This window comes from Streptomyces sp. SCSIO ZS0520 (assembly GCF_025643355.1).
Taxonomy (GTDB): Bacteria; Actinomycetota; Actinomycetes; order Streptomycetales; family Streptomycetaceae; genus Streptomyces; species Streptomyces physcomitrii.
In genome coordinates this window covers 1-57,671 of sequence record NZ_CP092644.1, presented here as the reverse complement: position 1 = coordinate 57,671, position 57,671 = coordinate 1, and the positions used below count along the sequence as shown (strand labels likewise).

The window sequence follows — 57,671 nt, the reverse complement described above, 5'->3', positions numbered from 1 at the left end:
AACACCCTCGCCACCCTCGCCGCGGTCCTCAGCGAGGATGTCCCACCGCCGCGTCAGGCCGGCCCCCTGACCCGCGCCCTGACGGCTGTCCTGGTACGTGACCCTGCCTTGCGCCCGGATGCTGCCGCCTTGGACCGGTTGCTGGCCGATGTTGAGGCGGGGGGCGAGGTCGGGGCTGGGGCTGGGGCTGGGGCTGGGACGCCGGGTGGCGGGACCGGTGGGCCCGACGCTCGGGCGAGGGCGGCTTCCGCTTCTGCTCCTGGCGTTCCCGAGTCTGCTCCTGCCGCTCCTGACTCGGCCTCTGCCTCTGTTCCCGCGTCCGGCTCTGTTCCCGCATCCGGGTCCGCTCCCGCATCCGGGTCCGCTCCCGACTCCGGGTCCGCTCCCGACTCCGGGTCCGCTCCGGACGGGGCCACGTCCTACCCGCTTGCCCCGCCTGGTGCCCCGCCCGGTGCTCCGTCCGCCGCGCCGGGTGCCCCGTCCCAGCACGGTGCCCCGTCTGCTCAGGGAACGCCGCCCGTGGGGGAGTCCGGACCGTACTCCTCGCATATTTCGTACGCCGCGCCCCCTGTGTCCACGCCACCGCCACCCGCTGCCCCGCCCGGTGTGCCGTCGCCTACGGGCCGTCCGGGGCGGCGGACTCTGGCCTACGCGGCGGGTGTCACCGCGGCCGCTCTCGCCGGTGTCCTGCTGTGGACGCTGCTGCCGACCGGCGGTGGCGGCGACCGCACCGACGCCGACGACGGTTCCTCACGCCCGAGCGCTTCCGGCAAGGCCCCGGCCGCCTCCTCGGGCGGCTCCGGCGGCACCCCCGCCGGTGAGGAGCCGGGCGGTGCGAAGCTGACCGTCGGGGTCAAGTTCGACCAGCCCGGTCTCGGCCTCAAGACGTCCGACGGCGGTTACCGCGGTTTCGACATCGACGTGGCCACCTACCTCGCCCGCGCGCTGGGGCACGAGCCCTCCGAGATCGCCTGGAAGGAGGCGCCGAGCAGCCGCCGCGAGGCCATGCTCGAAAACGGCGACGTCGACCTCGTCGTCGCCACCTATGCCATGACCGATGCCCGCGCGGAGAAGATCGACTTCGTCGGCCCCTACCTGGTGGCCCACCAGGACGTCCTGCTGCGCGCCAAGGACGACTCCGTACGGGAACCGGCCGACCTCAACGGCAAGAAGGTCTGCGCCGTCACCGGTTCCACCGCCGCCTTCGCCCTCCGGACGAGCGCGCCGGGGGCCGTGGTCGAATCCCGGGACACCTACTCGCGCTGCGTGGACGAGCTGGACGAGGGCAGCGTGGACGCCGTCACCACCGACGACGCCCTCCTCGCGGGCTACGCCGAACTGAAGCCGGGCGCCTACCGGTTGGGCGGCCTCGCCCTGAGCGACGAGCGGTACGGAATCGGCCTGCCCCAAGGCAGCAAGCTCAAGGCGAAGGTCACGCGCGCCCTGAAGGACATGACCGCCGACGGCTCCTGGGACAGGGCCCGCCGCAAGAACCTCCCCCTGCTCGAAGCCGAACCCCCGACACCCGCCTGAGCGGCGCCGCCCGCCGCCCGCGGCCCTGCGACGGCGGGCGGCGCGGGGCTCCGGTCCGTCTCAGCCGAGGTCGGCCCCGTATACGTGCGTGACGTCGATCTGGATCAGTACGCGGTGGTCGGAGACCATCACCGACCGGTACTCGTCCCAGTCGGGGTGCTCCCCGGCGGCCCGGCGGTAGTAGTCGACGAGGGCTTCGACTTCGGGCCCGTGCGGGTCGCTGCCGGGGCCGGTGATCCGGGCGGTGCCCTCGGCCGTGGCCCAGGACCTGCCGTCGGCGCTGGTGACTTCCAGGGCGGCTCGTGCGTCGCGGCGCAGATTGGCGATCTTGGCCGTCCTCGCTGTGGTCGACACGTACAGGGTCGAGGTGGCGGGGTCGTAGAACGGCTGCACGGGCGAGAGTTGCGGCGATCCGTCGGCCTTGATCGTGGCGAGGACACCGAGGGTGCTGCGGGCGAGCAGTGTGTGCGGGTCGAACGAGGCAGTGGTCATGGAAAGATCATCAACCCTCACACCGGTGTGAGGTCAAGGAAGGGATCGCCGTGTTGACCGGGGAGCCGAGTCGGCGGATCCGGGCGCTGGACGGTGCGGGGGCGGAGATCTGTCGGTCATGAGCCCATGGCAGGCTCATGCCGCATGATCGATGAATTCGCGAAGGACAATCTGCACGGGCGACTGCGCCGGGACCGCGAGGCGCTGCTCTGGAAACTCGACGGCCTGTCCGAATACGACGCCCGCTGGCCTTTGACGGTGACCGGGACCAATCTCCTCGGCTTGGTGAAACACGTGGCCACCGTCGAGGCCAGGTATTTCGGCGAGGTCTTCGACCGCCCTTCCCCGGAATTGCTGCCCCGATGGCAGGACTCCGACGGAAGCGATCTGTGGGCGGCCGAGGACGAGACCCGCGATCAGATCATCGGGTTCTACCGGCGTACGTGGGAACACTCGGACGCGACGATCCACGAGTTCCCCCCTCGACGCCCCCGGCCATGTGCCGTGGTGGCCGGAGCCGCATTTCCATACGAACCTGTTCGCCGTCCTGGTCCATGTCCTCGGCGAGTCCATCCGGCATGCCGGGCACGCCGATATCCTGCGCGAGAGCCTCGACGGCCGGACCGGGCTGCGCCCCGAGAACGAGAAGCAGATCGACGAGGAAGCCCGCGCGGCCCACTGCGCGGAGATCGAGCAGGCCGCCAGGTCGGCCGCACCGATCAAGACGTAGCGGGGGCCCGCTCCGTATGACGAGCGGGCCGTGTCCACGGCAGTGCTGTACGCGCTGACTATTCGAAACTTGCCATTTGAGACAGCCGTTTATGCGGTTTTGTTGGTGTGGGGGTGGAGTGCGGTGGGGAGTTGGTGGCGGTTTTGGATGTGGAGTTTGCGGTAGATGCGGGTGAGGTGTTGTTCGACGGTGCTGATGGTGATGTAGAGGGTGGCGGCTATTTCGCGTTGTTGGTGTGGCCGTGGGGTGGCGAGGGTGGCGACGCGGGTTTCGGATTCGCTGAGTTTGGTGGTGGTGGGGGGGGGGGGGTGGGGGGGGGGGGTGTGGGTGGGGGTGATGGTGGGTCGGGTGGGTGGGGTGGTGGGGTGGGTTGTTGGGTGGGTGCCGGTGTGGTGGGTGCGGGGGGTGGTGGGTGGTGGTGTGGGGGTGGTGGATGTGGTGGGCGAGTTCTTCGGCGCCGCATTCTTTGGCGATGTGCCAGGCGCGGTGGGTGAGGGTGGTGGCGCGGGTGGGGTCGGTGTGTGGGGGGTGTGGGCGAGGTCGTTGAGGGCGCGGGCGAGTTCGAGGCGGTCGCCTGAGCGTTGGAGTTCTTCGATGGCTTGGGTGAGGAGGCGGGTTTTTTTGTCGGGGGTGTTGGTGTGGGCGAGGAGGCGGAGGGTGGTGCCTTTGACGCGGGCGTCGGTGTTGTTTTTGGTGAGTTGTTCGGTGAGGAGGGTGGTGGCTTTGTCGTGTTCGCCGAGGTGGAGCCAGGCTTCGGCGGCGTCGGTGCGCCAGGGGAGGAGGGCGGGTTCGTCCATGTCCCAGCGTTGGGCGAGTTTGCCGGTCATGAGGAGTTCGCCGAGGGCGGCGTTGGTGCGGCCGGTGGCGAGGTAGTAGCGGCCGCGGGCGCGGGTGTAGGCGAGGGCGTAGACGCTGCGGAAGAGGGCGTCGGGGACGGGGTGGCTGAGGTGGCGGGCGGCGGTGTCGTATTTGCCCATGGCGGTGTAGGCGAGGATCTGGTGGGCGAGGGGGCCGCCGATGAAGACGCTGCCGTCGCGGCCGGGTACGGCTTCCAGTGCGGTGCGGGCGTAGGAGGCGGATTCGGTGAGGTTGCCCAGGCGCAGGGCGGTCTCCGCGCGGAGGGAGGCGAAGACGGCGCGCCAGCCGGGGGCGCGGCGGCGGCGGGATTCGTCGATGAGGGCGTCGCACCAGGGGGCGGCTTTGTCGGGGCGGCCGGCGAACAGGAGGGTGTTGACGGCTGTGACGAGGGGTTCGAAGGTCGCGTCGGTCAGGGGGGAGACCTCGAGGACTTTCTCCGCGGCGGCGAGGGGGGATTCCTCTTGTTGTCCGGTGCCGAAGAAGCCGCTGAAGACCGCGGTGATCGAGGACAGGGAGCCCTTCTTTGCCCGCGTCCGCCCACCCGGCGACGGGGCTCCGCGCCCGCCCGGTGAGGTGTTCGCGCCCGGCGAGGTCCCGCGCCCGCCCGGTGTGCCGCTCGTGCCGGGTGAGGTCCCGTGCATGCCCGGTGTGCTGCTCGTGCCGGGTGGGGTCCCGTGCATGCCCTGAGGGGTGTTTGTGCCCCGCGGGGTCCCGTGTCGGCCCGGTGTGCTGCTCGTGCCGGGCGAGGTGTTCGTGCTCCGCGCGGTCCCGTGCCCGCTCTGCGGGGTTCCGTGCGTGCCTGGCGATGGGGCTTTGCGCCCGTTCGGTGAGGTGTTCGTGTCCGGCGAGTTCCCGTGCCCGCCGTGCGAGGTCCCGTGCATGCCCGGCGAGGTCGTGCGCCCGCCGTGCGAGGTGGTGCGCTCGCCGTGAGGGGTCTCGTGTGTACCCGGTGTGCCGCTGTTCGTGTTCTGCGGGGCGTCGTGCGTTCCTGGTGTGCTGCTGTTCGTGCCGGGTGGGGGAGTGGAGTTGCCCGGCGGGGCTCCGTGCACACCCGGCGAGGTGTTCGTGTCCGGCCAGGTTTCGTGCATGCCCGGTGGGGTGCTGCTCATGCCCGGTGCGGCGGTGGGGGTGCCCGGTGAGGTCTCGTGCATGCCGGGTGAGGTGTTTGCCTCCGGCCAGGCTTCGTGCGCATCGGGTGTGCTGCTGTGGGTGCTGGGTGGGGTGGTGTGGGGTGTGGGTGGTTGTGGGTGGGGTGTGTGTTGGGCCCAGCGGGTGGTCATGCGGAATTGGGAGAGGACTGAGGTGTTGGTGTGGGGGGTGGTGGGGTGGATGTGGCCCAGTGCGCTGCGGGCTTCTTCGATGCGGCCGTGGGCGAGGAGGAGTTCGCCGAGTCTGGCGATGTGGGTGGGGGGGAGGGTTCCGGAGCGGAGGGCGGCGAGGGGTTCTTCGAGGAGGCGTTCGGAGGCGGAGGGGTTGAGGCGCCACATGATTCCGGCGATGCCCAGGCGTAGTCCGGCTTGTTCTTCGGGGTCGTTGCTGGCGGTGCAGGCGAGTTCGAGGCAGGCGACGGCGAGTTTGGCTTCGTCTTCGGCGAGGGCTTGTTGGGCGGCGTCTCGTAGGAGGGGGATGGCCCAGGGTTGTTCGGCGTCTTGGGCGGCCAGGAGGTGGCGGGCGACGCTGAGGGTGGAGGCGCCGTTTTGGTGGAGCAGGGTGGCGGCGCGTCGGTTGAGGTCCAGGCGTTGGTCGTCGTCCATGTTCTCCAGGACGGTTGCTTGGACGGCGGGGTGGCGGAAGGCGAGGTTTTTCAGGAGTCCGGCGGTTTCGAGTGCGGTGAGGGCGCGGGTGGTGGCGGCGGGTCCGGTTTTGAGGAGGCGGGCCAGGAGTTCGGGGGAGGTGCCGGTGCCCAGGACGGAGATGCCGGCGGCGATCTGGGAGACGGTGCGGCCGCTGCGGTAGATGCAGGTGAGGACGGCTTGCAGGAACATGTCGCCGACCACCGGCTCGACCCGGCCTCCCGCGCCGCTGCCCCGGCTTCCCGCGGCGCCGCTTCTGCCTGCCGCGGCGCTGCTCCGGCCGCGAGCACCACTGCCCGCAGCGCCGCCCGCACCACTGCCCGCGGTGCCGCCGGTGGTGGTGCTGCCCGCAGTGCTTCCCGCAGTGCTGCTGGTGGTGGTGTCCGTGGTGGTGCTGGTGGTGGTGTCTGTGGCACGGCTTGTGGCGGTGCTTGGGGTGGGGGTGGTGCGGTAGTCGTCGATGAGTGCGCGGAGCAGGAGGGGGTTGCCGCCGCTGATGTCGTGCCAGGTGCATGACAGGTGTAAGGGGGAGGGCAGGCCGAGGCGGGTGGTCAGGCCGCGGGCGGTTTCCTCGGCTGTCAGGCGTTCGACGCGCAGGCGTTGGAAGTTGGGCCGGCGTAGGAGTTCGGTGGTGAAGACGGCGTCTTTGTGGTCGGTGTCGGTGGCCTGGGCGAAGACCAGCAGGAGTTTGGCGGTGGGGGCGCTGCCGGCGAGGTAGAGCAGGTATTGCAGGGAGACCGCGTCCACGGAGTGGAGTTCGTCGATGCAGATGACGACTGGTTCGCGGGCGGCGAGTTCGATCAGTGCCGCGCGGAACTCGCGGGCGCCGGGCAGGTGGGCGCAGGCGGCCGGGGGGTTGTTCTCGCCGTGTCCCGGTGCGGGAGGCAGGGTGTCGGCGGGGTCGGGGCCCAGGGCGCGGCGCAGTCGTTCGGCGCTGGCTTTGGGCAGGCGGGGTGAGTCGATCAGCTGGCGCAGTGTGCCCAGTGCGGTGCGGTCGGCGCAGGAGCCGTAGGCCTTGAGGACCAGCGCGCCCGCTTTGGCGGTGTGCGCGGTGACGGCGTCCAGGGCGTGGGTCTTGCCGCAGCCGACGGCCCCTTCGACGAGGACGACGCCCACCTCGCCCTGCAGCGTGCGGGAGAACACCCTCCTCAGTTTTTCGAAGTGCGCATCGAATTGTTTGGCCCCGGCAAATGAAAACACTGCTGTCCGCACCCCCCGAAATACGACGCGGGAAAATGTCCGCGAAGGCTCATGCTTCCCGGGTAAGCTATACGCCCCCCGGCCGGTGCCACCAGAGCCGCCGGTAAAAACATAATTAACTGGCCGATAATTTTGCATAAAAAGCGCCCGGCCGTCGCCCCGGAGGAGTTGCGGCCGGGCTGCGCCTGTGCACCCGTATCGAAAGTCACAAAAGTGCTGCCGAGGCCACGTCACCCCCGCTCACCAGGCCTCTCGCCAATGAGGGCCAGCATACACGAAACCCCCAAGAGGGAAACCGTGTGCAATGCGCGTTCTCGCGCGGGGCCGATGCCGCACGACTATCGCCAGAGATTTCCGGACTCCCGCATTCCGGGCACTTGTTTGCCCGTTTTGTTTATCGATGCGTTTCTTGCATGCGTTATCGGCGATAACAGCGGAGATTTGCCGGGAATTCCTCGGCATAACACTGTCGGTGTATGTGGGAGGCGTTGACCGGGGTGGTGGCCGGAATTGAGCGCCGCTCACCTTTCGGGCACGTCGCCTCGCGGGCCCCGATGCCGGTGCCCCTTCCCTTTCCAAGACGCACGCACCCCCGGCCTGGTTGCCCCACCCCGGCAATGCGATTCCCCCCCGCCGGCGGGGGGTCGTCCGGCCCGGACCGGAGGAGCGGTCGCCCCGCCGGGGGACGCGAGGCCCGCCCGAGGGTGCGGTCGTCCCACCGGGGTCGTCCTGCCCGGCGGTGCGGTCGGCGGTCCGGTTGGCGGTGCGGTTGGCCCGCCCGGGGGTGCGGTCGTCCCACCGGGGGGCGTTCTGCCCGGCGGTGCGGTCGGCGGTGCGGTCGGCGGTGCGGTTGGCCCGCCCGGGGGTGCGGTCGTCCCACCGGGGGGCGTTCTGCCCGGCGGTGCGGTCGGCGGTGCGGTCGGCGGTGCGGTTGGCCCGCCCGGGGGTGCGGTCGTCCCACCGGGGGGCGTTCTGCCCGGCGGTGCGGTCGGCGGTGCGGTTGGCCCGCCCGGGGTGTGGTTGGCCTGTCGGGAAGTGCGGTCGTCCTGCCCGGGGTGCGGTCGCCCCGCCCGGGGGTGCCCTGCCCGGAGGTGTGGCTGCCCTGCCCTGGTATGCGGCTGTCCTGCCGGAGGGTGTCCTGCCCGGGGTGCGGTCGTCCCGCTCGGGACGCAGTTGCCCCGCCGAGGGGGCGGTTGCCCCACCGAGGCGCGGTCGTCCTGCCGGGAGCCCTGCCTGACGGTGCAATTGGCGTGGCCGTCTGCTCGGCAGTGCGGTTGTTCTGCCGGGGGGGGGCTGCCCGAGGGGGTGATCGCCCTGCCCAACGGCTCGGTTGCCTCACCGGGTGTGCGGTTGGCCTGCCTGGAGGTGTGGTCGTCCTGCCGGAGGTCGGCGTGCCTCGGGGTGCGCGGTCGTCCCTGCCGGGGCTGTCCGCCCGAGGACGCGGTCGTCCTGCCCGGGGGTGCGGTCGTCCTGCCCGGAGGTGCGGTCGGCCCTGCCGGGGCACGCGGTCATCCCGCCCCGGGGCGGTTGGCCCCGCCGGAGGACGCGGTTGCCCCGCCCGGGTGTGCGGCCGCCCCCCGGAGGCCGCCTTGCCCGGCGGCGCAGTCGGCCCCGCCGGGTGCGCGGCCGCCCTGCCGGAGGCCGTCCTGCCCGGCGGTGCGCTCGTCCCCCGCCTGGGGAGGTGGCCGTCCGCCCCGGGCGTGTGAGCGCCCCATCCGGGGTGTGGTCGGGGCTCTGCCCGGGGGTGGGGTCGTCCCTGCTCGGGGGTGTGGTCGTCCTGTCCGGGGGTGTGGTTGTGGTGGGGCGCCGGGGGGTGTGGGGTGCGGGGGTAGGGTCGGGTGTATGGCCCTGCGCAACGCGATCCTCGCCGCGCTCGCCGACGGCGAGTTCTCCGGTTACGACCTGGCCAAGTCCTTTGACGCCGCGGTGGCGAACTTCTGGAGTGCCACGCCTCAGCAGCTCTACCGTGAACTCGAGCGGCTGGATGCCCAGGGGCTGGTCCGGGCCCGTCTCGTCGAGCAGCAGCGGCGTCCCAACAAGCGCCTGTTCTCCCTCACCGACGCCGGTCGCGCGGCGCTGCGGGAGTTCACCGCCCGCGCGCCCAGGCCCACTGCGATCCGTGATGAGCTGCTGGTCCAGGTCGAGGCGGTGGACCTCGGTGACACGGCGGGTGTCCGCAGCCATCTCCAGGCCAGGCTCGCGGCGGCGAGGGGCAAGCTGCAGGACTACGAGCGCTCGCGTGCCCGTCTCCTGGACGGGCGTACGGAGGAGGAGTACCTCGCGGGTGAACGCCGGCTCGGCCCGTATCTGACGCTGGCGCGGGGGCTGGCCTTCGAGCGGGAGAACATCCGCTGGTACGGGTTCGCTCTGCGCGCGCTCGCCGACCGGCACCGTGTCCGGGGGGCGGCCGATGCCTGAACGCAGCCTGGAGTTCGGGAAGTTCGGTGCCCGCGGTATCAAGGGCGGCGAGGCGATCGCCCGCCAGCTCGACCGGCTCGCCGGGGGGATCACCTCCCCGGTGACCACCCGCCGCGGTCTGCTCGCCCGCCTGAACTACCTCACCAGGAGCCCCCGTGCCCGCCGCGCGGCCCGCGCGGCCGGGCTCACCGTCACCGACCGCACCCTCAAGGCCTGGCAGGACGGCACACGCAGCCCCTCCCCGCGGAACCTGCGGCGTGTCGAGGACGCCTACCGGCAGGTCCGCCGCCGCAACGTGGCCCGGCATCTGCTGGCCCGCCTCAACCGGGGCGGGCGCGGCACCCGGGTGGAGATCCACCCCCTCGACCAGTCCCAGGTCGTACGCCCCCACCAGCGCGTCCTCGAATACCGGACGATGAACGTGCGCCGCTGGGAGAACCTCGTCGGCGCCTGGGCGGACGGCGACACGGCCGCCCTCGACGAGCACTGGGTCGGCGAGTACCTCAGCGACCTCGGCTCCCAGTGGGGCAGCTACGAGTACGTGACGAACATCGGCTTCGCCGCGTGAACGCCCGCCCCGACGGCGAGTTCGGCGCGATCGACGCGCTCCTGGCCCGCTCCGGACCCAAGGCGCCGCTGCCGCCCCCCGCTAGGCGCGCGGCCCTGCGCGAGGCCCTGAACCTGTCCAAGACCGAACTCGCCCGCACCCTGGGCGTGAGCGCGGCCACCGTCCGCGCCTGGGAACAGGGCCGCGACCCCGAAGGCAGCACCCGCGAGAAGTACGCCTACTTCCTCGACGCCGCCCGCGACAGACTCGCCGCACTCACCCCCACCACCCCCCTCCACGACACCCCCACCCAACCCGACCCCGCCCAACCCGAATCCGAACTCGCCCACCCCGGCCCCGCCCAACCCGGCGGTGGCGAGGGCGAGTTGGGTACGGCGCGGCCCTGCGTGCTGTGCGGGGGACCGGCCCGCCACCAGGTCGAGGGCTTCCCCCAGCACCTCACCCCCGAGGAATGCACCACCCCCGCACCCTCCGCCACCCCCGCACCACCCGCGCCCGAATCGCCCGCGCCCGCCCCCGCCCCCGGTCGTTCGCCGCGTCCCGTTCGTGGTGCGCAGCCGCTGGTGGCGCGTGGGCGGCGTGCCGAGGGGCCGGGGCAGGTGCCGGATCTGGTCGCCGACGCGGTCCGTACGGCGCTGCTGCAGCACGGCGGTGATCCGGAGGCCGCCACCGCGGCTCTGGTCAAGAAGGCGATCCCGGACGCGATGGCCCTGCTCGACCACTGCCGTATCGGCGGCCGCTACGACGTGATCGCCCACCCCCCGCTGCCCGAGATCCTGCGCCCGCAAAAGGCCCGCGGCGCCGACCTGATCTGGGAGGCCCGCCCCAAATGGACCCGCCCCTGGCTCCCGCCGGGCCGCCACGAGGTGTCCGCCCTCGACCTCAACGGCGCCTACCTGTCCGCCCTGAAGACCCACCTCCCCCTCGGCCGCCTCGAACACCACACCGGCCCCGCCCACGACCGGCGCCGCGCCGGCGTCCACCTGATCACCCCGCCCGACTGGCACCACGACGACGTCCTGCCCCACCCCCTGGGACAACGCGACGAACCCGGCCCCCTGTGGGTCACCGAACCCACCCTGCGCCTGCTGCTGCGCCTGTCCGGCCCCCGCCACTCACTGTGCGAGGCACCCGTGATCCACGAGTCCTTCACCTCCGGCGCCAGCGAGGGCCTCCTGGAGAAGTTCCGCCTCACCCTCAAAGACGCCCGCGACCGCGCCCTGGCCGCCGACGACACGGTGACCCTGGAATACGTCAAGGCCATGTACGCCAAGTTCGTCGCCACCATGGGCACCTCGCACTACAACCGCGAGCTGTACCGGCCGGACTGGATGCACCTGATCCGCTCCCAGGCCTTCGCCAACCTGTGGCTCAAGGCCTTCAGAGCCCACGAGTCGGGACTGCTCGTGATCCGCGCGATGGGCACCGACGAACTCCACGTCGCCGGCGACTGGCGCCGCGTCTTCACCGAGGGCCGCGCCCTGAGCGAGGTGAAGGTCAAAGACACCTACCCCCTCGGCGACGACCACCCCCCCACCCCCACAACCGACCCATAAGCCAGACCCCCAGCACCCCTCGGGGCCATCCCCGGCACGTCCGGGCTCCAGCCTCCCGGGCCCCCGGCACCCCCGGGCCCCCAGCACACCCCGGGACACCCCCGGGCCTCCGGGCACCCGGGCCCCGGTCGACTCCCGCCACCCCGGCCCGGCAACACCCCGGCGCCCCCGGACAACTACCCAGCGCCCCGGTCACCTCCCCGGCGCTCTCCGGTCACCTCCCCGGCGCGCCCCGGCATTCCCGCTCAACTCCCCACCCCACCCCCTCCCATTCGATTACCCAAAGTCACTTCCTGTCGGCTCGGTGCGATCCCCGTACCCTCGCGGCCCGAATAGGGAAAGCCCGTACGCGAACTGGTTGCCGGAGAAAGGCCGGTGGTCATAAGCTGACCGCCTTGATGCAGATGCGAAACGGGGGCGCTATGCACATCGATCTCGGCCTGTGCGGCACGAAGCCGCACCGCAGGCGCGTGGATCCCGCACGAGAGCGGTACACGCACCGTCATCACGGGGAACTCCCTCTCGATACCGGGCCGCTTGCGCACGGGTAGCCGGTAGTGGCCGCGGCTTCGGCGCGGACCGGACAAATCCGCCTGGCGGGCAACGGTTTCGGTGAGCGGCCCAGCATGCCACTCATCAACCACACTTTCGGAATGGGCAATTCCTCTACGGTGTTCCGCACACCGTGCGACCGCCCACCCGCAGCAGGAGCCGCCACAGTCACCCGGAAGCCGCCCGGAAGCCGCCCGGAGGCCGCCGCACGGCGCTGACGTGCACGGACACCATCCCTCGGGCCGCGGTGTCCCACCCCTGACCGGGCGGCGGGATTCCCGCGGGGATTCCCGCAACACCTTCCCGCGGGGCCTTCCCGCGGCAGGGAAATCCCGCACCCGCCCGCACGGTTCTCCCGATGGGGTTTGACGTCACCGGCGCGGGTTGCTGAAGTAAGAGACACCGCGAAGTGACAGACGCGGTGAAGTAAGAGATGCCGTGAAGTGACAGACGCGGTGAAGTAGGAGACAGGGCAGGGTAATTGCCTCGGCCGGGTAATGCCCTGCCGGTGTCCGCCTCGGGACGGGGCGGCGGTAGTGGTGCACTGTCTGCACGAAGACGGGGGAGCGGGGGAGAGACCTTTTCCGGCAGGGAACGCGTATGTCGCGGCCGCCGGTTTCCTTTTGATTCAGCCGGGTGTGCACGGGTTCGACCGCCCGTGCCGTCCCGTCCTTTGACGTGCCGCATATTCCGCTGCCGTAATCCGGTGTGCGCTTCCTGCCATGCATGAGACGGAGAAATCTCGTGGACCACCCTGTCGGGCTTTTCCCACTGTCGGCGGCGCAGAAAGACGTATGGATCGCGCACCACCTCGACCCCGAGCAGAACCAGCACAACTGCGGCGGCTACATCGAACTGCGCGGCCCGCTCGACGAGCACCACCTCGCCGCGGCCGTCCGCCAGGCCCACACCGAGAGCCAGGCGTTGCGCGTACGGTTTTCCACCGACGCCGAGGACACCCCCTGGCAGCAGGTCGCCGACGACGCCCAAGCCCCCCTGGAGACACGGGACTTCAGCGGTGAGGACGACCCGCGCGCCGCCGCCGAGGACTGGGTCCGCGCCGACCTGGCCACCCCCGTCGACCTGCTGAAGGGCCCGCTGCTCACCCACACCCTGCTGCGGCTCGCCCCCGACCACGCCCTGTTCCACCTGCGCTACCACCACATCGTCCTCGACGGCTACGGCCAGATGCTGTACTGGCGCCGTATCGCCCACCTGTACACCGCACGCTGCCAGGGCACCGAGGCCACCGAGGCGATCGCCGCGAGTCTGGCCGACCTCCTCGACGAGGAGGACACCTACCGCCGCTCCGACGCCTACGACAGCGACCTGGCCTACTGGCGCCGGCAGAGCAAGGACTGGCCCGACCGCCTGAGCCTGGGCGATCCCCACGCCGGCACCACCGGCCCCGCCGCCCGCTACGGCGCACCGGCCGCGCTGCGGGGCCTCGGCGACCGGGCCGCCGCCTTCGGCACCCACTGGTCCGTCATCGCCCTCGCCGCGACTGCCGCCTACCTGCGCCGCCTCAGCCCCCACGACGACCTCGTCCTGGGTATGCCGGTACGGGCGCGCACCACCCGCGCCGCCCTGACCACCCCCGCCATGCTCGCCAACGTGCTGCCGCTGCGGCTGAGCGTGAGCACCGGGCAGAGCTTCGCCTCCCTCGTGGAGCAGGTCGCCGAACGCGTCGGTGAACTTCTGGCCCATCAGCGTCTGCGCGGTGAGGAACTGGCCCGCGAACTGCGCCGCACCCACGCGGTGGAGTCCGCCCCCGGCGTCGTCGTCAACGTCATCGGCTTCGACAACGCCCTCACCTTCGACACCCTCACCGGCACCGTCCACCAGCTGTCCGTCGGCCCGGTACGCGATCTGGCCCTCACCTTCTTCGGCGGCAGCGACGGCTCCCACCTGCGCCTCACCCTCGACGCCCACCCGGCCCTGCACGACGCGGGCGTCCTGGACGCCCACCGGGCACGCCTGACCGCCTTCCTCGACCGCCTCGCCGACACCGACACCGACCTCCAGTGCCCCCTCGGCGACCTCGACCTCCTGACCGGAGCCGAACGCACCGCCCTCGCCGCCGAGGCCCGCGCCCACCGGCGCGACTGGGACCTCGAGCGGCCTGTGCACGACCTGGTCCGCGCCCAGGCCGCCCGCACCCCCGACGCCCTCGCCGTCGAGAGCGCCGGCACCCGCCTGACCTACCGCGAACTGACCCAACGCACCCAGGCACTCGCCGCCGAACTGCGCGCCCGCGGCGTGCGGCGGGGCGACATCGTCGCCGTCTGCGACGAACGCTCCCCGGAACTGGTCGTCAGCCTCCTCGCGGTCCTCGAAACCGGTGCCGCCTACCTGCCGCTGGATCCCGAACTGCCCCGCGCCCGCCTGGAGTTCCAGCTCACCGACTCCGGCGCCCGGCACCTTGTGACCCGCACCACCCTCACCGACCGCCTCCCTGCCACCACCCTCCCCACCCTGAACGTGGACACCCTGCCGCCCACCCTCACCCCACCCACCGACCCCCCCCCACCGACCTCCCACCCACCCACCGCCCCCCGCACCCGACACCACCACCCCCGACACCACCGCAGCCGCAGCCGCTGTGGTGGGACCAGAGGACACCGCCTACGTCCTGTACACCTCCGGCTCCACCGGCCGCCCCAAGGCCGTCGCCGTCCCGCACCGCGGCGTCGTCAACCGGCTGCTGTGGATGCAGGACGCCTACCGGCTCACCCCCGACGACAAGGTCCTGCAGAAAACCCCCTTCACCTTCGATGTGTCGGTATGGGAGTTCTTCTGGCCGCTGCTGAACGGCGCCGTCCTGCACCTGGCCGCGCCCGGCGCCCACCGCGACCCGCGCGCCCTGGCCCGCACCATCGACGACCACGGCGTCACCACCGTCCACTTCGTGCCGTCCATGCTCGACCTCTTCCTCACCGAACCCGCCGCCGCCCCCCTGCCCACCCTGCGCCGCGTGGTGTGCAGCGGCGAGGCGCTGCGCCCCGAGACCGTCCACCGCTTCTTCGAACGCCACCACAGCCCCGGCACCCGCGGCCCCGACCTGTACAACCTCTACGGGCCCACCGAGGCGTCCATCGACGTCACCCACTGGCACGTGAGCCCCGCCGACGCCGCGGGCCCGGTGCCCATCGGCCGCCCGGTGGCCAACACCAGCCTGTACGTCCTGGACCCCGAGGGGCGGCCCCTGCCCCCCGGCACGGTCGGCGAACTCCACATCGGCGGCGTCCAGGTCGCCTCCGGCTACCTGCACCGCCCCGACCTGACCGCGGCGAGTTTCCTGCCCGACCCGTTCGGCCCCGGCACCCTCTACAAGACCGGCGATGCGGTTCTGCGCCGCACGGACGGCGTCCTCCTCTACCGCGGCCGCCTGGACGACCAGGTCAAGGTCAACGGCCTGCGCATCGAACCCGGCGAGATCGAATCCGCCCTCCTCGAGCACCCCCGCATCACCCAGGCCGTGGTCAGCGCACCCCAAGAAGCAGACGGCCGGCGCCAGTTGATCGCCCACCTGGTCCCCGACGGGCCCGCCCCCGATACCGGCGAACTCCTGGCCCTGCTGCGGCGCACCCTGCCCGCCCACATGACACCGGCGCACTTCGTCACCCTGGACGCCCTGCCGCTGCTGCCCAACGGCAAACTCGACCGCGCCGCCCTCCCCACCCCCACCACCGCCGCCACCGCCACCGACTCCGGCGTGGTGACGGCGCCCGCCACCGAGGCCGAACACCTCCTGCACCGGGCCTGGTGCACCGTCCTGGGCATCGCACAGGCCGACGTCGACGCCTCCTTCTTCGCCCTCGGCGGCGACTCCATGCACGCCATCCGCGTCCGCGCCGAAACCGAACGAGGCGGCCACACCTTCACCGTCGCCGACCTCCTGCAGGGCCCCTCCATCCGCGAACTCGCCACACACCTGCGCCCCCTGGAACCCCCCGCCACCGCGGGTCCCGGTGCGCCGTTCGCGCTGCTCACCGACGCCGACCGGGCCCTGCTGCCCGACGGCCTCGACGACGCCTACCCCCTCAGCGCCATGCAGACCGGCATGCTCTACCACGCCGCCCTGGCCGAGGACTCCTCCGTCTACCGCGTGGTCACCAGCGTCCGTATCAGCCGCCCCCTGGACCTCGACGCCCTGACCGCCGCCGTCGCCGACACCGTGCGCCGCCACCCCTCACTGCGCTGCTCCTTCGACCTCGCCCGCTACAGCGAGCCCTTGCAGCTGGTCCACCACCAGGTCCGCGTCCCCGTCGAACGGGGCGAAGACCTCACCGACCTGAGCGAGAGCGACCGCCGCGGCGCCCTGCGCGCCTGGGTCGAACGCGCCAAGTTCACCCGCTTCGACACCGCGCACGCCCCCCTGCTGAAGTTCACCGCCCACCCCTGCACCCCCACCTCCTTCGAGCTGTCCGTGATCGAGCACCACGTCGTCCTCGACGGCTGGAGCGACATGCGCATGCTCGAGGAGATCACCGCCCACTACGCCGCCCGCCTGACCGGCACCCCTCTCGCCCTGCCCGAAGTGCCCTCCACCTACCGGGACTTCGTCGCCGCCGAACGCCGCGCCCTGGCCGACGACACCTCCCGCGCCTACTGGGCCGACCTTCTGCACGGCGCCGAACCCACCCACCTCCCCACCCCCGCCACCGGCACCGAAACCGGCACCAGCACCACCGGCACCAGCACCGATACCGATACCGATACCGGCACCAGCACCAGCACCGGCACCGATACCGAGACCGGCACCGGCACCGGCACCGGCACCGATACCAGCACCGATACCAGCACCGGTTCCGGCACCGGTGCCGGTTCGGGGTCGGCCCTCCACCGCCGCTACGACATCCCCGTGGCCCCGCACACCGCCCGCGCCCTGACCGTTCTGGCGCGCCGGGAGGGCCTGCCCCTCAAGGCCCTCCTGACCGCCGCCCATCTGGCCGTCCTGCGTCTGGCGAGCGGCGACGACGAGGTCCTGACCGGTGTCGTCGCCAACGCCCGCCTGGAGGAGGCCGGCGGCGACGAGACCATCGGTGTCTTCCTCAACACCCTGCCGCTGCGCCTGGACCTCTCCCGGGCCACGCTCGCCGAGACCGCCCGCCTGGTCTTCGCCCACGAACGCGCCTCGGCCCCCCACCGCCGCTACCCCTTCGCCCAGATGCAGCAGGACACCGGCGAAAGCCTCCGCCTGGACAGCTACGTCAACTTCATGGACTTCCACGCCGCGGGCGACCGTGGTGAGCGGGTTCCCATGACGGTCACGGCCGGGATCGCCGAGACGAACTACCCCCTGGCCGCGAACTTCCTCATCGACCCCGACGACAGCACCCTGACCCTCTGGCTCGACTGCGACCTCGCCGCCCTGCCCGAAGACCTGTGCACCCGCCTGCCCGGCTACTACCAGCGCGCCCTTACCGCCGTCGCCGAACACAGCGAACTCCCGCTCGTGGAAGCCGACCTGATGGACGAGGCCGAACACGCCCGGCTGGCCCGCTTCAACGACACCGCCCTCGCCTACGACCACCGCACCACCGTCCACGAGCAGTTCGCCCACCAGGCCCGCACCCGCCCCGAGGCGATCGCGCTGGTCCACCGCCACACCCAGCTCACCTACGGCGAACTCGACGCGCGCGCCAACCGCCTCGCCCACCACCTGCGCGCCCACCGCATCGGCCCCGGCGACCTGGTCGGCGTCAGCCTGCGCCGCGGCCCCGATCTGGTCACCGCCCTGCTCGCGGTCCTCAAGACCGGCGCCGCCTACGTCCCCCTGGACCCCTCCTTCCCCACCGGCCGCCTGGAGCACATCGCCACCGACGCCCGTATCGCCTGCCTCCTCAAAGGCCCCGGCACCCCCGACACCCTCACCGCCGCGCACGTCATCGACCTCACCCGCGACGCCGACCTCCTGCACACCCATCCCGCCACCGCACCCGACACCCCGGTCACCGGCGAGGACACCGCCTACGTCATCTACACCTCCGGCTCCACCGGCACCCCCAAGGGCACCGCCCTGCGCCACCGCAACGCCCTCAACTTCTTCGCCGGCATGGACCAGCGCATCGGCTGCACCCCGCACGACACCGTCCTCGCGGTCACCAGCGTCTCCTTCGACATCTCCGTGACCGAACTGCTGTGGCCGCTCACCCACGGCGCCAAAGTCGTCATCGCCGGTGAACGCCTCACCGCCAACCTCACCCCCCGCAGCGACACCCCCCAGCGGCCGACCGCCTTCAGCCTGTTCTTCTTCGCCGCCTCCGCCGGCGCCTCCACCCAGGACGGCTACCGGCTGGTGCTGGAGGCGGCACGCTTCGCCGACCGGCACGGCTTCGAGGCCGTGTGGACGCCCGAACGCCACTTCCACGCCTTCGGCGGCCTCTACCCCAACCCCTCGGTGCTCTCCGCCGCCCTGGCCACCGCCACCGAACGCATCGCCCTGCGCTGCGGCAGCGTGGTGGCCCCCCTGCACGACACCCTCCGCATCGCCGAGGAATGGTCCCTGGTCGACAACCTCTCCGGCGGCCGCACCGGACTGGCCTTCGCCGCGGGCTGGAACTCCAACGACTTCGTCCTGCGCCCCGCCAACTTCGCCGACCGCAAAGACATCATGAGCGCCCAGCTGGAGGAGTTCCGCCGCCTGTGGCGCGGCCAGAGCATCACCCGCACCGGCGGCAGCGGCCAGGACGTCGAGGTCACCCTCTTCCCCGCCCCCGTCCAGGCCGAGCCGCCGATCTGGCTCACCTCGGTGGGCACCCTGGCCACCTTCCGCAAGGCCGGCGCCTCCGGGGCCAACCTGCTCACCCACCTGTTCGGGCAGTCCACCGCCGAACTCGCCGAGAAGATCGACACCTACCGCACGGCCCGCGCCGAAGCCGGCCACCAGGGGCCCGGCCAGGTCACCGTCATGGTCCACACCTTCCTGTCCGACGACACCGAAGACGCCCGCCGCCGAGCCCGCGACCCCTTCCGCGCCTACCTGCGCAGCTCCACCGAACTGTGGCGCACCCTGTTCACCGCCACCGGCAAGGACCTGCCCGAGATGGGCGCCGAGGAGCAGATCGACGCCGTCATCGACCTGGCCATCGACCGCTACTTCGAGACCTCCGGCCTCTTCGGCTCCCCGGACACCTGCGCCGACCTCGTACGCGACCTGTCCGCCGCGGGCGTCGACGAGATCGCCTGCCTCGTCGACTTCGGCCTGGAGACCGACGCCGTCCTGGAGAGCCTCACCTGGGTCGACGTGCTGCGCGACCAGCACGCCGAGGAGAGCGCCGACAGCGCCCACAGCCTCACCGAACTGTGCGCCCGCCACGACATCACCCTCCTGCAGGGCACCCCCTCCCTGCTGGCCGCCATCGCCGCCGAACCCGCCGCCTTGAGCGCGCTGGCCGGCCTGCGCGCCCTCCTCGTCGGCGGCGAAGCCTTCCCGCCCGGCCTGGCCCGGCGCCTGACCGACGCGCTGCCCGCCACCCGCCTGTTCAACATGTACGGGCCCACCGAGACCACCATCTGGTCCACCGTCCACGCCCTGGACGCCGCCCGTGACACCGCCACCGTCCCCATCGGCCGGCCCCTCGCCAACACCGAGGCCCGCGTCGTCGACGAACGCGGCCGCCAACTGCCCGTCGGCGTCAGCGGCGAGCTGTGGATCGGCGGCGACGGCGTGGCCGCCGGCTACCTGCACCGCCCCGAACTGACCGCCGAACGCTTCGTCACCGCCCCCGGCACACGGCGTCGCTTCTACCGCACCGGCGACCGCGTCAGCCGCCGCCCGGACGGCAGCCTGGAATTCCTCGGCCGCGTCGACCGCCAGGTCAAGATCCTCGGCCACCGGGTGGAGCCCGACGAGGTCGAAAGCGTCCTGTCCCGCCACCCCGGCCTGGACGCCGTCGCCGTCACCGCCGTCGAAGCCGCCCACGGCACCGAACTCGTCGCCTACGTCTCACCCGCCGGCTCCCGCACCGACACCGCCGTCCAGGACGCCCACGTCCAGCACTGGGGCGAGGTGTGGGAAAGCGCCTACACCACCCCCCACCACAACGGCGACAGCGACAGCGACAGCGACAACGACAGCGACGGCGGCGGCGACGGTGAGGGGGGTGAGGGGGCGGCGTTCGCGGGCTGGCTCTCCAGCTACACCGGCGAGGCCATCCCGCTGCCCGAGATGCGCCAGTGGCTCGCCCACACCGTCGAGGCGATCCGCGCCCTGAAGCCCACCGCGCTGGCCGACATCGGCGTCGGCCAGGGACTGGTCCTGCGCTCCCTGGCCGGCGAGGTCGCGGCCTACCACGGCGTCGACCTGTCACCCACCGCGCTCACCGCCGCCGCCGCGAGCCTGGGCCACCCCCTGCCCGAGCACGTCACCCTGCACCGCTCGGGCCCCGAATACCTGGCCACGCTCGCCCCGCACAGCCTGGACACCGTCGTCATCAACTCGGTCGCCCAGTACTTCCCCTCCACCGACTACCTGCGCACCGTCCTCACCGACGCCCTGCGGGCCCTGGCCCCCGGCGGCGCCGTCTTCCTCGGCGATGTCCGCTCCGTGGAGATGCTTCCCGCCTTCCACACCGCCGTCCAGCTCCACCGCGCCACCCCGCTGCAGAGCGCCGGGGAACTACGCGCCCAGATCGCCTGGCACCTGGGGGAGGAGCGGGAACTGTGCCTGTCCCCGGCCTTCTTCCACCACCTCGCCGAAGAACTCGGCGAGATCACCGAGGTCCGCATCGAACTCAAACGCGGCACCTACCACAACGAACTCTCCCTCTTCCGCTACGACGTCACCCTCCTGACCGGCCCCCGCCCCCCGGCCGCCCCGGCCCGGCAGACGACCTGGCAGGACTGCGAGCGCGACCTCGAGGTCCTGCGCACCCGCCTGGCCGCGGCCTCCGGCCCCCTGCTCGTGCGCGGCATCCCCAACAGCCGCCTGGCCCCGCTGACGGCGGCCGCCGGCGCCCTGGCCGAACTCGACGAGGCCGCCACCGCCTGGGACCTGGACCGCCTGCTGTGGGAACGCGAACACGAGGCCGGCCTGAACCCCGAGGACCTGCACACCCTCGCCGCCCAGTACGCGATGACGGTGCGCACCCTGGTGCCCGACCACGGCCACCTCGACACCTTCGACGCCCACTTCACCCCCGCCACCCCCGCCCACCCGGCAGACCCGGCAGCCCCGGCAGACCAGTCCACCCGCCCCGCAGACCCCGCCCACCCGGCAGCCCCGGCAGAGCAGTCCGCCCCGGCAGCCCCGGCAGCCCCGGCGGATCGGACAGCCCCGGCAGACCGGGCGGATCACCGTGGCCCCGCAGACGAAAAGGACCAGGCATGAGCACCCACCGCCCCCTGGCCAACGACCCGCTCACCTCCGCCTGGGCGGCGGGCCTGCGCTCCTCCCTGCGCGCCTTCGCCCGCACCCACCTGCCCGAGGCGATGGTCCCCGCCCACTTCATGGTCCTGCCCGACCTGCCCCACCTGCCCAACGGCAAAGTCGACCGCGCGGCCCTGCCGGCACTGAGCGCCGACACCAGCCCCGAACGCGCCTACCTCGCCCCCCGCACCCCCGTGGAAAAACACCTCGCCCGGATCTGGCAGGACCTGCTCGGCCTGCCCCAAGTCGGCGTCGAGACCAGCTTCTTCGACCTCGGCGGCGACTCCCTGACCGTGCTGCAGATGGCCGCCCAGATCCGCGAGAGCTACGACATCCGCCTCGACCTGCGGCGCATGTTCGAAGACCCCACCGTCGCCCGGCTCGCCCGCATGATCGGCTCCCAGGCCGACCCCGCCGTCACCGGCGCCGGCAACCCCCGCGGCATCGACGCCGAGGCCATGCGCGCCGACGCCGTCCTGCCCCCCGACATCACCCCCCACCCAGAGGCCCTGCCCGCCACCCAAGGCCCCTTCCACCACATCCTGCTGACCGGCGGCACCGGCTACACCGGCGCGTTCCTGCTGCGTGAACTCCTGGACCGCACCCCCGCCACCGCCACCGTCCACGTCCTGGTCCGCGCCCAGACCCCCCGCCAGGCCACCGACCGCGTCCGCGCCAACCTCGCCGAATACGGGCTGCTCACCGACACCGACATGGACCGCGTCGCCGCCGTCCCCGGCGACACCGGCCGCCCCTACCTCGGCCTGACCAAGGACACCTACCTGCGCCTGGCCGCCGACACCGAACTCGTCATCCACAACGCGGCCGTCTCCAGCTGGATCGTGCCCTACCCCCAGCTCAAACCCGTCAACGTCTTCGGCGCCCTGGAAGTCCTGCGCCTGGCCTGCCGCACCCGTATCAAGGCCGTCCACTTCGTGTCCACCATCGGCGTCTACCCCGGCCACCCCGGTGAGCGGACCTGGCACGAGGAGGCGCTCACCGAGAGCGCGCACGTCGTCGGCGGCTACCGCCAGTCCAAATGGGTCGCCGACACCCTCATGCTCCAGGCCCGCGAGCGCGGCATCCCCACCCACGTCCACCGCCTCGGCGCCGTCACCGGCTCCCAGAAGAGCGGCGCCTGCTCACCCGACACCTTCATCAACCACCTCATCAAGGGCTGCATCCAGCTCGGCGCCTACCTCGACCTCGACCTGCTCCTCGACCTGGTCCCCGTCGACCACTGCGCCGCCGCCGTATCCCACATCGCGCTGAGCGCCCGAAGCGAACACGCCGTCTTCAACCTGCCCAGCGCCCGCCCCACCGCCATGAACGACATCTTCGAACTCATCACCGCCTACGGCTACCGGCTGCGCCGCCTGGACTACCGCAGCTGGTACCGGGAACTGGCCGCCGCCGTCGAACGCGGCGAGGACAACGAACTGGCCCGCTACCTCCCCCTGTTCGGCACCGACCAGCCCGCCGAGGAAGTCGGCTACCAGGGCAGCAGGCCCGCCTTCACCACCACCCACCTCGACGCCGCCCTCGAGGGCACCGGCATCCGCCCCCACCCCGTCGACCGTGAACTGTTCGACCTCTACCTCGACCACTTCGTCGCCACCGGCTTCCTGCCCTCACCCGACGAGGCCGCCGCCCGCCACCTGCGGCCCACCACCGTGGAGACACCCACCATGACCACCACCCCGGCCCCGGTTTTCCCGCTGCCGCGCACCCACCCCCTCGACCCGCCCCCCGCCTACCGCGAACTGGCCGCCGAACAACCGGTGTTCCAGGTCCGCACCCCGCGCGGCGAACACGTCTGGCTCGTCACCCGCCACGAGGACGCCCGCACCGTCCTGACCGACCTGCGCTTCAGCTCCGACCCCAAGACCCCCGGATACCCCTCCTACATCTCCGGCGACACCCCCATCCCGCCCGGCTTCTTCCTCAACCAGGACGCCCCCGACCACACCCGCCTGCGGCGCCTGGTCACCCGCGAATTCCTGATCACCCAGATGGAAGCCAAACGGCCCCGCATGAAGGCCATCCTCGACGACCTCCTTGCGGCCATGGCCGCCCGCGGCACCACCGCCGACCTGGTCCGCGACCTCGCCTTCCCGATGGCCGCCACCGTCATGTGCGAACTCCTGGACGTCCCCTACGAGGACCACCACATCTTCGTCACCCTCACCGACACCATCCTGGACCGCAGCAGCACCCCCGCCCAGGCCGAGGGCGCCGCCCGCGAACTCATGGCCTACTTCGACAAGGTCGTCACCGCCCGCGAACAGCAGCCCACCGACGACATGCTCGGCCGCCTCGTCGCCCAGGAAGAGGCCGGCAAGCTCTCCCACGACGAATTCGTGGGCCTGGCGGCCCTGTTGATGCTCTCCGGCTACGACACCATGGCCCAGATGATCGGCCTGGGCACCGCCACCCTCCTCGAACACCCCGAACAGCTCGCCGCCCTGCGCGCCGACCCGGCCCTGTATCCGCAGGCCGTCGAGGAACTGCTGCGCTACCTGTCCATCAACCACGCGGGCCTGCCCCGGGCCGCCACCGAGGACCTCACCCTGGCCGGCACACGGATCAGCAAGGGCGACGGCCTCCTGGTGATGATCAACGCCGCCAACCGCGACGCCGCCGTCTTCACCGAGCCCGACACCTTCGACATCCACCGCCCGGACCCGCAGTCCCACGTCGCCTTCGGCCACGGCTTCCACAAATGCATCGGACTGACCCTGGCCCGCGTCGAGTTGAGCACCGTCTTCGCCGGACTCTTCGAGAAGTTCCCCACCCTCCAGCCGGCCGCCCCCCTCGAAGAGCTGCCCTTCCGCCACGACATGGTGCTCTACGGAGTACGCGCACTGCCCGTCACCTGGTAACCCGCGCGCCCGCCGAGCCCGTACTCACACCAAGGACACCCCTATGCCGGTCAACTCCGTCTTCCTCCTGCCGGGACAAGGGGGATACACCCCCGCACTGTTCGCCGACACCTTCCCGCGCCACCCCCGGATCAAGGAGATCCTGGACACCGTCGACCGCACCGCCGCCGCCTTCGGCCGGCACCCCGTCAGCACCCTGCTCACCCGCGCCGACGCCCCCACCGCGGCCGACCTCACCCGCCAGGACCCCTTCGCCCTGCAACTGGCCGTCTTCGCCGCCGGAGTCGGCGGCTACCACCTCGCCCAGGAACAGCACGGCACCCCCGACGTCGTGGTCGGCCACAGCATGGGCGAGATCGCCGCCCTCACCGTCGCCGGCGCCTTCACCCTCGCCGACGGCGCCCGCCTCACCGCCCTGCGCGCCCAGGCCCTGGCCGCCCACTGCCCCACCGACGGCGGCCTGCTCGCCCTCGAACTCAACACCACCCGCACCACCCACCTGCTGGGCGCCCTGGCCGAACACACCCTCGCCCTGGCCGTCGTCAACGCCCCCCGCCAAAGCGTCGTCTCCGGCCCCGCCCCCGCCCTGGACACCCTCGCCCGCGCCGCCGCCGCCCTCGACATCCGCACCACCCGCCTCAACGCCCCCTACCCCTTCCACAACCCCCTGCTCCACAGCGCGGCCCAGCACTTCACCGCCGCCCTCACCGACCTGCCCCAACACCCCCTGCGCCTGCGCGTCCACTCCCCGGTCGCCGGCACCTACCTCAACGACACCGACGACCTCAAAGCCCTCCTCGCCCGGCAGCTGACCGCCCCCGTCCACTTCCTCGACACCCTGCGCACCCTGCACGCCGACGGCGCCGAACACTTCACCGAATGCGGCAAGGCCGGCCTCACCGGCCTCGTACGCCGCACCATCCCCCAGACCACCCCCGGCCCCCACCCCACACCCGCACCCACATCCACCCCCGCCTCGGTACCCGCTCCCTCAACCACCCCCGCACCGGCACCCGTTGCCACCCCGACAGCCGCGACCGGCTCCGTCCTCGAAGAGCTGCGGGAGCTGTACGCCGGGGCCCTGGGCTACCCGGTGGAGGTGGTCACCGGTGAGGCGGACCTGGAGGCCGACCTGGGGGTGGATTCGCTGAAGCGGGCGGAGATGCTGGGGAAGGTGGCGGCGCATTTCGGTCTGGGGGAGTCGGCGCGCGATGGCCGGTTCGTGGCCCAGTCCACCCTCGCCGACCTCGCCGCCCTCATCGAAACCACCCCCACCACCACGGCGCCCGCCTCCCTCGCTCCCGCCGCCCCGGTGACCGGTTCGGTCCTCGAAGAGCTGCGGGAGCTGTACGCCGGAGCCCTCGGCTACCCCGTCGAAGTCGTCACCGGTGAGGCGGACCTGGAGGCCGACCTGGGGGTGGATTCGCTGAAGCGGGCGGAGATGCTGGGGAAGGTGGCGGCGCATTTCGGTCTGGGGGAGTCGGCGCGCGATGGCCGGTTCGTGGCCCAGTCCACCCTCGCCGACCTCGCCGCCCTCGTCACCGCGGCCCAGACCGCGCGCTGACCCACCACACGGGAGCCACCACCAGCATGACCCTCACCGGCCGCACCACCCTGCTCACCGGCACCGCCCACCCCCCGGCCGCCGCCGCGGGCAGCCACCTCGCCGCCAGCACCCGCCTGCTGACCAGCGGCCCCCAACACCCCGACGCCGTACGCCGGTTGCTGGCCCAGGCCGCCCCGCACGCCCTGATCACCACCCTCACCGCCGAAACCGCGGCGAGCGAACTGCGCGGCGTCCACGACCGGTTCTTGGCCACGGCACCCCGGGGCGCCGTCCTCGTCCTGTGGTGCGGCCCCGCCACCCGGGCACCGGCCGAGGCAGAACTGCACCGCCTGGCCCCCACCGCCCGGGCCACCGGCACCCGCCTGCACGCCGTCCTCACCCCCGACACCACCGGCGCCGCCCCCGACACCACCGGCGGCGGTTCGGGGCCCGAAGCCGCCGCAACGCCCCGCGCCCTCGCCCAGCTCACCGCCTTCCTCCTCGGCGACACCGCCGCCGCCCTCGACGGCCACCTCCTCACCCTCGCCACACCCGCCCCCGCCTCCGCCTCCGCCCGCGAACCCGCTATGGCCCCGGCCCCGGCCCGTACGCCCGCCCCCGTCTCCCAGCACCCCCAGCACTCCCAGGACCGCGAGGACCACCCGGACCGCGAGGTCCGCGGGGTCCGCGGGGTCCGCGAGAACGCCGAGGGCTCCCAAGCCGCCCTGGACGACGAGGCGATCGTCGTCGTCGGTATGGGACTCGCCGTCCCCGGAGCCAGCACCCCCGAAGAGTTCTGGACCCTGCTGACCGAGGGGGAGCCCGTCTTCGGCGAACCGGGCGAGCGCCTGGACATCGACGCCCTGTTCTCGCCCGATGCCGCCGCGCCGGACAAGACCTACTCCCGCGTCTCCGGCTTCATGACCGGCTTCACCCCCCACCCCCGCCTGAGGGCCGAGATCGCCTCCGGTGCCTTCGACAGCGAGGAGTACACCGCCCTGTGGCTGCGCCACTCGCTGCTCGCCGCCACCGAACACGTCACCACCCGCCCCGGCGACCGCCACCTGCTCGCCCTGGGCCTGACCCCCGACGGCAGCCAGCACCTCGAACAGAGCCTGATCACCTCCAGTGTCCGCGCCCACCTCACCGGCGCCGGACACCCCGTCCCCGACACCCTGGACACCCACTACCCCCTGGGCCGGGGCCCCGCCGCCGACGTCCTGCCCCACCGCATCGCCCGCGCCGCCGCCCACGATCTGCCGCCCACCACCGAGATCGTCGTCGTCGACACCGCCTGCTCCTCCTCCCTCTACACCATCGACCTCGGCGTACGGGCCCTGCGCGCGGGCGAGGCGGACATCGCCCTGTGCGGCGGCGCCTTCGCGTTGAGCGCGCAGAATCTGGTGCTCTTCTCCAAGCTGCGCGGACTGTCCCGCTCCGGACGGGTGCGCGCCCTGGACCGTGACGCGGACGGTGTCCTGTTCAGCGACAGCGCCGCCACCCTCGTCCTGAAGACCCGTGCCCGTGCCCGCGCCGACGGCGACACCGTGCACGGCTACATCGCCGGTTTCGGCGGTTCCTCCGACGGCCGCGGCAAGGCCATCTACGCCCCCAACGCCGCCGGGCAGCAACTGGCCCTGCACCGCGCCCGGGCCGCCGCCCGCCTGAGCGCCGAGGACGTGGACTGGATCGTCGCCCACTCCACCGGAACCCCGGCGGGCGACCGTACCGAGATGACCGCGCTCACCCGCAGCGCGGGGTCCGGCAAGACCTGGACCATGACGTCCAACAAGTCACTGGTCGGCCACTGCGGTTGGGCGGCCGGAGCGGTCTCGGCGATCCATGCCCTGCTCGCCCTGCGCCACGAGAGGATCCCCGCCCAGCGGCAGTTCAGCCGCCTGCCCGAGGACCTCGGCGGCGCCGTCGAGGTCCCCACCACCGATCTGCCCTGGCCGGCCGGAGAGCGCCGCCGCACCGTCGGCGTCTCCGCCATGGGCTTCGGCGGCACCAACGGCCACCTCCTGCTCAGCGACCACCCGCCCGCGCCCACCGACCCCGCCGACCCCATCGCGCCCACCGATCCCACCGACCTCGCCGATCCCGCCGGTGCCGCCGGTGCCGTCGATGCTGCCGATCCTGTGGTGGTGACCGCCTGGGCCACCCATCTGCCCGGCGACCCCGGCCCCGCCCTGCTGGGCGACTGGCGGCCCGGCACCACTCCCGCCTGGCCGCTGTCCTTCGGCGAGGACTACCCGCTGCCCGAACCCCTCGAAGCCCGCCTCGCGCCGTCCGCGATCGCCGCGATGGACCGCAGCCAGCTCATGGCCCTGCGCTGCGCCGACCGCCTGGCCTCGCCCTGGACCAAGGACCCCGCCCTGGCCGCCCGCACCGGTGTCCTGGTCGGCCACAGCGGGCCCACCCGCTCGGCCCGCGACCACGCCCTGCGCTACAGCCTGCACGAGCTCACCCGCAAGGTCACCGGACCGGCCGGGATCCCCGCCGAGGTCCTCACCGGCGCGGTCGAGGCCACCAGCCGGCCCATCAACGAGGACGTCTATCCCGGCCTGATGCCCAACATCATCGCCGCCCGCGTGGTCCAGCGCCTGGACCTGCACGGCCCCAACATGACCCTGGACGCCGGGCGCGACTCCACCACCTCCGCGCTGGCCACCGCTCTTCGCTACCTGCGCGACGGCGAACTCGACCTCGCCCTGGTCCTCGGCGTCAACGCCACCACCGACCCCGCACCGGGGGACGGCGGCGCACCCGTCGCCGAGGCGGCCGTCGGCTTCACCCTCACCCGGCGCAGCCTCGCCCGCGCCCACGGCATGGACATCCTCGCCGAACTCGCCCTCGCCCCCGCCGAGACGACCCCCCGGCCCGCCGCTGCACCCGCTCCGGCCCGTGACCACCGCGGCGCCGAGAGCGCCCTCGCCCTCCTGCACGCCCTGCACACCCCCGCCCCCACCGTCCTGCACCCCCAGGAAGACCCCCACACCCCCACCCTCCTGCTCACCCCCACCCCCACCGGCGCCCCCACGTCCACCGCCCCGGACCCCCGCACCACCACCAACACCCACACGAGCACGGACCCGGACCCGTTCACGAGTACGGACACGTTCACGGGCCCGGACGCGACCACCCACCCGGGCCCGGCTACGGACGCGCCCGCGACCACGGGCACAGAAACCCACCCGGACACCCGCACGGGCACGGGCCCGGAAGCAACCCCGACCCCGGCCGCGACTGCGGCCCCCGACGAGGACAACCCGCTGCACGGGCACCTCGCCCGCCACACCCTCACCCTGCGCCCCCTGCCGGCCACCCCCGTACGCCCGCCCCGTCCCGCGCTGCCCCCGGGTGTGGTGCTGCTCACCGACGACCCCCGCGTCCTCGAAGGTGTCGAGCTGCCCGCCGAGGGGCTGATCGCCACCCCCCGCTCGACCCCCGCGCCCGCCGGCGGCGACCGTGTTCTGCCGCTGCCCGTCGCCCGCCTGGCCCCCGAGGAACTGACCGGCCTGCTGGCCGCCCGCCCCGTATCCGGGCCCGCGGACATCCGTGTCGTCCTCGCACCCCCGGCCGGTGCACCCGAGCAGGTTCCCGCGCACGTACTGGACCTGCACGACCTCGCCTTCACCGCCGCCCAGGCCCGCGCCGGGCGGCTGGAGGACGGCGGCAGCTACGCCGTCCTCGCCCTGGGCGCCCTGACGGGGCATCTGCCCGCGCCGCGGGCGGGCCTGTTCAGCGGCCTGGTCCGCAGCCTCGCCCAGGAACTTCCCGGCTGCCTCGTCTACGCCCTGCTCACCGACACCACCGACACCTCGGCCGCTCTCGCCCTGCTCGCCGAGGAGTCCGCCGCCCGCCGCCAGCTGCCCGTCGCCCACCACAGCGGGGGAGTGCGCCTGGAGTACGTCCTGCTGCCCGTCGAGGAGCCCGCCCCCGGCGAGTCGCTCGACCTGCCCGACGATCCGGTCCTGCTGGCCACCGGCGGAGCGCGCGGGCTGACCGCCCATCTCGTCCACGAGCTGCTCACCCACCGCGCCCCCCACGCCGTGTGGCTGCTGGGCACCGGCCCGCACCCCGATCCGCAGGACGCCGAGGGCGAACTGCCGCCGCGCCCGCAGGTCCTGCGGGAACTGATGGCCCGTCACCCCGGTGAGAGTCCCGCCCTGCTCAGCCGGCGCTACGACCAGCTCGAACAGCGCCGTGAACGCGCCCGTACCCTCGCCGAGCTGGAGCGCCTGTGCGGAGTGGGCCGGGTCCACTACCGCCAGTGCGATGTCCTGGACGAGGCGGCCGTGCACACGACGGTCGGGCAGATCCTTCAGGCCGAGGGCCGTATCGACATCGTCGTGCACGGCGCGGGCTTGGCACGCTCGGCGAGCCTTGCCCGCAAGAAACTCGCCGACCTGCGCACCGTGCGCGACATCAAGGTCCGCGGCTACGCCCACCTCAAGGCCGCCCTCGACGGCCACCGCCCCGCCCTGTGGTGCAGCATCAGCTCCGTGTCCGCGTTCACCGGGCTGCGCGGCGAGGCCGACTACGGCGCCGCCAACGAATTCCTCCTGCTGGCCGCCGCCCACGCCCGCCACAGGCGCCGCGACGACGAGGTCGCCCTCGCCTCCGGCCTGTGGACCGAGTCCGGGATGGCCGCGGCCACCACCCCCGGCGGCGCCTTCCTCGCCCGCCAGGGCGAGATCGGCCAGCTGACCGACGCCCAGGGCCGCGCCTTCTTCCGCACCGAACTACGCGGCCGCGGCAGCCACGGGCTGGCCACCACCTGGCTCGGCGAGGCCGACTGGAACACCCTCGAACGCGGCGCCCCCCACTTCCGTACCCTGTGCCGCACCCTCGCCGCCCGCGCCCCCGAACCGCGCCGCCGACCGGCCCTCCCCTCGGGTGCCTTCCTCAGCGGACCGCCCCACCGGCCCGATGCCGCTTCCGGCAGTTGGACCTTCGAGGTCCGCCTCGACGCGCACCCCTACCTCCGGGACCACCTCGTCGACGGCCGCCCCACGATCCCCGGCACCTTCATCCTCGAAATAGCCGCCGAGGCCGCCCTCGCCCTCGCCCCTGGCCTGCGCCCCGCCCGCATCACCGACGTGGTCCTGTCCCACTTCATCCGCGCCGCCCACCACCGCTGGCCGCGCACCCTGACCGCCCGGGCCACCCGCGACGGCGACACCGTCCACGTACGCGTCCTCACCCCCGCCGCCGGGCCGGTCCCGGAGCGTGAGCACACCCGGATGACGATCCACCTGGCCCGCACCCTCACCCCGGGCCCCTGGTGCCCGCCGGCCGGACCCGGCACCGAGGCCCCCAACACCTACGAACTGCCCGGCAGCCCGGTCGCGTTGAGCGGCGTCTTCGCCTCCCTGCGCGCGCCGCGGCTCCAGAGCGACGGCGGATCGGCCCACTTCCTGCCCGCCTTCACGCAACACGAGCGCCCCTTCGAGGAGTTCGTCCTGCCCAGCACCGCCCTGGACTGCCTGCTGCGCACCTGCGTACTCGACGGCCGCCGCCCCGGCGGCGACCTGCCCGTCATCGTCCCCACCGCGCTGGCCGCCATCGACCTGCACACCCCCGCCAACGACCTCGAACTCGCCCGGCGCTGGCCCGGCGGACTGGCGCTGCGCCACTGGTACGAGGAGGGCACCGGCGAGGAGAACTGCGCCCTCCTGGACCCCGAGGGGCGCGCCCTGCTGCGCGTCACCGGCATCACCGGCGCCGTCCGCGGCCGCTACCGGCCCCGTACCCGCACCTGGCAGCCCACCTCGTGAGCCGCCCCGTCCCCACCCGACCCACACCCCCTAAGGAGAGCAAGATGCCGGCCGAAGCCACCGTCGCGTCGACCCCGACGGACCTGGCCCCCGACAAGGCGGCAGGCACCGCCCGCCCCTGGACCCTGGCCCTGGCCTGCGTGGCGATGTTCATGCTCATGCTGGACGTCACCGTCGTCAACGTCGCCCTGCAGGACCTGCGCACCTCCCTGGACGCCGGCTTCGCCGGTCTCCAGTGGGTCATCGACTCCTACACCCTCACCCTGGCCGCCTTCCTTTTGACCGGCGGTTCGCTGGCGGACCGGCTGGGCCGCAAGCGCGTCTTCCTGGCCGGTCTCGTCCTGTTCACGCTCTCCTCGCTGGCCGCGGGCCTGGCCCAGGACGTCCTGACCCTCAACATCGCCCGCGGTGTCCAGGGCGCCGGCGCGGCGCTGCTGTTCTCCGTGGGGCCGGCGCTGATCGGCCACGAGTTCCGCGGCGCCGACCGCGGCAAGGCCTTCGGCCTCTTCGGCGCCATCGCGGGTCTGGCCCTGGCGCTGGGCCCCCTGGTCGGCGGTCTGCTCACCGACAGCCTCAGCTGGCGCTGGATCTTCCTGGTCAACGTGCCCATCGGTGTCCTCGCCCTGGTCGCCGGGCTGCTGCGCCTGCGGGAGTCCCGCGAGCCCTCCGCGCACCGCGTCGACTGGGCGGGCATGACCGCCTTCGGCCTCGGTCTCGCCCTGATCGTCCTGGGCTTTCTGCGCGGTGAGGCCGACGGCTGGACCAGCGCCCCGATCCTGGCCGCCTTCGCCGCGGGCCTCATCCTGCTGGCCGCGTTCGTCCTGGTCGAAAAGCGCCTGGGGGAGCGGGCCATGTTCGACCTGACGCTGCTGCGCAACCCCACCTTCACCGCCGTCTGCTGCGCCACCCTGCTGTCGAACGCGACCAGCCTGGCCGCGGTGTTCCTGCAGATCTCCTACGTGCAAAACGTCCTGGGCTACTCGCCCTGGGACACCGGACTGCGCTTCATGCCGATGATGATCACTCTCTTCGTCGTCTCCGCGATCACCGGCGGCCTCCTCGCCAAGGTCTCACCGGGCCTGCTCATCGGCCTGTCCATCGGCCTGATCGCCCTCGGCATGGGCCTGATGGTCCTGGTCGACGCGGACAGCTCCTGGACCGCGATGCTCCCGAGCATGATCGTCACCGGTGTCGGCATGGGCCTGTTCAACCCGCCGCGCGCCGCGGTCACCATCGGTGTGGTCCGCCCGGAGAAGGCCGGTATGGCCTCGGGCATGGGGGAGACCTTTCAGCAGGTCGGTGTCGCCGTCGGGGTCGCCGCCTTCGGCGCCCTCTTCCACCACAAGGCCGTCGACGCCTTCACCGCCACCGACGCGGGCGGGGCGCTGGGCGCCGGCGCCCACGAGGTCGGCCGGTCCGTCGCCACCGGCGGCACCTCCGCCCTCGGCGACACGGTCGCCCCCGGGCGCCTGGAAGCGGTCACCGAGGCCGCCCGCACCGCCTTCGTCGACTCCCTGTCCGACGTCATGGTGCTGTGCGCCCTGTTCGCCGCCGTCGGCGCCGCCATCGCCTTCGTCGGGATCCGCCGCCGCGACCTCCACGAAAGCGCCCAGGCCCCCGACCCCGCCAACTGACCCCTCGTACGCGCCGAGAAGGAGGGAGCCCGACCGTGCAGCACCCCGTGCACGCGGCCACCCCCGGCACACCCGGCCGCCCCCCGGCCGGGCACCCGCCGCACGGGGGCACCCGATGACCGCACCCCACCACCCCACACCCGCCCCCGCCGCCGCACCCGGGGCGGGCTCGGGCGCGGGCGCGGGGGTGGGGGTGGTCCGGCGGCCCCTGACCCACGGCGCCCTCACCCTCCCGCGCCCCAACCCCGGCGCCGCCGTCCGCCTCTTCTGCTTCCACCACGCCGGCGGCTCCCACCTGCTGTACCGGGGCTGGGAGGCGCACTTCCCCGCCGACTGGGAACTGTGCCTCCTGGACGCCCCCGGCCGCGGCAGCCTCCTGGGCGAGCCGCCCCTGGACAGCGGCGCCCGCCTCGTCGACTTCTTCCACACCCAGCTCACCGCCTGGACCGACCGGCCCTACGCCCTGTTCGGCCACAGCATGGGCGCCCTGATCGCCTACGAACTCACCCGCCGCCTCGTGCGGGAGGGCCGCCGCCCGCCCCTGTGGACCGGACTGTCCTCCTGCGGCGCCCCCACCCCCCGCAGCCCACGCACCCCGGGCCGCCACGAGTTCACCGACCCCCAACTGCGCGACTGGCTGCGCACCCTGGGCGCCACCCCCGACGAAGTCCTCGACGACCCCTGGCTCTGGCAGACGTTCGCGCCCGTCTTCCGCAGCGACTTCGCCCTCGTCGACACCTGGCACACCGCCCCCGAGACCGCGCCGCTGCCCGTTGCCCTGTCCGCCTTCGGCGGCACCGAGGACACCCTCGTCCCCCGCGCCCGCCTGGCCGCCTGGGCCCGGCACACCCGGCGCCTGCACGGCCCGCACATGTACAGCGGCGGCCACTTCTACCTCCGCCGCCACCACCGCTCACTGGCCCGCCGCATCACCGAGGCCGTCACCGCCGCCCGCCCAACTCCCGCTGGCAGCACGCCTGCTGACGTAGCATCACCAAGTTGACCACCCGCCCCCGCACACCCCGCCCGCACCCCAAGGCAGGAACCACCCGCATGAAATTCCTCGCGTTCTCCGGCAGCCTGCGAAAGGCCTCCCTCAACACCGCGGTGGTGCGCACCGCCCAGCGGCTGTGCCCGCCCGGGACCGCCCTGGAGGTCTACGACCGCCTCGGGCTGCTGCCCTACTTCAACCAGGACGTCGAAAGCGTCCAGCCCCCCGCCGAGGTCCTCGACTTCCGCGCCCGCCTGGCGGCCGCCGACGCCGTCCTCATCTCCAGCCCCGAATACGCCCACGGCACCTCCGGCGTCCTCAAGAACGCCCTCGAATGGGTCGTCGGCGGCGGCGAACTCGTCGACAAACCCACCGCCGTGGTCACCGCCTCCCCCTCCATGACCGGCGGCGACCGCGCCCAGGCCTGGGTCAAGGAGACCCTGGAGGTCATGGGCGCGCGCGTCCTGCCCGAGTCGCTGCCCATCGCGCTGGCCACCGTCAAGATCCGCGACGGCCAGGTCACCGACGAGTCCACCCTCGGCGACCTGCGCGAGGTCATCGAAGCCCTCGCCCGCGCGGTCAAGGAACAGCAGCAGGCCTGACCCTCCCCGCCCCTCTCCTCGACCAAGGCCCGCCACCACCATGACGACCGTCACCCCACGCGAGGCCCGGCGCTGCTACAACGCCCACCACCCCGTCCACGCCGCCTACTACTTCGCCCCCGAACACGACGCGCACTACGCCCGACTGGGCCTGGCCCCCGGCCCCATGGCCTACCTCGCCGGCCGGGCTGCACCCCTGGGCCCCTGCACCCCGGGCGTGGTCAGCGCCGCCTTCTACACCTTCCACCCCGCACTCGTCGCCCGCCTGCTGCCCCAGGCCTGGCGGGCCGCGTCCCCCGAGCGCATCCTGCGCACCCGGCTGGACATCGTGGACGCCTGCCTCACCCGCCTCCTGGGCCCGCAGGCCGTGCGCTCCGCGGAGATGGCCGAAGCCGCCGAACTGGCCCTCGCCGCCGCCGAGGCCTGCGCGCACCCGGGCCGCCCGCTGGCCACCGCCAACGCCGACCTGCCCACCCCCGCCCCCGCGCACCTGGCCCTGTGGCACGCCACCACCCTGCTGCGCGAACACCGGGGAGCCGGCCACATCAGCGCCCTGATGTCGGCCGAACTCGACGGCCTCGAAGCCCTGGTCACCCACACCGCGACCGGCACCAGCTGGCGCCCCGCCTTCCTGCAGCGCACCCGCGGCTGGTCCGTCCAGGAGTGGGCCGACGCCCGCGCCCGCCTGTGCGAAAAGGGGCTGCTGGGAGCCGACGGCGACCTCACCGACCGGGGTACCGAACTGCGCCGCGCCCTCGAGGCGGACACCGACCGCCTGGACGCCGCCCCCTACCGGCACCTCGGCCCCGCCAGGACCGCCCGGCTCACCGAACTGGCCACCGCCTTCACCAAGGTGGTCCTGGCCGGCGGCGGCATGCCCCTGCGCGACATCGGCCGCACCTGACCCCTACCCGCCCCACTCCTTACTCCTGCGCGGGGCGGGCCGCCGGACCGCACGCCCCTGCTCCACCGTCCCCTGCTCCACCGTCCCTTGCTTTGCCGGCCCGCCTGCTGTGCGGTGTCCCTCCTTCGTATGGTTCCCCGCGCCGCGGCGGGCCGCAGCGGACGGCGGGCGGGGCCGGGCCGATACGCTCCGGCAGGTAAGCGTCGCAATCAGCAAGGGAGTTGCCGGTGCCGGCAGCGGTGGTGGTAGGAGCAGGGCCGGGGATCGGCAGGTCCGTGGCCGAACGGTTCGCGCGTGAGGGGCTGTCCGTCGCGGTGATCGCCCGCCGCGAGGAGACGGTGCGGCAGGTGGCGGCGGACATCGGCCGGGCGGGCCGCAAGGTGCTGGCGCTGACCGCCGACAGCACCGACGAGGACGCGCTGCGCTCCGCCCTGGACCGGGCCGAGAGCGAACTCGGCCCGCCCGACGCGGTCGTCTACAACGCCGCCCTGATCCGCCCCGACGTCCCCGGCGAGTACGGTTCGCGGCATCAGCTGGACGCCTGGGCCGTCAACGTGGTCGGCGCGTTGAGCACCGCCGCGCACGTGGCGCCGGGCATGGCCGCCCGCGGACACGGCTCGCTGCTGATCACCGGCGGCATGCCCCGCCCCGACCCCGCCTACTTCAGCCTCACCCTCGGCAAATACGGCGTACGCACCCTGGTGGAACTCCTGGACGCCCACTACGGGCCCGCGGGTGTCCACGTCGCCTCGGTGACCGTGCCCGGCCGGGTCGCCCCCGGCACCGCCTGCGACCCGGACGACATCGCCGAGCACTACTGGCGCCTGCACACCCAGCCCGAGGACAGCTGGCAACACGAGATCGTCCACGGCACCTGACACCCGCGGCACCCCAAGCCCTGCGCCCAAGCCCCCGCGCCCGGGCCCCGCGCCGGGTCCCCGCCGTGGGGGATCCCGCTCCCGCGAGAGAGTCCGCTTCCGCGGGGGAGTCCGGCGCGGGCGGGGCGGCCGTCCCCCGCAGGGCGGCCGGTCCGCGCAGCGCCTCTTCCCGCCCTTCGTCGCGGGCGCCTGTATCCCGCAAGTGCCGTGCTCCTCGGCCAACTTCACCCCCGCCGCGCCGCCCCCGCCCGAGCGGTCCGCTGCCGGGCGGGAGCCCTTCCCGTGCCCTCTTGCAGGGCAAACCGCGAAGAGGCCCGGGACCGGCAGGCCGCCGCACCTCTCACATCCGGCCACCGGGGCGGGGAGCGGCGGAATAACCGTGCGGGCCGCCGCCGCTGGCGAGGGCATGACTGAGCCGATCATCGATCCCGTCCGAGGCGAGGCCCACGGAAGGGCGCCCGTACCGCTGTCCCTTCTCGACCTGGTCAGCGTGGGGGAGGGATACACGGCCCGGGACGCCCTGGAGGCCTCCCGGCGCCTGGCCGAACTGGCCGATACGCGGGGATTCTTACGTTACTGGGTGGCCGAGCACCACTCCATGCCGGGCATCTCCAGCAGCAGCCCTTCCGTGATCCTCGCGCATCTGGCGGCCCACACGAGCAGACTGCGGCTGGGCTCGGGCGGCGTGATGCTGCCCAACCACGCCCCGCTGGTGGTCGCCGAGCAGTTCGGCACCCTGGAGGCGCTCGCGCCCGGACGTATCGACCTGGGCCTGGGACGGGCCCCCGGTACCGACGGGGCCACCGCGGCGGCCCTGCGCCGGGGCCGCGGCGGGCAGGGCGGCGCCGAGGACTTCCCGGCCGAGGTGGGCGAACTGCTGCACTTCCTGCGCGACGACTTCCCCGAGCGGCACCCTTACGGGGGCATCCACGCGGTGCCCGGTCCCGTGCAGGGGGTTGTGGGGCAGCCGCAGGTGTGGCTGCTGGGTTCGTCGGGGTTCTCCGCCCGTCTCGCCGGGCAGTTGGGGCTGCCGTTCGCCTTCGCGCATCACTTCGCCGCCCGCAACACTCTTCCCGCGCTGGAGGAGTACCGCCGCCACTTCCGTCCCTCACCGGCTCTGGCGGAGCCGTATGTCGTCCTGGGTGTCTTCGCCTTCGCCGGTCGCAGCACCGAGGAGGCGTACCGGCAGGCCCTGACCGGGGCGCTGGCGACGGTGCGGCTGCGCAGCGGCCGTCCGGGGCTGGTTCCGGCCCCGGAGGTCGCGGCTGCGCACGATTTCACCGAGCAGGAGAAGGCGGTCCTCGGCGACTGGCTCGACAACGCGCTGTACGGGACGGCGGACGAGGTCACGGCGGGTCTGGACGCCCTGCAAAAGCGCACCGGCGCGGACGAGTTGATGCTGGCGATGAACTCGCACACCCCCGAATTCCGTGTGCGTTCCTATGAGTTGATCGCGGATGCCTACGCCCTGCCGACCGCCCCCGCCCCCGCGGACGGGGACGGGGAGCGTGAGGTGCGGGAGGGCAGCCCGCTCTGAGGCGTTGCGGGACGCCGTCGCCGCGAGACGGCCGACGGCGTCCCGCGCCTTCCCGAAACGACACGGCCCGTCCCTGCACGGCCGGGGCCGGGGGTGTCCGTCGGTCAGGGTGTGGCGGGTTCCACGGAGACCTGCCAGCCGCTGTCGGTGAGGCGTCTGCGTACGTGCGGGGCGGCGAGCGGGGCGGTGGCCAGGCGGGCGGACAGGCGGGAGGAGGTCTGCGACCAGCGCAGGCGGATGGAATCCGTGCCGATGCCGGATTCCCGGGCGGCGCTGACCAGCCGGTCCACTTCCCCCAGCCGGTCCGCGAGGGGGATCGACAGTGTCACCTGCCCCGAGGTGTTCTCGGGTTCGTGTACGGACTCCCAGCCGGTGCGGCCCTGGGAGAGCAGTGCGCCGATCGCCTCGCGGGCGTCGTCGGTGCCGGGGCCGTGGACCTCCAGTTCCTGCAGGGCGCGGGCGAGCGCCTCCAGGTCCTTCGCCAGTTCGCCGAGGACCTCCGCGATGGCCGGTGCGTTCGAGGCGACGATGTCGGTCCACAGGGCCCGGTCGCCGCCGGCGATCCGGATGACGTCCCGCAGTCCCTGCCCGGCCAGCGCGAGCGACTCGCGGGGCGCGCCCGTGAGCCGGGCCGCCATCAGGACGGCCACCAGGTGGGGTGCGTGCGAGACCAGGGCCACCGCCCGGTCGTGGGCCCGCGGTTCCATCACCACCGGGACGGCCCCGCACAACGACACGGTGGCCAGGACCCTGTTGAGCGCGGCGCGTGAGGTCTCGGTGCCCGGGGTGAGCACCCATGCCCGCCCCTCGAACAGATCGGCGCTGGCGGCCAGCGGCCCCGAGCACTGGCTGCCGGCCATGGGGTGCCCTCCCACGTAACTGGGCCGGTGCGGTGCACTGCGCGCGACGGCCTGTGCCGTGGCGGACTTCACGCTCGCCACGTCCGTGTAGGCCTGCGCCAGTCCTTGGTGCTGCTGTTCCGCGAGGACCTGGGCGATACGGGCCGGCGGTACGGCCAGGACGGCCAGGTCGACCGGCTCCTGGGGGCGGCCGCAGATGCCGGCCCCGCGTGCGGCGGCGACCCGGGCCGCCGATTCGTCGGCGTCCATCACATGCACCCGCACCCCGCGGCGGCTCAGCGCGAGGCCTACCGAGGTGCCGATGAGTCCGGTTCCCACCACTGCCGCAGTACGGATCACAGGGGTCCCCCCTTCCTCCGTGCCCTGCTCACCTGGTGTGAGCGGGCGGTTGTCAGGACCAGCGCAGTGTGGCCGCAAACGGTCGGCCGGTATCGCCCAGGCGCGCACCGCGTGTACCGGATCCGCGCATCTCGTGCGTACGCAAACGCGACAGTGCGCGTGCGCGGGGACGGCACTGCGCCCGGGCCCGCTCTCCTAGCGTGCTTTTCACCGAGAGCCGAGGGGCAGCCCGCACCGCGTGGTGCCGGCTGCCCGATGCCAGAGGAGGAGCCGTGGAACTCGATCTGCGTACGGTGATGCGGCACTTCGCCACCGGCGTCGGTGTGGTGAGCACCTGGGCGCCCGATCCGGGGGCGCCCGGCGGGCGGCGCCATGACGCCATCACCGTCAACTCGCTGATCCCGGTGTCCTTCGCGCCTCCGCTGGTGGCGCTGTTCCTGCGCCACGGATCGGTCTTCCTGGACGATCTGCTGGCATCGCGCCGCTGGGGGCTGTCCATCCTGGCCGCGGGCGGGCAGGACACCGCCCAGCTGCTCGCCCGCCCGCGGCCCAGCAGGCAGGAGGTCCTCACCGCCCTGCCCGCGGCGCCGGGGGAGCACACCGGGGCCCTGCTCTTCGAGGGCCCGGGCTGGATGGAGTGCGCGCTCGCCGACTCCTTCACCGTCGGCGACCACCTGATGGTGGTCGGCACCGTCCTTGCCACCGGGGTACGCGCCCGGCAGGACCCGCTGGTCTTCCTGCACGGCTCCATGACCTCCGCCGGCGCCGCGCGCGGCCCGCAGACCACCACCGCTTCGTGACGTCCCCTCACGTCCGCCCCACCGCCTGTTCAGGGAGGCCCTCCATGCCCGAGCTGTCCGCTGCCGCCGGCGGCCTTGACGCACTCGTCCCGCCCGGATCCGCCGCGCAGGGCGAGGCGTTGGAGGCGGCGCGCCGCCTTCTGGGCCCGCAGCGGGTGCGCCTTGCCGCCGACGCGCAGGACCCGGGCCTGCTGCTGGGGCCCAACGCGAGTCTTTTCCGCTCCCGGCGGGTGGCCGCCGTGCTGCGGCCGGCCACCGCCGAGCAGGTGCCGGCTCTGGTGGAGCTCTTCTCGCGCAGCACCGAGTCCGGCAGCCTCCATGTGATCAGCACCGGCCGCAACTGGGGCCTGGGTTCCCGGGAACCGGCACAGGACGATGTGGTGGTCCTGGATCTGGGCGATCTCGACCAGGTGCGGGAGCTGGACGTGGACGCGGGCTGGGCCGTCGTGGAGCCCGGGGTCACCCAGGGGCATCTGTCCCGGCTGTTGGCGCACACGCCGCGGATGGCCAATGTCACCGTCTCGGCCGCCGCCACCAGCATCGTGGGCAACGCGCTCGACCGCGGAGTCGCCCTGCGCGGCCAGCGCACCGAGGACCTGGTGGGCCTGGAGGTGGTGCTGCCCGGCGGGGAGTGCGTCAGGGTGGGCTGGTGGCCCTCCGGCGACCGCACGGCGCCGGTGTATCCGCACGGTCTGGGCCCCTCGACGCTGCCGCTGTTCGTGCAGTCGAACCTCGCGGTGGTCACCGCCGCCGCGATCCGGCTGCCCGCCCGGCCCGAGGCGCTGCGGGTGGTCCGTTTGAGCTTTCCGCCCGCGGTCCTCGCCGAGGCGACCGACGCCGTACGCCGCCTGGTCGCCCAGGGGCTGACCCGGGGCGTCCCGCGGATCTTCGACGCGGCGGCCGGCCGCGCCTACGGCGGCGCCGAAGGCGAGTACCTGGTGCATCTGCCCGTCGACGGCACCGCCGAGTCGGTGGAGGCGCTCACGAAGATCCTGACGGCGGAGGCGCACCGCGCCCAGGTGTTCACCGCGGTCTGCGACAGCGACGCCACCGACGCGGCCGCTGCCCACCACGAGGTGGCCCGGCTCGTGGAGCGCGGCTACGCCGGGGATCCCGACCTGGCGGACACCGTCTTTCGTACCAAGATGGGGGTGAGCGCGGACAAGGTCGACTCCGAGGCGGGCTTCGCGTTCTTCCTGCCGCTGATCCCCTTCAGCGGCAAGGCCGTCGCCAAGGCGAGCGGGCTGCTCAAAGACGTGGTCGACGCCACCGGGGTGCGCCTGTCCGCGACGCTGCATCTGCTCAGCGGCGACCTCATCGACTGCGTGGTGGCGATGAAGTTCCCCCGCCACGGCGAGGCCGCCGCCCGTGCCCACCGCGCACTGGACCTCCTCCACCGTTCCTTCGCCGAGGCCGGGTTCCCGCCCTACCGGCTGGACATCGACCACGCCGACCGGCGCGATGCCACCGCCTGCGATCCGGGAGCCGTCGCCCTGACCCGGCGACTGAAGGCCGTACTCGACCCCAACGGCGCCCTCGCGCCGGGGCGTTACCGCTAGGGGGCGCCGTCACCGTCCCGCACGGCGCCCGCGGCGCCCGGCACGCCCTCTCGCCCACCGGACAAAGGCCCGAGCAGCTTCCGCTACGAGAGCCCCGCCCGGCGCTTCCCCGAGCTCTTCGAGCAGGGGGGGGACCCCGGCGAGCACGCGCCGAACACCGCGGACCCCACACAGGACGGGGAGGACACCCCCCCCAGACCGCCACCGCACACGAGCAGGACGGGAACTTGCCGATGGTCACCTCAGACACCACCCTTGCCCACCACACCGCCGCCCCGCCGACCACGGCGGACGGACTCCTGCGCAGAGCCGAGGACCTCGTCGCGGTCCTGCGCGCCGCCTCCGACGACATCGAACAGGCCCGCCGCCTGCCCACCGCGGTGGTCGACCAGATGCGCGCGGCGGGCATCTTCCGCATGGGCGTACCGGCCGAGCGGGGCGGCCCCGGCCTCGACTCCGTCCAGCAGACGCAGGTGGTGGAGATCCTCGCCCGCGGGGACGCCTCCGCCGCCTGGTGCGCCATGATCGGCATGGACACCCCGCTGTACGCGCAGTTCCTGCCCGAGTCCGTGGCCCGCCAGGAGCTGAGCGATCCGGACACGGTCACCGCCGGGCTGATCCTGCCGCTGGGCCGGGCCGAGCGGGTGCCCGGCGGCTACCGGGTCACCGGGCGCTGGCAGTTCGGCAGCGGCATCACGCACGCCGACTGGGTGGTGGCGGGCTGCCTGGTCCACCGCGACGGGGAGCCCGAGCCCGGCCCGCCGGGAGCCCCGGGCAACTGGCGCATCATGATCGCGCGCCGCGGCGAGTTCGAGGTCCTCGACACCTGGCACACCACCGGCCTCGCCGGCAGCGGCAGCAACGACTACCGGGCCCAGGACCTGTTCGTGCCCGAGGAGCATTCGTTCAGCCTGGGCGCCCCCCGTGTCAAGGGTCCCCATGCGACACCGGAGGCGATCTTGCGGAACATGCCCGGTGTGCCGCTGGGTGTGGCCCGGGCCGCCCTGGACCACGTACGCGAGAGGGCCGCCGGCCGTATCGACCGTACGACCGGTACGCCCTGGCCGGAGACCTACCGGGTGCAGATGGCCGTCGCGGAGTGCGAGATGGAGCTGGGCGCGGCCCGGCATTCCGTCTACGGCAGTCTGCGCCGCCAGGCCCGCCTGCTCCAGGCGGGCGCCGAGCTGAGTCCCGATGAGCGGGTGGACACCGTCCTGGCGCGGGTCAACTCCTTTCGGGTGGCACGCTCGGTGGTCACCCGCCTGTACGACCTGATGGCGACCACGGCCGTCTACCGCCCCTCGCCCCTGGACCGCTGGCTGCGCGATCTGACCACGATGCGCCAGCATGTGATCGCCCAGGACCAGATCCTGCAGTCCGCGGGCGCCTTCCTGCTCGGCGGCACCCCCCACAACCCGTTCAGCCTGGGGATCGTGGCGTGAACGGCACCGATCCCGCAGGAGAGCGCGCGGGTGCGGGGTCGGAGGGTCTCGCGGTCCTTCACGGCCCCGCGCTGGGCGCCCTGCCCGTCGACACCCTGCCCCAGGCGCTGCGACGCGCCGCCCGCACCCCGCACGGCATGGTCCTCCTGGACGCCGAGGGCAGGCCTGCCGCCCGCTCCTACGCCGAGCTCCACGAGGACGCCTTGCGGGCGCTGGCCGCGCTGGACGCCGCCGGAGTGCCCCCCGGCGCCCGCGTCGTCCTGCAAACCGGGCGCAGTGCCGACCTGCTCACCGCGTTCTGGGCGTGCGTGCTGGGCGGCATGGTCCCCCTGCCGGTGCCTCACGACGGCGGCCGGGCCGCCCTTGTGGAGGCCGCCGACGCGGTGGGGCGGGGGTGGCTGCTGGGCGACACCGTCCACGAACCGCCGCCGTCGTTGCACCGGCTCGGCCCGGTGACCCTCCTGCCCGGGCGGGCGCGGCCGGTGACCGTGTCCGCGGACCGGCTCGCGCTGCTCTCCCTGACCTCGGGCAGCGGGGGCCGGCCCAAGGCCGTCGCGCTGACCCACCGCCAGGTCCTCAGCCGCGCGCACGCCACCGCCCTGGCCCGCGGCCTCGACGGCGCCACCCGGAGCCTGAACTGGATGCCGCTGCACCACATCAGCGGCATCGTCATGTTCCACGTACGGGATGTGTTCCTGGGCTGCCACCAGGTGCACGCCGACACCGCCTGGGTACGCGCCGACCCGCTGCGCTGGCTGGACGTGGCCGAGGCCGAGCGCATCGACACCACCTGGGCGCCCAACCACGCCTTCTCGCTGGTCGTCGAGGCCCTGGAGCAGCAGGGGGCGGGCCGCTCGTGGGATCTGAGCCGTCTGCGCTATCTCATGAACGGCGGCCAGGCGGTCAAGGACCGCACCGCCCGCCGCTTCTTGGCGGCCCTCGCCCCGCACGGTCTGCCGCCCGCCTGCGTGCATCCCGGCTGGGGCATGCCGGAGACCGCCTCCGGCGTCGTCGACAGCGTGTTCACCTGCGGTGAGGGGCCGCCGCGCCGCCATGTGCCGGTGGGCGTGCCGCATCCGGGGGTGTCCGTGCGGGTCGTCGACGAGGACGAGCGCCCGCTTGCGGCGGGCACGGTGGGCCGCCTCCAGGTCCGGGGGGCGCCGGTGGCCGACACCTACGTCCAGGGCGGCGGTTTGCTGCCCGTGCCCCGGAGCGGGGACGGCTGGCTGGTCACCGACGACCTGGCCTTCGTCGCGGGCGGCGAGCTGACCGTGACCGGCCGCGCCGACGGCCTCATCGAGGTGAACGGCGCCTGCTTCCACGGCCACGAGATCGAGGAGGCCGTCGAGGAACTGCCCTGGGTGCGGCCGTCGTTCACCGTCGCCTGCGCGGGAGCCGACGGCCCCGGCGACGGATCGGTGGCGGTCTTCTTCTGCCCCCGCCCCGGAGTGCCGCCGCGCCGAGCCGAGGCGGCGGTGCGCGAGCAGGTCGGGCTGCGCTTCGGCGCCGCGCACGTCCACGCCGAGGCGCTGGCGGAGCACGAGCTGCCCCGCACGGCCACCGGCAAGCTCCGCCGGTCGGTACTGACCGCCCGGCTCGTCACGGCCCGCGAGCGCGGGCACCGCGAACGAAAGGCCTGAGGTGTCCCTCGACCTGAGCGCGACGATGCGTACCTTCGCCACCGGCATCTGCGTCGTGACCACCTTCGAAGAAGAACAGGAAGGCGGCCGGCGTGATGACGCCGTCGCCGTCAGCTCCTTCGTCTCCGTGTCCCTGCAACCCCCGCTGGTGTCCCTGGCGCTGCGCCGCGACAGCGACATCCTCCCCACCCTGCTCGCCACCGGCGTATGGGCGGTGTCGATCCTGGACGTGGCCGGCGTCGACCTCGCCGAGGCCCTGGACGGCGACCGGCAGGACCGCGCCCGCGCCCTGTCGACCTGCACCGCCTCGCCCGGCCCCCTGACCGGGGCGCTGGTCCTGGACGCCCCGGGATGGCTGGAGTGCACCCTGCACGACCACCACGACACCGGCGACCACACCGTCGTCATCGGCGAGGTCCTCGCCACCGGCGGCCGGCGCCGGCGGCCCCCGGTGGTCCGCGTCAACGGCGCCCTGCTGGCCCTGTCCGAAGCATGAACCCCCCGCCCGCGCGGCCGCATATCCGCACCCCGCAGTCGAACTCCCAGGAGGAGCAGTGAAATTCGGCATCTGGCTCGACTTCCGCAACCCCCCGCGCTGGCGGCAGCCGTGGCGGGCCGTGTACGAGGAGACCCTCGCGATGGCCACCGGCGCCGAGGAGCTGGGCTTCGAATCCGTGTGGCTGTCCGAACACCATCTGACCGACGACGGCTACCTGCCCTCCCTGCTGCCCGCGCTCACCGCGATCGCCGCCCGCACCAGCCGTATCCGCCTGGGGACCGCCATGCTCCTGGCGAGCCTGACGCACCCGCTGCGGCTGGCCGAGGACGCGGCGGTCGCCGACCTGCTGTCCGGCGGCCGGCTCGAACTGGGCCTGGCACCCGGCTACCGGGACAAGGAGTTCGAGGCCCTGGGCGTCGAGCGCGCCCAGCGCGGCGCCCGCACCGAGGAGACCGTGGAGATCCTGCGCCGCGCCTGGAGGGGAGAGCCCTTCTCCTTCGAGGGCGAGCACTTCCGCGTCGACGACGTCCTCGTCACCCCGGTGCCCGAGCAGGCGCCGCCCGTGTGGATCGGCGGCGGTAGCAGGGCCGCCGCGCTGCGCGCGGGCCGCCACGGACTGCGGTTCCTGCCCGACCTGGGCACCGACCCGCAGATCCTCGACCTCTACCGCACCACCCTGGCCGCACACGGCCACGACCCCGCCCGGTTCGGCGTGACCGCCATCGTGACCCCCGGCGTCTACGTGTGCGAGGACGCCGAGGAGGGCTGGCAGGAGGTCAAGGAGCACTACTGGTACCTGCTGAACAAGTTCCAGGAGTGGTTCGGCCTGCCCGGGCTGCCCTCCGCCGACGACCTGCCGCGCGAACTCTTCCTCGTCGGGCCGCCCGACCACATCGCCGAGCAGCTGCGCGAGCGCGTCAAGCCGCTGGGCGACGTCGAACGCGTCATCTTCTTCGGCCGGGCCCCCGGCCTGCCCGCCGAGAAGGCCCGCAGGTCACTGCGGCTGTTCGCCGAACACGTCATCCCCCAGTTCGGGTGAGGCCCGGCGCCCACGGCGCCCCACCACCGCCCTTGCGCACATCCGAACCCGCGAAGGAGCACCATGCACGACATCGCCATCGTCGGCGCAGGCATCTCGGGCCTGCACCTGGCCCTGCGGCTGCAGCAGGCGGGAGTGGGCACGACCCTCTACGCCGAACGCAGCGCCGAGGAGATCGCCGCGGGGCGCCCGCTGAGCCTTCCCGTGCGCTTCGGCGCCACCCGCCGCCGCGAACAGGAACTGGGCGTCGCGCACTGGGACACCGCCGACCACCACACCCACGGGGTGAACTTCGTGGCGCCCGGCGAACCCGGCATCCACTTCTTCGGCCGCCTCGACGCCCCCGCCAGCGGCATCGACCTGCGCCTGTACCTGCCCCGCCTGATCGCCGACTACCTCCAGCGCGGCGGCCGCCTGCGGATCATGACCCCCGACGCCGCCGGGATCGACCGCATCTCCCACGACCACGACCTGGTCGTCGTCGCCAGCGGCCGCACCGCCTCCACCGGCCTGTTCCCCCGCGACGCCGCCCGCTCCCCCTACACCCGGCCCCAGCGCGTGCTGACCGCCGGCCTCTTCCACGGCATCGCCCCCACCGACCCGGGCTGGATCCACTTCCAGGCCGGCGAGGCGGGGGAGATCTTCTCCACCCGCATCCTGACCGCCGACGGGCCCGTGCACGGCATGGTCGTCGAGGCCCTGCCCGGCGGCCCCCTGGAACAACTCGCCGCCCACGACCACGCCGCGGACCCGGCCGGCTTCGTCAAGACCCTGCTGTCCCTGGTCGCCGAGCACGCGCCGCAGCTGCGCGAGCGCATCAGCGAGGGCGAGTTCGCCATCGCCCGCCCCGGCGATGTCATCCAGGGCGGCATCACCCCCACGGTCCGCCGCTCCTGGACCACCCTCCCCTCGGGCCGCCTCGCACTGGCCCTCGGGGACGCCTGGGTCGTCAACGACCCGCTGACCGGGCAGGGCGCCAACCTCGGCTCGGCCTGCGCCTTCGAACTGGCCGGGCTCATCGCCGCCGGCGGCCCCTACGACACCGCGTTCGCCGAGCGCGCCGCGCAGCGGCTGTGGCAGGCGGCCGAGCCGGTCGTGGCCTGGTCCAACCTCAACATCGGCCCGCCGGTGGAGCAGTTGGGCGCCCTGTTCACCACCGCCACCGCCGACCAGCGGGTCGCCGACGCCTTCGTCGCCAACTTCGACGACCCGGCGGCGATGTGGCAGGCCATCAAGTCCCCCGAGGCCGCGCAGTCCTGGCTGGCCCGGGTCACCTCCGCCTGACGGGCTAGCCCGCGCCTCACCCGGCCGGAAAGAGGCCGGCGGGCGCGGCCTGCCACAGGGTCATCGCCATGTCCACCAGATCGTGCAGCTGCGCGCGCGGCATGCCGTCGCGCGCCTGCAGCGACAGCCCGTTGAGGAAGGCGGTGTAGAAAGCGGCGATACGGTCCGTGTCCGCGCCCTCGGCCAACTCCCCGGCCCCGGCCGCGGTGTCCAGACGCGCCTTGAGGGTGGTCTTGGTGCGGGCACGGCACCGCATCGCGAAGTCGCGCACCGACTCGTGGTCGGCGGTGCAGTTGGTCGCCGCGAGCACGATCATGCAGCCGCGGGGCTTGCCCTCGGACGTGAACCGGTCGACGCTCTCGTGCAGGAACGCCGCGATCGCCTCCCGCGCGGTGGGGGCCGCCTCCAGCAACTGCTGCGAGGCCTGGGCCTCGGTGCGCTCGTAGAGCCCGACGGCCTCGCGGAAGAGGTGCTCCTTGTTCGTGAACGCGGCATACAGACTCGGCGGGTTGACCCCCATAGCGGCACTGAGGTCGTTGGTCGACGTGGTCTCGTAACCGCGCTCCCAGAAGACCAGCATGGCCGTGTGGAGGGCCGCGTCGCGATCGAAGCCGCGGGGACGTCCGGTGCGGGCCACATGACCTCCTTGACGGCGCGTCAGCCGGTCGATAACTTCTTATGTAGAGGCTACTACAGAAGGCGTGTCGCCCCACTCTGCCCGCAAAGGCCGAGGGGCGACCCATTCGTCCTGCCCTCAACTCTACCGTCGGCCCGCGCTCCTGCCCTCCCGCTGTGCGGGCCACTGCCGCACGGCGCCCCGACCCGGAAGGAACACTTGCTCATGGCTATCGCGGACGACGTCCCCCAGGACGGCGCCTCACCCGCCAAGGGCGGACCCCCCGCCCCCGTGCGATGGGGACTGCGGGAATGGGCGATGCTGCTGGTGGTGTGCGGCGCGTTCTCCCTGGACGCACTCGACAACATCATGGTCGGAATCGCCACACCCCAGATCAAGGACGAGTTCGACATGAGCACCTCCGCCGCCCAATGGGTGGTCAGTGCCTACGTCCTCGGCTTCGGCGGATTCCTGCTGCTGGGCGGCCGGATGTCCGACCTCCTCGGCAAACGCCGCGTCTTCCTCGTCGGCCTCACCGTCCTCGCAGCCGGCTCCCTCGCCGGCGGCCTGGCCACCGACGGACTCATGGTCATCATCAGCAGACTGGTGATGGGCATCGGCGCCGCACTGACCGCACCCTCCGCCCTGTCCATCGTCGTCGGCAACTTCCCCGAAGGCCCCCAGCGCAACCGCGCCATCGGCATCTACACCGCCTGCGGCGCCGTCGGCTACTCCATCGGCGTCGTCGTCGGCGGAGCCCTCACCCAGGCCAGCTGGCGCTGGACCTTCATGCTCTCCGTCCCCGTCGCGATCGCCGCCCTGATCGGCGCCCTCCTCCTCGTCCCCAAGGACCAGCCCCACGACGGCACCAAACGCCACTACGACAGCGCCGGCGCCGTCACCGTCACCGCCGCCATGCTCCTGCTGGTCTACGGCATCGTCCAAGCACCCTCCGAAGGCTGGCTCTCCGCACCCACCCTCGGCGTCTTCGCCGCCGCCGCCCTGCTCCTCGCCGCCTTCGCCCTCATCGAGGCCCGCGCCCCCCAGCCCCTGCTGCGCCTGGGCCTGCTGCGCAACAAGTCCCTGGTGGGAGCCAGCCTCATCGCCGCCGCCATCCTCGGCACCTACATGAGCTACCAGTTCGTCGGCAGCCTCTACCTCCAGTCCTACCGCGGCTGGTCACCCATGGAGATGGCCGTCGCCTTCCTGCCGATCGGCCTCATGATCTTCACCTTCGCACCCCGCGCCGGAAACTGGCTCGGCCGCACCGGACTGCGCTGGCCCGTCTTCGGCGGCATGCTCGCCTACGCCGTCGCCTTCCTGCTCTTCCTCCGCCTAGGCGAAGGCTCCTCGTACTGGACGATGATCCTGCCCAGCATGCTGCTCATCGGCATCGGCTTCCCCTTCGCCTTCACCGCGGCCAACGTGCAGGCCACCACCGGCGTCGACGAATCCGAACAAGGCCTCGCCGCGGGCATCCTGCAGACCGGCTACCAGGTCGGCGCCGCCGTCGTCCTGGCCGTGGTCACCGTCCGCATGGGCGACGCGGACGCCTCCTCCGAACCCGCCAGGGCCCTGACCGGCTACCACCACGGCACCTGGGTCATCGTCGCCATCGCCGCCGCCTCCGCCCTCGCGGTGGCCATCGCCGCCGGCGCCGCCCGCCTGCGCACCGGCACCACACCCCCCACCACACCCGGCACCACCCCCGACGGACAGCCCGCCGAACAGGCCACCGCCTCCTGACCCACCCCCCGCGCCACCGCACCCGGCGCACCCCGCACATCAAGAGGCTGCTCCCTCAAGAACCTTGAGGGAGCAGCCTCTTCACATGGCGCCGGTCGCGCTACTCCTCCAGGAAGTCGGGCTGCTCATGGACGATCTCGTCCCAGAGCAGCTGGAAGCTGAACCAGCCCAACTGCCGGTCCCCGAACCCGTCACGGGCCGCCAGGGCCTGCTCGTGGTTCATCGGCTCGGCCTCGCCGACCGCCGCGAGCAACTGCACCTGGGCCGCGGCCTCGTAGGTGAAGAACCAGTGCACCGCCTCGTCGACCGTGCCGCCCGCGGTGATCAGCCCGTGATGGCGCAGCAGGATCGCCCGCTTGCCGTCCATGCGCCGGGCGATGTCCTGCCCCTGCTCCAGGCTGATGGAGGGGCCTTCGTAGTCGCCGTAGAAGACCTGGTCCTGGTAGAAGGCCGCGGACTCCTGGTCCAGCGGCTCCAGCAGCCTGCCCAGCGCCCCGAGCGCACGGGAGTAGGGGGTGTGGCCGTGCGCCGCGGCGGTCGCCCCGGGGTGGAGGCGGTGGACGGCGGAGTGGATCACGAAGGCGCTGGGATTGACCCGGTGACGCCCCTCGACCACCCGGCCCCGGGAGTCCACCAGGATCAGATCACGCACCTTGACCCGGCTGAAGGAGACACCGAAGGGATTCACCCAGAACCGGTCCTCGTGCTCGGGGTCGCGCACCGAGATGTGCCCCGAGATCCCCTCCCCGTAGCCGTACTTGCCGAACAGGCGAAGCGCGGCCGTCAGACGCTGCTTGCGGTGCCTGCGGTCCTCCTCCACCGAAGCGAAGACGGGCTCCGTGGGCAGCGGCAGCCCGGTGTGGGTGTCCGCCAGATAACTGGCCCGGTCGGTTGTCGCGGTATCGCTCACGCCATCTCTCCTCAAGAAAAGGGGGGGGTGAAAGGGGTGGGTGTGGGACGGCCGGCCCCGCCCGGGGCCGGAGATCGAAGCGGCCCCGGCGGCCGCACGCCGCCGGGGCCGGCGCTCACGCCACCACCACCGGGTCCGCGGACCCGAAGGCGCTGCGCGCGGCCTGCCGGTGGACGGCCTCGGCGATGTCGACCGCACGGTCCACCAGAGAAGGGACACCGAAGGTGAAGAAGAGCGAACCCGAGGCCAGATCCCCCAACGCGTAGACCTGCCGGTCGACCTCACCCTCCCGCAGCAGCCCGCTGGTGGCCCGCGCCACCCGGACCCCGCCGCGCGGATGCAGCAGACCCAGCCCCTGCTCCTCCAGCGAACGGACGAGCGCCGCGGCACCCCGCGGGATGCGGTGCACCGGCGGACTGACCGCGTTGACCACGACATCGGCCTCCCGCAGCCCCTCCTCGCTGTGCACCTCGAAGCCCCCCGAGGAACGCGGCATGATCTTCTCCACCCCCCGGACCACCTCGAACAGCCCGCGATCGGCCTGCCGCAGCAGCGTCGCCGCACTGGAGGCGGGCATGGGGCAGCACATGCTCATCACCGTGCGGTAATGGCGCGCCAGCACCTGCGACTTCTCGAACTCGGGCAGCAGCGGCCACACGTCCGGACCCGCGTCCGGCACCGCCCGCTGCAGGATCCGCAGCCCGATGTCGTCGCTGTCCACCAGCGCGGTCTGCCGACGCAGCCGCACCAGCGGATCCTCCTGTCCGCACGAGGAGATCTCCCGCGAGACCGCCCCGGCATCGCAACCGGCGGCCGACAGCTCGGTGTGCATCAGGGCCACGGCGTCCGCCAGGGTGAGCCGCTCGCCGCGCGCGGCCATCGCCCTGAAGTGCGCCGCGCTGAAGTGGCGCAGGTCGTACTCGACGGGACGCTGGCGCACGCTCGGCAGAATCCCGTGCCGGGAGGCCAGCGCGATCCCCCCGGTGTGCCCGGCGGCGGCCAGGGTCAGCGCGACGTCCACGGCCGTCAGCCCGCTGCCCACCACCACGACCCGGTCCGAGCGGCCGATACCGGCCAGCTGCTGCACCACCGGGTACGGGTCGGCGATGAAACCGGGACTGCCCTCCAACCGGTGCGGGTCCGCGGGCTTGCCGGTCCCCACGCACAGCACGGCCTGGTCCAGGACATGCAGACCGCCGTCGCCGGTACGGGCCAGCAGCGCCCCGTCCTGCCGGGCCAGGCCGACCACCGCCTCACGCACCAGCGCGATACGGGCCCCGCGCGCCGCGAGCCGGCTCAGCGCACTGCGGGCGCACTGCTCGAGGTAGTCCCCGTACAGCGCCCGCGGCGGGAAGACGATCCGGGACAGGGGGTCCAGGTGGTCCAGGCCGGTGCCCAGCACCACCCGGCGCGCCTTCAGCCAGTCCGTGAAGTGCTCCGGGTCGCCGTCGCGGACGGTCATGTCCTCCGGCGGCGCGTTCACCCTCAAGGTCGCCGCGTCGGGCTGGTAGGCCCGCCCCCGCCACAGATGCGGAGAAGGGTCGAACACCGTGACGGCCCCGGGAACTTCGTCCCGCTGACTCAGTGCATCGAGCATGCACACTGCGGAGGCCCCGCCTCCGACTATTCCAATTCTCACGGGAATCGGCATACGAAAACCCCGTTCAACGATGCGGACACAATCTGGTTTCTTTCCGATGGGGGACCGGAGAGGCCCGATTCTGAGAAGGGGCGAACCGTCGGGAGGCTGATCCCGCATCCTCGAAATCAGGAGCTATTTTCCCGGTTTCCCGCCGCGTTCTCTGATGCGGACGCGCATACGAAATAGCGATTTTGCGCACACGAGCCGCCTACCCGGAACCGCCGGCCGCGGACAGCAGCCCGAACGGTGACGGAGTGTGCACAATTGGGGGACGACGGGCGCTATGCGGAGCCCGGCTGCGACTGGCCCCGCCGCCACTCGCGAGGCGTCACCCCGTAGCGCTGCCGGAACAGCTTGCTGAAGTGCGAGGCGCTGTCCAGCCCCCAGCGCCCCGCGATGTCGGCCACCGTCAGATGCGCCGTCCGCGGATCCGACAGGTCCTCCTTGCAGCGCCGCAGCCGCTCGCCGCGGATCCACAGGGCCGGACTCGTGCCCTCCTCCTGGAAGAGCAACTGCAGGTAGCGCAGGGAGATGTTGTGGCTCCTGGCCAGGTACCGCGGGCTCAGCTCACGCTCGCCCAGACGGGCTCGGGCGAAGGTCTTCACCCGGTGCAGCAGGGCCTGGCGCGCGACGGCCGGGTCCTGGCCGCCGCCCCCCAGCACTTCCGAGCACACGGCGCTGACCAGGCAGGCGACACTGTCGCCCAGCCGGTCCGCCACCGCCCGGTCGAGCTCGGCCATGTGCAGCGTCGCACTGCGCAGCAGCCCGGCCAGGAGCACGCTGGCCCCCTTCGCCCCGCACCAGGTGGCCGCCCGCAGCGGATGCTTGAACCCCGCCCGCAGATCGACCAGGCGGTGGTCGAACTTCACGCTCACCATGTGGATCGGCCGCTGCATACGCAGGGTGTAGGGGCGGGAGCTGTCGTAGCAGAAGAGGTTGCCCGTACGGGCCGTGGCGCTCTGCTCGTCCTGGCTGACCTGCACCTCACCGTCCAGCACACAGGTCAGGTGGAGCGAGGCGGTGGCGGCCTGGTTCGCCAGCAGCTCGGTGCGCTCGACGGCATGAGGACTGGCCCGCACCTCCGCGAGCTGCACGTTTCCGAAGACACCGGTGGCGATGGCGCCCTGGAAGCTGCCCGGCTCCGTGCGGTAGACCCGCAGCGGCCCGCACGCCTCGGCCACCAGCTCGCCCCAGAACTGGAAGCCGCGGTGCGAGCCCGAGTCCTGCGTGCGCAGGATCCGCACCGGACCACGCGAATCGACCTGCACAGCGCTCATCAGCACCGTCCCGTCTCTGCCCGCTGCGCTGAACTGATGGGAAAAACAGGTAAATGTCGGCTTTCCATGCGCATGGAGGACCCCTTCGTTGTCACGGAGGTGAACGGGGGAGCGGCGGCCAGGCAACTCTGCGGGTAACGAGCTGGTCACGGAAAGCGCGATTCGGGCCACGGGTCAAGGGGAGACCCTCACTCTCTGTGCACGCATCGGCGAGCCGGAGGCCCCCCGACTGTGCAACGAGTAGCGGAAGCGGAATTGAAAGCAAGTGTTCCGTTTTAATCGCCCAAGATTTTCTGCAGCGCCGACCGGTGATGGCCTGCATTATTATCAGGCCCCTCCGGACGACACCCTCCCGGATTTCAGAGATAAACATTCTCAAGCGCCGAGGCCAAAAGTGTCACCTTGACGCAAGAAATTGGTCGGCACCCCGAGCCGATTCTTCCTCTGGATCATGAGACGAACACAGAACCCGAACCGGTGTTTATATTCCACCGCGCAGAACTTCCCCTCCCGCGACGCGACACAAGTTCCCCCGCACCCGGCCTTTCCTCCTGCCGATTTCCATGTTTCGCGCGAGGACTACGGGCACGGGGACACCACCGGCGACCGCAAAATCAGCGAGGGAGATCCCGGCCGCCACACCCCGCCCCCTCCGGCAGGACGGCCTGATACACCGTCAGATTGGCAGCGGACACCCGCCGACTATGACGTACTCGATCACCGAACCGGGCTGCGGCGCGGCGCGGCGACGCTGAACCCCGTGCCGCCACGTCCTCCGCGGCGAGAACGCCGCCGAGCAGACCGGAGCCGAGAGGGCTCCAGGCGTGCTGCTCGGGGAGGTCGGTGACACGGCTGGCGGGCGTCCGGCCGCCGATGCCGTAGGCGCAGCAGGCGGACATCACCGCCGAGGCCGGAACCCCCCAGAGACGGGGAAGCAGCGACGGCGCGAGCCGAGCCCGGCCCCATACAGGGCCGCGACCTCCCGCGCCGTCGTCCGAGGCCTTGACCAGGGATCGCAGCCCTCGTTGGGACCCTCGGCCATCAGCCCCATGTTGTCGATGTCCTCGCACCGGTTGCCCTGGATCAGGACGTCGTGGCTGGCGGGCGTGTCGCTGGCGAAGGTCTGCATGCAGTCGGCGTGACCGCTGTCGTTGCCGGTGCCCGTGACCGTGTTGCCGAGGATCCTCAGATCGGTGCCGAAGAACCGCATCCCGTCACCGTCGCCGCCGACGACCGGGTGGGAGATCCAGACGTTCTGGAGCGTGATGCCCTCTCCCTCCCTCTCGACGCCGAGCGCGGAAGGCTCGTCCACGGTGTAGCCATCGACCACCACATGGTCGGTCTCGACCGAGATACCTGCGACCGCCTGGCCATCGGGGCCGTAGTAGGTGATCGGGCTGTCGGCCGCACCCGCCTGCACGCGAAGGGGATGGTGCGGTTCGAGACCTCAGATGCGTGAGAGCCAGCCCCCCGGCAATGCCCCCTCCTCGTACGAAGCCGCGCGGGACGGAGTCACTGCGTGCCCCGACGGGAGAGGGCCCGCAGAGGGTCTCGCCAGTCTCTTGCGGAAGAACCAAAGCTTCCCTCACCGTGGAACTCGCGGCACGGGCTGGGGCGTTCGCGGGTTCGGCTCCGGTCGGTACGCCAAGAGCCAGCGAGGGATAGTGTCGGTGGCATGAGCCTGACAAGTGGTGGAGAGGCGCGACCCCTCGCTCGCCGCGACGACAGCCTTCACCCAAGAAGCCGGCCTGAGCACCCTCGCGACCCCGAGCCTCAACCGAGCCGCCGCCTCCTCCACCACAGGCACCCAGCGCGTGAACACCCTGCGCTCCAGGCCCACTTGAAACCCGAGCCGCTCTCCCAACCCCCAACGCACCCTGCCGGTACCCCAACTCACCCCTGAAGGCCCCCATGCGCATACCCGCCACCACCGCAGCAGTCGCACTGCTCACCGCCGTCGCCCTCCCCGCCAGCGCCACCGACGCCCCCCTCACCCCCTCCGACAAGACCACCACCGGCCCAACAACCCCACACCACAACACCAGAGCCCGATTCGACCGCCCCTACCACGGATTCGCCCCAGCAAATACCGTGCTACGCCCCGGAACCCCCGTACACGCAGGACTCGACACCGGCCCCATCAAGGCATTCCAACGCTCACTCGCCACCTGGACCAACCCGGCCAGCGGCGAGAACTACCTATTCCCCGGTGCCACCACCCTGATGGCACACAACGGCACCGTCGTCGAGCGCAGCACCACCGGCCACGCCGTCAAATACGCCGACGCCACCCACGAACTCCCCGACGACCAGAAAGTGCCGGCCCGCACCGACACCATCTACGACCTCGCCTCAATCTCCAAACTCTTCACCTCACTGATAGCCGTACAACAACTCGAAACAGGCACCCTCGACCTGGACACACCCGTCGCCCACTACCTGCCCGAATTCGCCGCCAACGGCAAAAGCGACATCACCATCAAGGAACTGCTCACCCACACCTCGGGATTCGACGCCGACCCGGTGCCCTCGCTCTGGCAGGGCTATCCCGACATCCCCTCCCGCAAGCAAGCCATCCTCGACACCAAACCCATCAACCCCCACGGCACCACCTACCTGTACTCGGACCTGAACATGCTCACCATGCAACTGGTCCTGGAAAAAATCACCGGAAAATCACTGGACGAACTCGTCCGCGAAAACATCACCAAACCGCTCCACATGACCGACACCGGCTACAACCCCCCGAAATCCAAACTCCCCAGAATCGCCGCCACCGAATACCAGACCACTCCGGCACGCGGCATGGTCCGCGGCTCGGTACACGACGAAAACTCCTGGTCCCTGAACGGCATCGCCGGCCACGCCGGAGTCTTCTCCACCGTCGACGACCTCGCCGTACTGGCCCAAACCCTCCTCAACGGCGGCACCTACAAAGGCCACCGCCTCCTCAGCGAACACGGAGTGAAGCTGATGGAGGAGAACTTCAACCAGGCCTTCCCGGACGACTCCCACGGCCTCGGCTTCGAACTCAACCAGATCTGGTACATGGGCGGCCTGTCCGGACCCCAAACACTCGGCCACACCGGCTACACCGGAACCTCCCTGGTCATCGACCCCGCCTCCCGCTCCTTCGCCATCCTCCTGACCAACCGCGTCCACCCCAGCCGCAACACCCCCTCCACCAACACCGCCCGACGAGGAATCACCCAAGCCCTCGCCCAAGCAATGCCCCTCCCGACACCCAGCCGCTCCTGGTACTCCCACCAGACCGGCGCCACCACCAGCACGCTCACCACCGAAAAACTCGACGCCTCCGGCACGGTGGACATCGACTTCCGCTCCTTCATCAACACCGAGCCCACCGACCTCCTTTCCCTGGAAGCGAGCACCGACAATGGCACCACCTGGAACCAGGTAAAGCTACGAGCTACCGGAAAAGGCGCACCATCCGGTCCCGTCAACACCCTCTCCGGCCAGTCGGCACGCGCCTGGTGGCGAGTACACACCGAACTGCCCGGCACCAAAGGCCTCCAACTGCGCTGGCGCTACACCACCGACCAGACATACGAAGGCCGCGGAGTAAACCTCACCCGCCTGAAAGTCACCGACGACTCCGGCACCCTACTGAACACCGAAAAGCTAAACGCCCACCTGACCGCAACCGGCTTCGCCGAGCTGCCTCCGAGCGACCACCACTGAACTGATAGCGGATCAGAAAGCACGGAGAACAGTACGACTGGCCAATCGTCCAGGACTCTTTTTTCCTGTTCTCATGACCGTAGGCCGTTGGCGGGACGTGATGCTCCGCCAACGGCCTACGGTATTTCCGGGCCCCAGGAGACGAACTGTGAGCCCTGCTTTTGGACTTGAACGGGGGCCGGGGTAGTTCGTGCAATTATTGTGCTGCGGTGTCGTCTTGGAACTGCGGGATAGTAAATCGTCAACTGGCCCTGTTTCTAGGCTAATTACTCAAGAGTTGGAAACTAAGGCTTTTCTGTTTGAAGAGAAATTCAACCAGACGGGAACGTTCTGCGCCGAGGACCCCGTCTTGTCGCTGCGCTTTTGAATTCGCGGAGCGAATTCTTCTTCCTAAATCGCGGAGCGATTTAGGAAAGCCCCGTCACGGAGTGACGGGGCGTCAATTCCCGTGCGGAGCACGGGAATTTGCCGCCGCGTAGCGGCGGCGCG

31 protein-coding genes and 3 pseudogenes (1 of these 34 running past the window's edge) are annotated in these 57,671 nt (G+C 72.4%); 26 read left to right on the top strand and 8 right to left on the bottom strand.

Annotated elements, in window-relative coordinates; translation table 11 throughout:
- Window positions 1-1,533: the 3' portion of a bifunctional serine/threonine-protein kinase/glutamate ABC transporter substrate-binding protein gene (locus tag MID12_RS00170; protein WP_317633414.1), read on the top strand. It extends 603 nt beyond the left edge of the window; only the last 1,533 of its 2,136 coding nucleotides appear in the window; its start codon lies off the left edge, out of view; it ends in the stop codon at window positions 1,531-1,533.
- A gap of 60 nt (window positions 1,534-1,593) precedes the next feature.
- Here MID12_RS00170 and MID12_RS00165 read toward each other — a convergent pair whose 3' ends face one another.
- The gene (locus MID12_RS00165) at window positions 1,594-2,025 is read right to left on the bottom strand and encodes a PPOX class F420-dependent oxidoreductase (protein ID WP_040245983.1); all 432 of its coding nucleotides are present in this window, start codon (window positions 2,023-2,025) and stop codon (window positions 1,594-1,596) included.
- Between the two features lie 144 nt (window positions 2,026-2,169).
- Here MID12_RS00165 and MID12_RS00160 point away from each other — a divergent pair.
- Window positions 2,170-2,755, top strand: a pseudogene (locus MID12_RS00160) (DinB family protein).
- Window positions 2,756-2,844: 89 nt separating this feature from the next.
- Here MID12_RS00160 and MID12_RS00155 read toward each other — a convergent pair.
- Entirely contained in the window at window positions 2,845-6,744 is a 3,900-nt protein-coding gene (locus MID12_RS00155) for an AAA family ATPase (protein ID WP_263163960.1), read from the bottom strand.
- A 1,704-nt stretch (window positions 6,745-8,448) separates the two neighbouring features.
- Between MID12_RS00155 and MID12_RS00150 the strand changes: the two genes are divergently transcribed.
- The 15 genes and pseudogenes from MID12_RS00150 (at window position 8,449) to MID12_RS00080 (ending at window position 37,827) form a co-directional block, all read left to right on the top strand.
- Window positions 8,449-9,024 (top strand): PadR family transcriptional regulator, encoded by a 576-nt coding sequence (locus MID12_RS00150; RefSeq protein ID WP_040245980.1) that lies wholly within the window; start codon window positions 8,449-8,451, stop codon window positions 9,022-9,024.
- Window positions 9,017-9,592: a transcriptional regulator gene (locus tag MID12_RS00145; protein ID WP_263163958.1), complete on the top strand. Its 576-nt coding sequence runs from the start codon at window positions 9,017-9,019 to the stop codon at window positions 9,590-9,592. Before MID12_RS00150 ends, MID12_RS00145 begins: the two co-directional genes overlap by 8 nt.
- Window positions 9,589-11,148: a helix-turn-helix domain-containing protein gene (locus MID12_RS00140; protein ID WP_263163956.1), complete on the top strand. Its 1,560-nt coding sequence runs from the start codon at window positions 9,589-9,591 to the stop codon at window positions 11,146-11,148. The genes MID12_RS00145 and MID12_RS00140 overlap by 4 nt, the downstream gene beginning before the upstream one ends.
- 1,278 nt (window positions 11,149-12,426) lie before the next feature.
- Window positions 12,427-14,100: pseudogene (locus MID12_RS32345) on the top strand (condensation domain-containing protein); the annotation flags it as partial.
- A 187-nt stretch (window positions 14,101-14,287) separates the two neighbouring features.
- Window positions 14,288-17,188: pseudogene (locus MID12_RS00130) on the top strand (amino acid adenylation domain-containing protein); the annotation flags it as partial.
- Window positions 17,174-21,034: a MupA/Atu3671 family FMN-dependent luciferase-like monooxygenase gene (locus MID12_RS00125; protein ID WP_263172761.1), complete on the top strand. Its 3,861-nt coding sequence runs from the start codon at window positions 17,174-17,176 to the stop codon at window positions 21,032-21,034. The pseudogene MID12_RS00130 and the gene MID12_RS00125, both read left to right, overlap by 15 nt.
- Window positions 21,031-23,955: a thioester reductase domain-containing protein gene (locus tag MID12_RS00120; RefSeq protein ID WP_263163951.1), complete on the top strand. Its 2,925-nt coding sequence runs from the start codon at window positions 21,031-21,033 to the stop codon at window positions 23,953-23,955. Before MID12_RS00125 ends, MID12_RS00120 begins: the two co-directional genes overlap by 4 nt.
- A 43-nt stretch (window positions 23,956-23,998) precedes the next feature.
- Window positions 23,999-25,519: an acyltransferase domain-containing protein gene (locus MID12_RS00115; RefSeq protein WP_263163948.1), complete on the top strand. Its 1,521-nt coding sequence runs from the start codon at window positions 23,999-24,001 to the stop codon at window positions 25,517-25,519.
- Window positions 25,520-25,545: 26 nt separating this feature from the next.
- The gene (locus MID12_RS00110; protein ID WP_263163946.1) at window positions 25,546-31,281 is read left to right on the top strand and encodes an SDR family oxidoreductase; all 5,736 of its coding nucleotides are present in this window, start codon (window positions 25,546-25,548) and stop codon (window positions 31,279-31,281) included.
- A gap of 44 nt (window positions 31,282-31,325) precedes the next feature.
- On the top strand, window positions 31,326-32,915 hold the full coding sequence (locus tag MID12_RS00105; protein ID WP_263163943.1) for an MFS transporter: 1,590 nt from the start codon (window positions 31,326-31,328) through the stop codon (window positions 32,913-32,915).
- 115 nt (window positions 32,916-33,030) lie between these two features.
- Window positions 33,031-33,918 (top strand): thioesterase II family protein, encoded by an 888-nt coding sequence (locus MID12_RS00100; protein ID WP_263163940.1) that lies wholly within the window; start codon window positions 33,031-33,033, stop codon window positions 33,916-33,918.
- 50 nt (window positions 33,919-33,968) lie between these two features.
- Entirely contained in the window at window positions 33,969-34,508 is a 540-nt protein-coding gene (locus MID12_RS00095; RefSeq protein ID WP_263163937.1) for an NADPH-dependent FMN reductase, read from the top strand.
- A 40-nt stretch (window positions 34,509-34,548) separates the two neighbouring features.
- Window positions 34,549-35,412: an SCO6745 family protein gene (locus MID12_RS00090; RefSeq protein ID WP_263163935.1), complete on the top strand. Its 864-nt coding sequence runs from the start codon at window positions 34,549-34,551 to the stop codon at window positions 35,410-35,412.
- 275 nt (window positions 35,413-35,687) lie between these two features.
- Window positions 35,688-36,290 (top strand): SDR family NAD(P)-dependent oxidoreductase, encoded by a 603-nt coding sequence (locus tag MID12_RS00085; protein WP_397916254.1) that lies wholly within the window; start codon window positions 35,688-35,690, stop codon window positions 36,288-36,290.
- A 406-nt stretch (window positions 36,291-36,696) separates the two neighbouring features.
- Complete coding sequence (locus tag MID12_RS00080) at window positions 36,697-37,827, top strand: LLM class flavin-dependent oxidoreductase (RefSeq protein ID WP_263163932.1); 1,131 nt, start codon at window positions 36,697-36,699, stop codon at window positions 37,825-37,827.
- 104 nt (window positions 37,828-37,931) lie between these two features.
- Here the strand turns inward: MID12_RS00080 and MID12_RS00075 are convergent, their stop codons facing one another.
- Window positions 37,932-39,026 (bottom strand): prephenate dehydrogenase, encoded by a 1,095-nt coding sequence (locus MID12_RS00075; protein ID WP_263163929.1) that lies wholly within the window; start codon window positions 39,024-39,026, stop codon window positions 37,932-37,934.
- Window positions 39,027-39,298: 272 nt separating this feature from the next.
- Between MID12_RS00075 and MID12_RS00070 the strand changes: the two genes are divergently transcribed.
- The 7 genes from MID12_RS00070 (at window position 39,299) to MID12_RS00040 (ending at window position 47,289) form a co-directional block, all read left to right on the top strand.
- Window positions 39,299-39,826, top strand: a complete 528-nt coding sequence (locus tag MID12_RS00070; RefSeq protein ID WP_107071249.1) for a flavin reductase family protein — start codon at window positions 39,299-39,301, stop codon at window positions 39,824-39,826.
- 44 nt (window positions 39,827-39,870) lie between these two features.
- The gene (locus tag MID12_RS00065; RefSeq protein ID WP_063778592.1) at window positions 39,871-41,385 is read left to right on the top strand and encodes an FAD-binding oxidoreductase; all 1,515 of its coding nucleotides are present in this window, start codon (window positions 39,871-39,873) and stop codon (window positions 41,383-41,385) included.
- A gap of 233 nt (window positions 41,386-41,618) precedes the next feature.
- Window positions 41,619-42,827: an acyl-CoA dehydrogenase family protein gene (locus tag MID12_RS00060; protein WP_040245934.1), complete on the top strand. Its 1,209-nt coding sequence runs from the start codon at window positions 41,619-41,621 to the stop codon at window positions 42,825-42,827.
- On the top strand, window positions 42,824-44,467 hold the full coding sequence (locus tag MID12_RS00055; RefSeq protein ID WP_263163922.1) for an AMP-binding protein: 1,644 nt from the start codon (window positions 42,824-42,826) through the stop codon (window positions 44,465-44,467). Before MID12_RS00060 ends, MID12_RS00055 begins: the two co-directional genes overlap by 4 nt.
- A 1-nt stretch (window position 44,468) precedes the next feature.
- Window positions 44,469-44,963: a flavin reductase family protein gene (locus MID12_RS00050; protein WP_263163919.1), complete on the top strand. Its 495-nt coding sequence runs from the start codon at window positions 44,469-44,471 to the stop codon at window positions 44,961-44,963.
- Between the two features lie 58 nt (window positions 44,964-45,021).
- Window positions 45,022-46,005, top strand: coding sequence for an LLM class flavin-dependent oxidoreductase (locus MID12_RS00045; protein WP_052481983.1), 984 nt, complete (start codon window positions 45,022-45,024; stop codon window positions 46,003-46,005).
- Window positions 46,006-46,068: 63 nt separating this feature from the next.
- Window positions 46,069-47,289, top strand: a complete 1,221-nt coding sequence (locus MID12_RS00040) for a styrene monooxygenase/indole monooxygenase family protein (RefSeq protein WP_263163918.1) — start codon at window positions 46,069-46,071, stop codon at window positions 47,287-47,289.
- 16 nt (window positions 47,290-47,305) lie between these two features.
- Here MID12_RS00040 and MID12_RS00035 read toward each other — a convergent pair whose 3' ends face one another.
- Window positions 47,306-47,926, bottom strand: coding sequence for a TetR/AcrR family transcriptional regulator (locus tag MID12_RS00035; protein ID WP_263163915.1), 621 nt, complete (start codon window positions 47,924-47,926; stop codon window positions 47,306-47,308).
- 204 nt (window positions 47,927-48,130) lie between these two features.
- Here MID12_RS00035 and MID12_RS00030 point away from each other — a divergent pair, with 204 nt between their 5' ends.
- A complete protein-coding gene (locus MID12_RS00030; protein ID WP_263163913.1) occupies window positions 48,131-49,651 on the top strand; it encodes an MFS transporter in 1,521 nt (506 codons plus the stop codon).
- 100 nt (window positions 49,652-49,751) lie between these two features.
- Here MID12_RS00030 and MID12_RS00025 read toward each other — a convergent pair whose 3' ends face one another.
- From MID12_RS00025 to MID12_RS00010, 4 genes are all read right to left on the bottom strand, one after another.
- Window positions 49,752-50,561, bottom strand: coding sequence for a class II aldolase/adducin family protein (locus tag MID12_RS00025; protein WP_205616918.1), 810 nt, complete (start codon window positions 50,559-50,561; stop codon window positions 49,752-49,754).
- Window positions 50,562-50,676: 115 nt separating this feature from the next.
- A complete protein-coding gene (locus tag MID12_RS00020) occupies window positions 50,677-52,212 on the bottom strand; it encodes an FAD/NAD(P)-binding protein (protein ID WP_257786907.1) in 1,536 nt (511 codons plus the stop codon).
- 272 nt (window positions 52,213-52,484) lie between these two features.
- Window positions 52,485-53,480: a helix-turn-helix domain-containing protein gene (locus MID12_RS00015; RefSeq protein ID WP_078844647.1), complete on the bottom strand. Its 996-nt coding sequence runs from the start codon at window positions 53,478-53,480 to the stop codon at window positions 52,485-52,487.
- An 898-nt stretch (window positions 53,481-54,378) separates the two neighbouring features.
- Complete coding sequence (locus MID12_RS00010; protein WP_263163907.1) at window positions 54,379-54,900, bottom strand: hypothetical protein; 522 nt, start codon at window positions 54,898-54,900, stop codon at window positions 54,379-54,381.
- A 491-nt stretch (window positions 54,901-55,391) separates the two neighbouring features.
- Here MID12_RS00010 and MID12_RS00005 point away from each other — a divergent pair, with 491 nt between their 5' ends.
- Window positions 55,392-57,182: a serine hydrolase domain-containing protein gene (locus MID12_RS00005; protein WP_263163905.1), complete on the top strand. Its 1,791-nt coding sequence runs from the start codon at window positions 55,392-55,394 to the stop codon at window positions 57,180-57,182.
- Window positions 57,183-57,671: the final 489 nt, after the last annotated feature.

Excerpts from the sequence above, each read along its gene's own strand:
- MID12_RS00095 (WP_263163937.1), top strand. The coding sequence starts at position 33,969 with ATGAAATTCCTCGCGTTCTCCGGCAGCCTGCGAAAGGCCTCCCTCAAC.
- MID12_RS00040 (WP_263163918.1), top strand. The coding sequence starts at position 46,069 with ATGCACGACATCGCCATCGTCGGCGCAGGCATCTCGGGCCTGCACCTG.
- MID12_RS00120 (WP_263163951.1), top strand. The coding sequence starts at position 21,031 with ATGAGCACCCACCGCCCCCTGGCCAACGACCCGCTCACCTCCGCCTGG.
- MID12_RS00110 (WP_263163946.1), top strand. The coding sequence starts at position 25,546 with ATGACCCTCACCGGCCGCACCACCCTGCTCACCGGCACCGCCCACCCC.
- MID12_RS00080 (WP_263163932.1), top strand. The coding sequence starts at position 36,697 with ATGACTGAGCCGATCATCGATCCCGTCCGAGGCGAGGCCCACGGAAGG.
- MID12_RS00020 (WP_257786907.1), bottom strand. The coding sequence starts at position 52,212 with ATGCCGATTCCCGTGAGAATTGGAATAGTCGGAGGCGGGGCCTCCGCA.
- MID12_RS00030 (WP_263163913.1), top strand. The coding sequence starts at position 48,131 with ATGGCTATCGCGGACGACGTCCCCCAGGACGGCGCCTCACCCGCCAAG.
- MID12_RS00065 (WP_063778592.1), top strand. The coding sequence starts at position 39,871 with ATGCCCGAGCTGTCCGCTGCCGCCGGCGGCCTTGACGCACTCGTCCCG.
- MID12_RS00090 (WP_263163935.1), top strand. The coding sequence starts at position 34,549 with ATGACGACCGTCACCCCACGCGAGGCCCGGCGCTGCTACAACGCCCAC.
- MID12_RS00100 (WP_263163940.1), top strand. The coding sequence starts at position 33,031 with ATGACCGCACCCCACCACCCCACACCCGCCCCCGCCGCCGCACCCGGG.
- MID12_RS00145 (WP_263163958.1), top strand. The coding sequence starts at position 9,017 with ATGCCTGAACGCAGCCTGGAGTTCGGGAAGTTCGGTGCCCGCGGTATC.
- MID12_RS00105 (WP_263163943.1), top strand. The coding sequence starts at position 31,326 with ATGCCGGCCGAAGCCACCGTCGCGTCGACCCCGACGGACCTGGCCCCC.
- MID12_RS00115 (WP_263163948.1), top strand. The coding sequence starts at position 23,999 with ATGCCGGTCAACTCCGTCTTCCTCCTGCCGGGACAAGGGGGATACACC.
- MID12_RS00060 (WP_040245934.1), top strand. The coding sequence starts at position 41,619 with ATGGTCACCTCAGACACCACCCTTGCCCACCACACCGCCGCCCCGCCG.
- MID12_RS00015 (WP_078844647.1), bottom strand. The coding sequence starts at position 53,480 with ATGAGCGCTGTGCAGGTCGATTCGCGTGGTCCGGTGCGGATCCTGCGC.
- MID12_RS00005 (WP_263163905.1), top strand. The coding sequence starts at position 55,392 with ATGCGCATACCCGCCACCACCGCAGCAGTCGCACTGCTCACCGCCGTC.
- MID12_RS00150 (WP_040245980.1), top strand. The coding sequence starts at position 8,449 with ATGGCCCTGCGCAACGCGATCCTCGCCGCGCTCGCCGACGGCGAGTTC.
- MID12_RS00155 (WP_263163960.1), bottom strand. The coding sequence starts at position 6,744 with ATGCAAAATTATCGGCCAGTTAATTATGTTTTTACCGGCGGCTCTGGT.
- MID12_RS00125 (WP_263172761.1), top strand. The coding sequence starts at position 17,174 with ATGGACGAGGCCGAACACGCCCGGCTGGCCCGCTTCAACGACACCGCC.
- MID12_RS00165 (WP_040245983.1), bottom strand. The coding sequence starts at position 2,025 with ATGACCACTGCCTCGTTCGACCCGCACACACTGCTCGCCCGCAGCACC.